The organism is Alcanivorax sp. DG881 (assembly GCF_000155615.1).
GTDB lineage: Bacteria > Pseudomonadota > Gammaproteobacteria > Pseudomonadales > Alcanivoracaceae > Alcanivorax.
This window is the reverse complement of record NZ_DS989915.1, coordinates 1596104-1653774: the sequence shown is the minus strand read 5'-3', so window position 1 is coordinate 1653774 and position 57671 is coordinate 1596104. Positions and strand designations below refer to the sequence as shown.

Sequence of the window (57671 nt, the reverse complement as noted above, 5' to 3'; positions counted from 1 at the left end):
TGATTACCTGACCCGCTACGATACCGGGCTGGTATTGCGTCAGGTGGTACTGGATAAAACCGAAGCACCGGATGCGGTCCGTGATGCTTTTGATGATGTGTCCAAGGCGAAGGAAGACGAAGACCGCTTCAAGAAGGAAGCCGAAGCGTACAGCAATTCAGTGATTCCCCAGGCCCGTGGTGAAGCCCAGCGTATTGAGGAAGAAGCCTTTGCCTACAAACAGCAGGTGATTGATGAGGCCAAGGGTGATGCCAACCGCTTTACTGATCTGCTCACCGAGTACCGCAAGGCGCCGGACGTGACCCGCGAGCGGCTCTACCTGGAAACCATGACCCAGGTGTTCAGCAACACCAGTAAAGTGCTGGTGGACGTGAACAAGGGCGATAGCCTGATTTACCTGCCGCTGGACAAGTTGATGAAGAACCAGGACGGCAAGGCCAAGGCACAGAGCCAGAACGCGACGTCTTCCGGTTCGACCTCAAGTGCCGGCGCGGATGATGGTGGCAGTGGCCGCAATACCGGCCGCAGCCTGTACAACAACCGCAACCAGGAGCTGCGCTAATGAATAATCGTGGATGGATGGCGCTACTGGCTCTGGGGGTACTGGTCCTTTTGGCGATGGATTCCTTTTTCATTGTTAACCAGACAGAAAAGGCAGTGCTGAAACAGTTTAGCCGGATCGACAAGACCGACATTGAGCCTGGCCTTTACTTCAAATGGCCGATGGTGGAAGAGGTGGTGAAGGTAGACGGGCGTGCGCTGGTTTATGACGTGCGTACCCAGTCGTTCCTGACCGCTGAGAAAAAGCTGCTGAACGTGGATGCCTTTGTGATCTGGCGTATCAGCAACGTGCAGCGTTATATCGTTAGCGTCGGCGGCGGGTCCTCCAACCCCCAGGTGATGGAGCGTCGTGCCCGTGAGCTGCTGGATCCCCGTGTGAACGAGGGTCTGCGTAACGAGTTCGCTTCGCGCACCGTGTTCCAGGTGGTGGCTGGTGAAAGTGACGTGGAAAAAGTGGAAGGTGATACCGCTATCCTGCGCGACCCGACCACCGGTGAAACCGTGGAAGTGCCCGTCGACCAGCTGGACGAGTCGGTATTGCGCGACGCGGAAGCGAACAAGACGGAGAGCGATGAATCGCCAGCGAGCAATTTGGCCAATGATCAGCGTGAAGCGCTGATGGACCAGGTGCGTGCAGAGGTGAACAAGTCCACCCTGGAGGATTTGGGTATCGAAGTGGTGGATATCCGGGTGAAGCAGGTGGACTGGCCGGAACAGGTGCGAGGCCGGGTATTCGACCGCATGCGGGCCGAGCGCCAGCGTGATGCCGCTGCGCATCGTTCTCAGGGTCGCGAGGAAGCGGAAAAAATCCGTGCCGCCGCAGACCGTCAACGCACTGAGACATTGGCGCAGTCATACCGCAAGGCCCAGAGTGCCCGCGGTGAAGGGGATGCCCAGGCTGCCGCGATTTACGCACAGGCCTACAATCAGGATCAGGAATTCTTCCGTTTCTACCGTAGCCTGCGAGCCTACAAGGAAAGCTTCGATCAGCCCGAGGATGTGCTGATACTGGAGCCGGACAGTGATTTCTTCCGGTATTTGAAAGGGGCAAGCGGCAGACCCTGAATAGAGGCTCATACCGTTTGTCGTAGAAAACCCGCCGCTGGCGGGTTTTTTATTGGTTGTAAGCTTTTGCTTACAAGTCTGTAAGCCTTTGACTGCGGGCCTTGCGGAGACTTTATGGCTCTATAGTGCCATTTTTTCTTTGCAGTCTTTTTACATTCCCTTCACCCAAAAGCGACATTTTTTGTGCAAAATGCGCAGGCTGTCACAAAGAATTACAGTAACAGGGTTCCGTTATGGGACTTTCGTCACAAAAAATATTTTTATACAGGGGTATGTCGCACGGTGCGATGTATTGAGTGAAGGTCAGGGTGGCCCCCTGATTTATACCGGGAATGTTGCTCATGAAACTGTTCTTTTCGACTTTGATGCTCTTGATGTCCGCTGCTGTCTGGGCGGATGCTCCGTTATCCAGTCAGATGGATTCCTATCTGGTGACCAGTCAAGACGGCAAGGAAGTGGTGGAGGAAGCCGAACAGGCCAGTCCCGGGGATATTGTCGAATACCGCCTGACTTACACCAATAACGGGGACCAGCCGCTTTCCGGTCTGGTTATTACCGGACCGGTTCCGGCCAATACCGTTTATCTAAAAGACAGTGCTGCCACCCAGGTGAGCGCCGATTTCACCGTCAGCATTGATAACGGCGACAGCTTCCAGGCTGAGCCGGTCACCAAAACCGTTACTGGCGAAAATGGCCAGTCCAAGAACGTCGAGGTTTCTCCCAGCGACTACACCCAGGTGCGTTGGCAGCCGAAAGGCAGCCTGCAACCTGACCAGGTGCAGGAATATCGCTACCGGGTGCGGGTGCAGTAGCTCCGGGAGAAGCAGACGCGGGATCGAAAGGTCCCGGGAAGTCTTGTGCGAGCGGCTTGATCGTCAGCGATCGGCCGCATGGGGAGGGGCGGACCGCTTGTGAATAACGAGGGGCCGCTCTCGCAAGGCTTTCGAAACCGAGGGTAATCCAAAACACAATCCATTAAAGGAATGAAGCCATGAAACATGCCTTCAATAAGGGCGTGTTGTCTTCGAAAATGGCCGCATCCCTTGTGTCTGGGGGTCTATTGTTTGCCGCAGGGCAAGCGTGGGCGCTGACTGACGCAGGGACGGACATCAAGAACAAGGCAACCGTTACCTATGAAGATGCCAACGGCAACAGCTACTCCGCACAGTCCAATGAAGCGGTAGTGACCGTTGCAGAAGTCTATGCGGGTACGCTGGAAAATGACGGCAACAAATCCGGTGCGCCGGGTGAAACCGTTTACTTCAGCCACACTCTGAAAAACACCGGTAATGCCACCGATACCTTCACCCTGGACGGACTGAATGGTGCCGGTGCAGCGGGCAGCTATCAGGTGTTTATCGACGCCAACGGCAATGGTCAGCCTGATGCCGGTGAAAGCGCCGCCACGTCTGTGAGCGTTGATGCTGGTGACCAGGTCGAGCTGATCCTGGCCGTACCGGTTCCATCCGGAACTGCAGCGGGCGCCACCATCGATGGCACCTTGCTGGTGCGTTCGACCCGGGGCGATGGCAGCTTCGACGCCAATGACGGAGGCCTGGTACAGGATATCGGCACCAACGGCGATGCTGGCACCTATGATTCTGACGGTGTTAACGGCGCAGACGGTAACGATACCAACAGCGACCAGGTGACAGTGACCACCGATGCTGTGCTGGTAACCACCAAGGCGGCGTCCGTTGATCTGACTGCCAACACCATTACCTACACCCTGACGGTGAAAAACAACGGTGGCCGTGCGGCAACCGCGGTAGACATCTACGATGCGGTGCCGGCCAATGCCACCTTCGTGGATATCACCACGGTGAATGGTCTGCTGGCCTCCAATGGTGACACCTACGAAGACAATACCGGTACGGACCAGAATATCCCGGCGGATGCGACCACCATGTACACGCCGGCAGCTCTGGCCTCTATTGATGAGCCTGCGGGTGTGGACCTGGACGGCGATGGCACCAGCGGTGAAACCGGTATCCCCGGTATTCAGCTGACCGATGCCAGCCTGGGCGTGAACACTACCGTGTCTGTGGTGTATACCGTCAGCTTTGATCCGGCTGCTGCTGCAGGTACCGAGATCAAGAACACCTTTGCCGCCCAGGGCGACCTGGATGGTGATAACACGCCGGATACCCCGGTGACTTCCAACACGGTAACGACCGTTATCGGTCAGACCTATGCCGTGGATGCGGACGATACCGAAATCGCGCCCGATACCACCAATGATGACGTGTTCAATGTTGCCAGCGCCGCCAGCGGTGCCGTGGTGGACTTCAAGCACACCATCACCAACAACGGTAACGGCGACGATGTGTTTGAACTGAGCGTGGATACTGCGGGCAGCACTTTCCCCGCGGGCACCACCTACAGCTTCTGGAATGCGGCTGGCACAGTGCAAATCACCGATACCAATGGCGATGGCAACCCGGATACCGGTTCCCTGGCGCCAGGTGCAGCGAATGCGCTGAATATTACCGTGAAAGCGGATCTGCCGGCGTCGGCCAGTGGTGCAGGCCCCTATGCCTATACGCTCACTGCCACGTCTGCTGGCGACAATAACCAAAGTGATGACACCCAGGGTGTGCTCGCGACCATTAATGCGGCCGCTGTGGATCTTGCCAACAGCGCAACGGCAACCGGCTTGGGTGACAGTGCAGTGGATGCGGATGCCAACACCGGTACACCCACCACCACTAATTCAGCTGCGGCCGGTGCAACCACCAGCTTCAGCCTGTTTGTCGCCAATGAATCCGGTAACCCGCAGTCCTATACGTTGGGTTCCACACTGCCTTCCGGCTGGACGGTGGTATTCAAGGAAGTGGGTATCGACAACGACGGCAATGGCACCCTGGATAACACCGCCGATGCCGGCTCCGTGGTAACGGCCACCCCGAACCTGCCTGCCAGCGCGGTTTACCACTACACCGCAGAAGTAAAAGTGTCTTCCAACGTGGCTCAGGCCGAAGCGGACTACACCGGCGGTGATGCGGTTAATACCAACGACAGCGACGGTGATTATCCGGTGACCTTCACCGTGACCTCCGCCTCTGACAGCAACATCAACGACTCCAAACTGGATGCAGTAGACGTTGTTGCCAACCGTGATATCAGCATCACTCCTGACGGTGCCAACCAGGTACAGCCAGGCGGTAATGTGGACTACCCGCACGTGCTTTCCAACGACGGTAACTCCACCGAAACCGTTGAGTTGAGTGCTGCAAATTCCAATGCGCCGGACTGGACCAACACCACCCAGCTGTATGTGGACACCAACAACGACGGTACCCCCGATGCTTACCGTGAGCTGAGCCAGATCGCCGCTCTGGCCACTGCTGGCCAACTGTGGGTGCGTGATCAGGCGGGCAACCCGGTGCAAATCGGTGTGGCGGATGCAGACGGTGATAACGCGCCGGAGCTGACGCTGGAAGCGGGTGAGAAAGTGGAGCTGCAGGTCACTGTGTTCGCGCCGGCCAATGCGCCGCAGGGCACCCAGGACACCCTGACCCTGTCTGCCATCAATGAAGACAACACTGCTGGTGCCGATGCGTCTGCCACCGCCACCGACCTGACTGAAGTGATTCTCGGCCAGGTACGTCTGAACAAGACGGCCGGTGTGGATGCGGATTGTAGCTGTAACGATGCCTCCCCGACCTGGACGCCCGATAGCCCGTTCGCTGCTACCCAGACCACGGAAGTGGAGCCTGGTCAGTGTGTGATCTGGAGCCTGACGGCAACCAACGAAGGTGCGGCTACGGCGAAGAACGTGACCATCACCGATGAAACCACCCCGTACACCTCTTTCCTGGCCGCCAAAGATTCTGTGCGTGCCTCGGACAACAACTCGGTGGCCAACTCCGGCACCGCGCCTGTTGTGGAGTGGCTCGTGGGTGATTTGCCAGCGGGTGATAACGCCAATGCACAGTTCTGTGTGCAAGTGAACTAAGCAAGCCCCTCCCGGGCTCTTCCTCTTCTCCCTGTGCGGGGGAAGGGGGAGAGCTTTCTCAGGCGCTGTGCGCAACGTCTGAGAAAGCTCTTAAAAACATGGCCGCCGGGGCGGTCAAAAAAAGGTGCTCAAGCACCGCGTGGGAACGACAGGACATCGTGAATTGAATCGGATCGGGGTTTGGACAATCAGCGTGATGACGCTGCTGGCGATTGCCAGCGGCGCCATTGCGGCTGCTACCTCGGCCGGCACCGTTCTGCGTAACCAGGCCCAGGTCCGCTACCTGAACCCGCTCACCGGGCAGGTGGTAACGCAGAACTCCAATGTGTCCCAGCTTGTTGTGGCGCCATACCGTGATGTGCTGCTGGGTAACAGCAATGCGTTGACGGTGGCCGCCGGTCAGCGCGTTAACCTGCCCCATGTTCTGACCAATACCGGCAATGTGGACGATGACTACAGCCTGACGGCGGTGAACAGTGCCGGCGACGATGGTGATCTGCTGAACTTGCGTCTGTATGAAGATGTGAACGGCAATGGTGTGGTCGATGCCGGTGAACCGGAAATTACGGCGCCGGTGAGCTTGCCTGCCGGCGCGTCACTTTCCCTCGTGGTGGCTGGCACGGTGGCGTCCGGGCAAGGTCAGAATGATGTGCTGAGAGCGTCGGTACTGGCCGAGTCACAAACGGATGTTGATGTGTCCGACTCCCGGCAAGACAGTGTCACGGTGGCCTCCGGTGCCTTCCTGAATCTGACCAAGTCGAGCAGCCAGAGCTGTGATAACCCTGCCCAGGAAGGGCAATCGCTGGACTACAGCATCAGCTATACCAATACCGGCAGCAATGCCCCGGCAGAACGACGTTTCCTGATCAGTGGTCAGGTGGAGCAGGGCGTTATGCTGGAAGATGCCTTGCCGGCGAACGTGCAGTTACGCCCGGGCAGTGCTGCCGGTATCTCTCCAATTCAATCTGTCGCGGTGGTGCACCGTTCCGGCGATGCGGATGATGAATGGATCCGCTTTGATCAGTGGTCACCGTCTACACCCGTGGATCGCTTTGGCGTTTTGGTTCCCGCGTCGGCCATGGAGTCCAATGAGTCCGGCGGCTTTACGTTCGGTGTGCAGGTTGGCACCGGGTTGACCAGCAATACGCGGATTTACAACCAGGCGGTTGTTGATACCGATGGCGATGGCACGGACGATTTTTCCAGTAATACCGTGTGCAACACCCTGGCGGGCTCGGTTCGTCCGACTCTGGTGTTTGAGCGCCCCACGCCGCAGGTGTCCCGTTCCGGGCAAGCGCCGCGGCACGGCGAAGACAGCGATTTTCAGCTGGCCGATATGTATGCACTGTTGCCGGCTGAAAACAATCAAGTGCTCACCGATGGCGTCTACCTGCGCCTGAACGCCTCACAGCTTAACGTGTCCCCGACTCAGCGGGAGTTCCTGGAGCGTACTCCCTCCGGTGAGCGCCTGATCATCGTGACGGTGGAGTCGGCCCTGACCGGTGACACCTTGCGCGTAGTCATGCGTGAGACGACGCCGGATTCTGGTGTCTTCCGCAGCATTCGCCCGTTTGTACTCAGCGCGGATGAAAACGGTTATGGCCGCCAGTGCCCCTCCACTGCGAATACCTCCCAGGCGCAGGAATTCGATAGTAATACCACGACAAGCCAGGCGCTGGATGAAGCCTGTGCGCTGCGCAGTGAGGCCCGCGATACCCTGACCGCCCGTTTTCAGATGCCGATTTATGGCCCCACTGGCAATGTGGAACGTTACGAAGTGGTGTCTGATGTGGCGGCGGTAGATCCGGCCGGCACGGTCTTTGATTCCAGCAACGGTAACCCGGTGGGCGGTGCGCAGGTGATCCTGTACCAGTCCCGGCAAACCTTATCGGCCAGTGGCGCGGGCAGCTGTGCGGACCTGGCGCAAAGCGATTATGAAGTCGGCACAGATCCTTACACCGGCGAAAGCCTGGACGGCGAAAACACCAACACGGTCAACGTGGATAACACCTCGGTGCTGGGCGATTACCAGTACCCCTTTGCCACCCCGGGTCACTGCTATTACCTGGATGTGCTGCCGCCGCCGGGTTACACCTTTCCGTCAGAGGTGTCGGCTGCTGCAGCGGGCAGTTTCTATTCGGATGTGAATGACAGCTCCTACGGCCTGGAAGGTTACCAGGCGCCGGTGGGGCGCAAAGCCGCGCGGGTGGCGGGTAGTAACAACGGGGCGTTCCTGCTGGGCACCTCCAATGTGTTTGTGAACATCCCGCTGGATCCGAGCGCCAATACCGCTGCCGGGATTCTGGTGCTGGACAAGAATGTGGAGAAGGACAGCGCCGCCGTGGGTGATGTGTTGGCCTACAGCATCAACCTGACCAACAATCACACGGATGCGCTTTACGCCGGCAGAATTATCGATCAGCTGCCCTATGGCTTTCGCTATATCAATGACAGCGCCTGGCTGGACGTGGGCGGGCAGCGTGTCGAAATGCCGGACCCGGCGGGCCGCCCCGGGCCGCAGCTGACCTTCCGCCTGGAGCGCGAGCGTAGCAATGGCTCCGTGGTGGCGCTGCCGTTGCAGGCGGGTGAAACGGTGACATTGCACTACGGTTTGCGGTTGTCGGCGGGCGCGGTGGACAGCGATGGCATCAACCGGGCCACGGCCCAGGCCAACACGGCCTCCGGGTTTACCTACCGTTCCAACCAGGACGAAGCCGAAGTCGAGATCCGCAACGAAGGCGTGCTGTCAGACAAGGCCATGCTGTTCGGTAAGGTCTATGTGGATGCTGACTGTAATAACCTGCAGAACGATGGCGAGTGGCCCATTGGTGGCGTGAAGCTGTATCTGCAGGACGGCACCTGGGTGATTACCGACGAGAACGGCCAGTACAGTGTCTACGGCCTGAACCCGGGGTTGCATACCATCAAGGTGGATCCGTTGACCTTGCCGGCCGGCGTCAAACTCAAGCCCATCGACAACCGTCATGCGGCGGACCCGGAAAGCCGGTTTGTGGATTTGCGTTCCGGTGAATACCACCGTGCGGATTTTGCCGCCATTTGCCCCACTGGCGATGACGCGAAAGCGCTGGCGGAACAGCTTAAAGCCCGCAATGCCTCCATGAACGGTGACTGGATGCTGGATGAAGCGGCGCGCTTTGATCCCCTGCGTCAGCAGACCATCAATCCGATTTTGCGTCAGGCCGACGGCAGCGGCGATTTGGGCAGCGGTGTATATACCCAGACCGGGGATGACGGACTCACCGATGCCTGGGAAAAAGTTTCCCAGTCCCAGGGCGAGAAAACCGACACGGCCGCGGTGTTGCCGGCCAACCCGGAAGCCACCATGCAGAACACCAAGGAAGTGGCTGCCAGCATTACCCGCGAGCAGGCGGAGCAGGGTGCCTGGTTGTGGCCGCGTGGCGGCGTGAGCCGTGATGGCCGTTTTCAGGTGGTGGTGCGTGCCGGCGTGGATCCGGTTCTGAGCGTGAATGGCAAGGCAGTGGCCAAGGCGCAATTGGGTGAGCAGGTCGTCAACAAGCGTGAGCGTGCCCAGGTCGTCACCTGGTATGGCGTCGCCCTGGATGAAGGGGAAAACACCTTGAAAGTCAGCACCCGCGACATGTTTGGCAACGAGCGGGTGATGGCAGAAAAAACCGTGGTGCGCCCGGCGGCGCCGCAGTCCATTACCCTGGAAACGGAATCCGATACGCTGCCGGCGGACGGTGGGCGCTCAACCCTGGGTGTGCGTGTTCGTCTCAATGATGCCAAAGGCAACCCGGCGCTGGGCAGCCACTTTGTGACACTGGAAACCGATCGTGGCCAGTGGCTGGAAGAGGATTTGCAGAGCGGTACGCCGGGCCATCAAATCAAACTGGTGGACGGAGTGGCCCTGGCTCACCTGCGCAGCACGGAATACACCGGTCCGGTGCGCCTGCGTGCCACCCTGGACCGTTTCAGTGACAGCATCCAGATCGAACAGATTGCGCCTCTGCGTCCGTTGCTGGCCACGGGTTTTTTACAGGTGCAAAGCCGTGCCGGTGGCTTGCGTGACAACGGCAATGCTCCCACGGATGTGGCCGATGAATTTGAAGATGGCGTGGACGGCCGGGCTGCCGTGTTCATGAAAGGTCAGGTCCGCGGCGATGCCCACCTGACCCTGGCCTACGACACCGACAAGGATCTGGACACCGAAGACGAAGTGCGCCGTGATCTGAATCCCGCAGATTACTACCCGATCCCTGGCGATGCGTCTGTGCGTGGCTACGATGCCCGCAGCCGCAGCAAGCTGTATGCGAAACTGGAAAAGGACCGCAGCAGCATTATGTGGGGGGATTATCTCACCGACCCGCAGAATGACTTCTACGATCTGGGCCGTACCCAGCGCACCCTGACCGGGTTGAATGGCGTCTACGATAACGGTCGCGCCCGCTTCCAGGTGTTCGCTGCTCGCCCGGACATGGAGCAAGTGACCGAAGAGCTGCCGGGTAACGGTACCGCGCTGTTGTTCACCTTGAGCAATGATCCGGCCCGTGACAGCGAGACCGTGGAAATCATTGTGCGTGACCGCAACAACCGGGGCCTGGTCATCGAAACCACACCGTTGACCCGCTACGTGGATTACTCGGTGAATTATTTCACCGGTGATATTCGCTTCCACGATGTGGTCCCCACGGTGGATGCTAACCTGAACCCGGTGTTCGTCCGCGTGAGCTATAACGTGGAAGGTGATGCCGAGGAATACAATGTTCTCGGCGCGCGCTTGAACTACGACCTGACCGATCAGCTGCAACTGGGCGTTAGCCGCACCCAGGATGACCATGAAACCGAAGGTTTCGACCTGACCAGCGTTTCCGCGCAATACAAGCTGGACGAGAACACCCGCATCAATGTGTCTTCCGGCTCCATGGCCCATGAAAACAATGACCCGGAAGGGCGCGCCTACAGCATTAATGGGGAGCGTTTGTGGGTGGATGGTTCGCGTACCGAATTGCGCTGGGCGCGCGCGGAGGCCGGGTTTGATAACCCGTCGGCGGGTATCAGTGCCGCCCGTGAAGAAATGCGTTTAGGGCACGAGCAGATGCTGGCCCGGGATTTTTCCGTGGAAGTGGAAGGCATTCGCTCCAAGCAGCTGGACGGGACGGAAGAGCAGAACAGCCTGGGCGTGATCGGGGAAAAACGTATCGGTGCCACCGCCTTGCGCGGCGGGGTGCGCGGTATCGAGCAGAAGGATGCGCAGGGCAGTGAAGATTTCGGCACCTATATTCTCGGCGCTGACCGGGGCTTGAATCTGCTGGGCAAGCCCTTCCAGATTGGTGCGGAATACGAACAGGCTTTCAACGATACCAGCCGCCGCCGTATCGCGGCCGATGCGGACATGCAGCTCACCGAGAAAACCAGCCTCTACAGCCGTTACGAGATCATCAACAGCCTGAATGGCATCAATACGCTGGACGATGACGTGGAAACGCAGCAGTTCACCACCGGTGTGCGTTCTGCGGTCACCCGTAATACGGATGTGTATTCCGAGTACCGTTTGCGCGGTGCCGTGGATGGCCGTGATGTGGCCGCGGCCAATGGTGTGAAGTCGGATATTGAAATTGAACCGGGGCTCACCGTATCGCCGTCCATGGAATGGATTCAGACACTGGACGGACAGACCAATCAGGACGCCACGGCCTTGTCCGTGGGAGCAGAAGACAAGCGCAATGAAAACCGCCGGACCCTGGGCCGGGTGGAAACCCGTTTTGGTGATGATCGCGAGTACTATGGTCTGAGTGCGGCCAATATCTGGCGAGTCAATACCGACTGGTCTGCGGTGGTACGTGATGACCTGCGCCTGCAGTACTTTGATACTGAAGCCAAGGAAGGCGACAACATTGTCACCCTGGGGATGGCCCGCCGTCCGCGTCGGGATAATCGTCACCACATGCTGTTCATGTACAAATGGAAAGAAGAGTGGGGCGGCAGCGGTGGCAGCGACCGCACTGTGCACCTGTTCTCCACGCACCATAACTATCAGGCCCATGACGACTGGATTTTCTCTGGTCGCCTGGGCGCCAAATGGCAACAAACCGAACTGGGCAATCTGGATGTGGAATCGGATGCCTATGTGGCGGATGGCCGGATTATCTGGGATATCACCCGCCGTTTTGATCTGGATCTGCATGGTGGTGCGATTACCACGGAAGGCGTTAAAGAGCGCCGTTACAGCTACGGCTTTACCGTCAATGCACTGGTGCGCCGTAATCTGCGCATGGGTGTGGGCTATAACTTTACCGGTTTCCGTGACGATGACCTGGACCCGGAAGGCTATAACGCGGAAGGCGTGTTTGTTGGACTGGAATACAAATTCGATGAAGATGACCTGAGCTGGCTGGGCAGTAAAGCCGCCGGGCAGCGCAGTTATCTGGGAGATGCGCGATGAACACGATGAAAGCGCGGTTCGCTCTGCTGATCCTGGCGGGCATGACAACAATGGCCGGCTGTGCCAGCACCGAGTCACTGTATGCACAGTATGATGAACTGTGCCCGGTGGAGGCTCGGGTAACGAGCACCGGCCTGGTGACGGTCACCGGTATTGCTGCTGGCGGCGGAGCAGGCCTTGTGGCCGGTGAAAGTCGCACCCAGGTCTGGGAGCCGGCGGTGTATTTTGGGTTTGACCAGAATGAGCTGGCGGACGCTGAAGCGCGCCGGCTGGAAAGCAATCTGGCGGTGCTGAAACAGTATCCGACCCTGCAGGTGAGCGTGCAGGCGTTCACCGATGAGAAGGGCGCGGCCAGCTATAACCAGAAACTGGCGGCACGTCGTTTGGACCGGGTTGTGCAGTACCTGCGTGATGGGGGCATCAGCAATGGCCGCATCAAGCGTGTCGCTCTGGGCGAAGAGCTGCCTATTCTGCCTGACGCGAATAACGAACAGCGGGTCATCAATCGTCGTGTTGAATTGATGCCGCTGGATGCGCAGAGTCGCCCGTTGGTACTGCGGGCTGATTTTGCCCGCAGTGGCGGCGATGAATTCGTGCCGCCGGCGCCAGTGAAGTAAAGGGGGAGTTGGGGTGAAGACACTGCAACGTACAGGGCTGATGGTGTTGCTGATGCTGGGAGCCAGTGTTCAGGCGGCCACACCTGCGGCAGGCACCGTGATCAAAAACCAGGCGTCGGCGAGTTACCGGGCCTGTCTTGATGATGGCTGTACGGAGCAGGCGGAAGCACAGCGGGTTACCTCCAACCTGGTGCAGACGCTGGTGCAGAACGTTCCGGGTATTGAACTGGTCAGTGATCAGGGCAAGCCAGCAGTGCCCGGTGGGCTGGTGTATTTCCCCCATGTATTGACCAATACCGGTAATGGGCGCGACCAGTATCAGTTGTGTATTACCAATGTGGATAGTGACATTGATGCCTGGGCCGTTTACGCCGACGGCAACGGCGATGGCCAACCCGATGCGGGCGGTGCCTTGTTTACCCAGACAGACGCGGATGGCTGCTGGGATAATCTGACCCCGGACATGATTTCCGGCGAAACATTTTCGCTGGTGGTGGAAGCTGAATTGTCGGCGGGAACGGTGGCGGGCCAGCAGCCGTCATTGCAGGTTCGGGCGCGTAGTGATGCGGATAACACCCTGCTGGCCATCAATACGGATGAAGCGGATGTCATCGATGGTCCGGTGATTGAAGTGGTCAAGTCATTGAGCCAGCGGGAAGGCCGCTCCCCGGATGGGCCGATCACCGTCACCCTGGATTACCGTAACCCGTCGGACCAGGCGGCCACGGATATCATCATTGAAGATGTGTTGCCGACGGTTTCCGTGGATGGGGTGTCAGCAGGCATGACCTATGTGCCGGATTCCGCTCGCTGGACGTTTACCGGCAACACCCCGCTCACAGACGATGGCGATGATGGTGATCAGGGCAATGCCCCTAACCTGATCCGCTATTGTGCCTACGATACAGATGCTGCTGAACCGGATTGTCAGGATCGGGTGCGGGCGGTCGTGACGCAATTGCCACCGGGCGGTGTGGGCACTCTCACCTTCGAGGTTACCCTGGATGCGGGCCTGAGTGCCGGCGACCGGGTTCGCAATACCGGCCGTTTCCGCTATTCCAACGAAGCCGGCAATACGGATTTCGGTACGCCGTCTCCGTTCAGTACCAATGCGGTGAGCTACCGGGTTATCGACCGGGCGCTGGCGCCAGCGGTGGTGGCCAACAACAGTGAGAATGACAGCATTACCGGTAGCGATGACGTGAGCGATACCGGTAACCGTGTCGAGATTGCCAGTGCCGGGCAGGGTGGCACCGTGCTGTTCAACAACGTGATCTGGAATACCGGCGATGGTGAAGACCGTTTCGATATCACCATCGACGCCGCCAACGACCGTTCCGGGGCGGCACTAAGCGATCCCTTCCCCCAGGGTACCGTCTTCCAGTTACTCAAGGCGGATGGTGCTACTCCGTTGGTGGATACCGATGGCAACGGGGTGCCTGACACCGGCCCGATTCCGCTGGTCGATCACGGTGGCCAGTGTCCGGCCCGCTTTGTCCGCGATGCCGGTAATGGTGTGTGCGGCGTGCGCGTTGTCCTGCAGGCCATCCTGCCGCCCAATGCACTGGGTGGGCCCTTCCAGGTCACCAAGGTTGCCAGTTCAGTCACCGATCCCCAGGTGCGCAATGCGGTGACCGACACGCTCATCAGCATTGCGACCAACAGTGTGGACCTCACCAATGATCAGCCGGTTAACGGTAGCGCTCCGGGTGAAGGGCCGGGGCCAGAAGCCTCGCCGGTGCGAAGCTTGTCTGTGGCGCCGGGCAGCCGTGGCACCTTTGTGTTGTACGTGAATAACACCGGGCCGCGGCAGGACAGCTACGACCTGCACGCCAGCAACAGCAATTTCAATCCGGGGCAATTACCCGCGGGGTGGGCTGTGGCTTTTTACCGTGACGGTGGATCGGGTGACTGCAGTGCCAATGGCGTTGCCATTACCAATACCGGGCTGGTGCCGGCAGGTAGCCAGCGGCTGGTGTGTGCCCAGGTCACGGTGCCGGAATCGGCCAGCGGGGGCGATATCTTGCCGCTGTATCTGCGTGCGTTGTCGCCGACCAGCAATGCCAGCGATATCAAGCTGGACCAGGTGGTCGTGGTGGCGGGGCCGGCACTTTCACTGCAGCCGGACCAGACCGGGCAAGTGGCGCCGGGCAGCAGCGTGCTCTACAGCCATCAGCTCACCAACACCGGTAATGTGGATTTGACCAATGTGTTGCTCAGTGGCACGCCTGACAGCGCCAGTGACAATGGCTGGTCGATTACCCTCTACGAGGACAGTAATGGCAATGGCCAATGGGATACGGCGGATACCCTGATTGTCGATGGCACTCCCCTGCAGACTGCCGGGGCGGATGGTGTGCTTGCCGTGGGCGAGAGCCTGTCCGTGTTTGCCCGGGTCTTTGCCCCGGCAACGGCCGGTTATGGCATTACCAACCTGAAGACGCTCACCGTCACGGCACAGGGTGCCGGGCAGACGGTGACAGACACTGCGACGGATTCCACCACGACCAGCAATACCGATGTGGCGGTGACCAAGGAGCAGGCGCTGGATGCGGATTGTGATGGTGTCCCCGATGGCCCGGGCAGCTGTACCGCCGATGGTTGTTTCGTGTATACCCGATTCACGGCAGCACCTGGCGAGCAATGCGTGATTTATCGTCTGACGGCGGCCAACACCGGCGCGCAGAGCATGTATGAAGTCACTATTAATGATCGCACCCAGCCGTTCACAACCATGCTGTCTGCTGCCACACGTTGCCAGCTTCCCTCGGGGGATTGCAGCGCTGATGTGGCTGCACCAGCCGAGGGCGGTAGCGGTGATGTGTCGGTGAATGTGGGTGAATTAAAAGCGGGCGAAGCTGCCGTTCTTATTTTCGGGTTACGGGTGGAGTAAAACGATGCAGACAACCGGACCGAAAAAAAATAAAGGCAAGCTGGTTGCAGGGCTGCTGGCGACGCAGGCTTTGATTGTCATGCTTTTTGTCGGCCTGTGCCTGGTGAGTGGGACAGCAGACGCGATCAGTTTGCCGCTGAATGGTTCGCGGACAATCATTAGCGGCAGTGACTGTTCTCAGGCGACATACCGGTTTGGCACATCCGCAAGTTACGACGGTCAGCCGCTGGATGTTCTGGTTCAGGTTCTGCAGGAAGACAATGAGCAGGCCGGGAGCTTCCAGTGCCTGGGGGTGGAAGAGGGGGTACTGTTTGCCAGTTTGCGTGATAAGGATAGCGGCGAAAATATTGCCTATCAGGACTTGCGGTTAACGGTCGTTCGTCAGGGAACCACCACGCCTGTTGTTGTGGACCGGCTGATCGTTACCGGGTTCGATCTTGACAGAAACTCGGACAACTCCCGCACAGGCAGTGATGACCTTTACTTCAATACCGGTGAAAAAACGCGTTCCTATGTGTCTGTTAATACGGATACCACTGTTTCTTCATCGGCGTCTGGCGGCTATAACACGCGCATAAAAGGGCGGGACACCGATTGCACAGACGGTGCCACAACCGTCGAACCCGAGTGCCGTGCCAGTGTGGTGTTTTCGGAAACATCCAATGCGTCTTTTCGGGTTCAGAATGATAATGCGTACGGAACAGAAGGGTCGTCGAGTACCGCCCGGCGTGTTTCCTATTTGTCTCTGCGTGTTGACGATTTCGATGATGTGGTGGACGGCAATACGGATTACGGTGATGCCCCCTCGCCCTATGTGGCTGGCCGACAGGCTGTTAGCAGTTTTCTCGGTTTGGGGGCCGGTCTGGTGGCGGACCATGAAGGCGCACAGCAAGCTAGTGCGGGAGCGGATGGTGATGACCTGGACGGGTCGGGAGGGGCGGTTGTCAATTTCGACGATGAAGATGGCGTTACCCTGGCCGGAAGCGCTCTGAATGATCAATCCATCTTTCCGGGGCAGCAAAGCGAACTGTCGGTGACCACATACGGCTCGGGTTACCTGAACGTCTGGTTCGACTGGAACCGGGATGGGGATTTCAGTGATGCCGGCGAGCGCATGGTATCCAATCGCCAGATCACCAATAACGGTGAAACATCCAGCGGCAATAATTCCTCCAATTTCGTTACGGTCACGCCTGTGACCATTAATGTGCCGGGTTCTGCTGCGTCCGGCGTGACCTATGCGCGTTTCAAATTTACCGAATCAACGAACCCCGGAGTGGGGGCGAATGGCGGCAATGGTGAGATCGAAGATTACCGTCTGAATGTCACCTCCCAAACCTGTGATGCGGCAATTAGCGCAAACCTGTCGCTGAGTGGCAGTGCCACGCGAAATACCTCCAGTAATGAAATTACCCTGACCCAGGATAGTGGCAATCAGTCCGGCTCTGCCTGGTCACAGAATCGCATTAGTCTGCTTTCCCCCTTTACGGTGGAGTTTTCCATCTACCTGGGGACAAAAGACGCCAGTGGTGCGGACGGGATTGCCTTTGCCTTCCAGAATGACGATGCCGGCAGCAGTGCCACCGGTGTGTTTGGTGGTGCCTTGGGGGTGGGCGGTTTGGATCCGGCGGTGGCGGTGGAGTTTGATACCTACAGCAACGGCGGGGGTTACGGCGATATTGCCAATGACCATACGGTTATTTATGACCCGGTTAACTATACCAGCAACAATGGTGGAGGAAGTCTGCTAAGTCCCGTGGTGGATTTGGGCAATATTGAGGATGGAGGTTGGCACACGGTGTCACTGGATTGGGACCCGGTCTCCAATCAACTGCAGTACCGTTTTGATGGTGCTTTGGTTGCTGTTGTGAATCGCGACTTTACCTCTCTGGATTTTGCCGGCGACCCGAATGTGTTCTTCGGCTTTACCGGCTCCACCGGGGGCTCCAGCAACCTGCAGAAAGTCTGTGTGATCGATGCTCCTCCACAGGTGCTGGTTGATTACGGCGATGCGCCGGCCAGTTACCAGAACCCGTCTCATGTTCTGGTCGATGGCATTCAGCTTGGCGCTGATGTGTCAGAGGATGTGGACGGATACGCGGATGCCAATGCCGATGCAGACACCTTTGATGACGGGGTGACCTTTCCTTCCGTACTGCCGAGCATCAACCCGATTTCGGTCAGCGTGGAAGGTGATGGTGGCTATTTGCAGGCCTGGGTGGACTGGAACCAGGATGGGGATTTTGATGATGCCGGAGAGCAGATTGCCGAGGATCTTCAGGACACCGATGGCGATGGGCAGATCGATATTGTTGCCAGTGCGGCAACCGGCACAGTGGATGCCAATGATGTGATCACCCGTTTCCGCTGGTCAACCACGCCCTCCATCGATCCCTATGAAGGTGCGGATGATGGTGAAGTGGAGGACTACCAGGTGTCTACCCGGGCGGTGGTGAGCTGCCCACAGGGTTCCGAGGCCACCGGTGGCGGTATTGCCAGTGGCGGCGCCGGTGATTTTCGTGATGCGATCTATTGGCTGGATTGGTCCTGTGGTGCTCGCAATAACTACCAGGCCGGGGAAATTGTTCGCAAGAGCTGGGTGTTTGGTCCGGTGGAAATTCGCGCCACGCTGGACAACCTGACTGATGCGGTCAATGTCTATAACACCGGCAGCTGGTCTGGCGACCGCCTGGATGATCTTTATCAGGGCGTGAACCCCATCGGGTTGTCCAACACCAACGGGCTGGCGCCAGCGTTTGATATTGATTGGCAGGTTTACCTCAATGGTCAGCGGGTGCCGGCCGACATCATTGCGGCTGATGCGGAAGACACCGATCAGAACGAAAGCCTCACATGGGAAACCGATGGCCAGCCCTGGGAAATTTTCTCGGTGTCGCCTGCGTCGGACTTGAAGGTGCGCTTTGAAAATGCCAATCAGCGCATGGTGTTGACCACCGGCGACTTGCCCATTGGGACCGGCACGGTTCTGGGCTTAACCGAAGATGCCCGTCGCACCTCTCATATCGTGAATGGCTCTGGTGTCCAGGCGGTCGCGTTCGGGGTTTTCCTGCAGGTGGATCATGGTGATATTGCCGGTGGTTACCCGCAAAGCGGCGGCCATGTGTCGCGCAGGGACGCCACCGGTGGCAGCAAGCCCCAGACGGATACGGATGTGAATACACTCACCGTAGCCACCTTGCAGCCTGCCGTTCCTTACCTGGGGGATACCGGCCCGGACCCGGAAGATGCCGACCAGAACTCGGCCAACGCGGATGCGGATGGTCCGGAAGAAGACGGTGTCAGTTTTTCCCCACTGATTCCCGGCGGTAACGCGGTGATCTCGATCACTCTGACAGAACAGACTGCAGGCACCAATTTCGTGCAAGGCTGGATCGACTGGAATCGGGATAACGATTTTGACGATGCCAGTGAGCAGGTGGCTCTGAATGTGCGCGACAACGATACCCAGGACAGTAATCCGGCCAACGGCACCATTGAGCTGAGCGTATTCGTTCCGCCCGGTGCCTTTATCGGTGATACCTATGCCCGCTTCCGTCTGTCCAGCACGCCGGACGTGGCCGCTGGCGGTCAGGTGGTGTTCGATGGTGAAGTGGAGGATTACAAGGTCACCGTGGCCTCGGCCAATACGGCGGGGACGCTCTCGGGGTGGGTGTTCGAGGATAATGGTACCGGTGCGGTGGCGCACGATGGTGACAAGGGGGATGACGAACCCGGGCTGGCCAATCTGCCTGTGCGTCTCTACCACGATGCGGATGACGATGGTGTGTGCGCACAGACGGATACGGTGCTGGCGGAGACCACCACGGACGGCGATGGGGCCTGGGCATTGACCCCGCCGTTAGCGGATGTGGGCAAGAGCGCCTGCCTGCTGGTTCAGACCCCCAACGGTTATCAATCCATCAGCGAAAGTGCGGGCACCGCTGGTGGCAGCCTGGCGGTCGGTGCCGCCGATGACGACACCATGACCTTGTCGGTGCCCCCCAGTGGCACGGTGTGGAGCGACATCCTGTTTGGGGATGTGGGCTTGCCGGTGCTGGAGCCGGATCGGCAGGGGGTGGTCGATGCGGGCAACAGCCTGTTCTACGATCACCGTTTTAGCGCTCGCACCGCCGGCACCGTGGACTTCACTTTCGGGGCGGCTGACACCGTGCCCGCTGCCCCGGCCTGGACGGATACGCTCTATCGGGACAGTAACTGTAATGGTGTTCTGGACAGCGGTGAGGCCGCTCAGCCAGTCACCGGCGTTGCCGTGCAGGCAGGCGATAGCCTGTGTCTGCTGGTGAAAGTCTTCGCCCCGGCGGATGCGCCGCTGGAGGCGTTGCATGCCCGGCCGTTGCAAGCGACCCAGACCTTCACCGGCACCGCGCTGCAGGCCGGTGTGCAGGTGCGCGACACCACCCGCCTTTCTGCCGGTACGTTGTTGCTGCAGAAGCAGGTGCGCAACATTGGCCCGGACGGGCTGCAGGGAACGGCGGATGATGTGGACAGCAGCGATGGCACGGCCAACCAGGCAGCCCCGGGTGATGTGCTGCGTTATCGATTGGTGTTCTCCAACCAGGGCGTGCGGGCGCTGACCGAGGTAACCGTTAACGACAGCACGCCGGCCTTCAGTGCCCTGAATGCGGCCGCGGCCTGCCCGGCTGCGCTGCCGGCGGATTTGTCCGGTTGTAGCCTGAGTGCGCCGGATGGCAGCAATGGGCCGGGTTATGAAGGGGCCCTGCAGTGGCTGTTTTCCGGGCAGTTATTGCCCGGGAATCAAGGGGTTGTCAGCTACGATGTGCGGGTGAGTCCATAGCGGGCAGGTGCTGTTCGATCCATCCGCCGGTAACCTATCTGCCACGGGGAGACCGTGGTAGAATGCCGCAACCGGGCGCGCAGGCTCCCGGTTTTTTTGTGGCTGTCTGGCAGGAACAATGGATTTCAGTTTATTGATCAAGGCGCTATGTCTGGTGTTGATCATAGAAGGCCTTCCGCTGTTTCTGGCGCCTATGCGTGCGCGTCAGGCAGCACTTCAGGTGGCGCGTCTGGATGGTCGCCTGCTGCGAATTATGGGGCTGGTGCTCATGGTATTGGGTGCGGGCCTGTTATTACTGATGCGGTCGTAAATGATGAATCAGGAAGAACAGTGGCTACTGCCCGACGGGGTAGAAGAAGTCCTCCCGGGTCGCGCCCGGGCCATCGAGCAGCTGCGTCGTCAGACGCTGGATCTGTATCAGCGCTGGGGTTATGAACTCGTCTTCCCGCCGTTGATCGAGTTTATGGAATCCCTGCTGAACGGCGGTGGCCGTGATCTGGAGCGGGAAACCTTCAAGATTACCGACCAGCTCACCGGGCGCCTGATGGGGGTCCGTGCGGACATTACTCCGCAGGTGGCGCGTATGGATGCCCACAGTCTGCGCCGTAATGCGCCTTCCCGCCTTTGTTACTGCTCCAGCGCCCTGCGCACCCGTCCGGTGGTGGCGGGTGGCACGCGCCTGCCTTATCAGCTGGGCGTGGAGCTGTTCGGCCATTCCGGCACCGACAGTGACCTGGAAGTGATCTCACTGCTGCTGGAAACGCTGACCCTGTCAGGTGTGGACCAGCATGTGGTGCTGGATCTGGGGCACGTGGGGTTGTTCCGTGGCCTGCTCGACAGCTGCGACTTGAGTGACAGTCAGCAGAGCCAGCTGGAAGACATTTATGTCCGCAAGGCGCGGGTAGAGCTGGACACCTTTATTGCCAGCCATGATATGCCCGCTGCGGCGGGTAAAGCCCTGGCAGCCTTGCCCTGGTTGGCGGGGGGCGTGGACGTGCTGACCGAAGCACGGGCGCTGCTGTCGCCTTTCCCCGGCGCGCTGGCGGCCCTGGATGAACTGGCTGTGCTGGTCGATGTGCTGGGTGCCCGCGGTGTGCAGTTGCACCTGGATCTGGGTGAGCTGCGCGGCTACCACTATCACACCGGTTGCGTGTTTGCGGCGTACCTGCCCGGTGAGAGTGAGCCGGTGGCCAAGGGCGGCCGTTACGATCACATTGGTGAAGTGTTTGGCCGGGCCCGTCCGGCCACCGGTTTCAGTGCAGATTTGAAGATGCTGGCGGAGCGGGCGGAATCCGCCGCGCTCACCGGTATTCTGGCGGAAGGTTCGCTGCAGGATGCGACCTTTGCCACTACGGTTTCCGCGTTGCGTGAGCAGGGTGAGCGCGTAGTGCTGGCCTTGCCCGGCGCCGATAATGATCCGGCCGAGCTGGGTTGCCAGCGTCGCCTGGTCGCCCAGGCAGATGGCTGGGTTGTGACCGACCTTTAAACTGAATTTCCTTTTTCCTGAACAGATGGCAGCAAGCAATCATGGGTAAGAACGTAGTCATTCTCGGCACCCAGTGGGGTGATGAAGGCAAAGGCAAGATCGTCGATCTGCTGACCGATCAGGCCTCACTGGTGGCCCGCTTTCAGGGCGGCCATAACGCCGGCCATACCCTGGTGATCGATGGCAAGAAGACGGTCCTGCACCTGATTCCGTCAGGCATTCTTCGTGAAGATGTGCAGTGCCTGATCGGTAACGGCGTGGTGCTTTCCCTGGAGGCTTTGCTCAAGGAAATCGGTGGCCTGGAAGATCAGGGTGTACCGGTACGCGAGCGCCTGCGTCTGTCGGCGGCCTGCCCGCTGATCCTGCCTGTGCACGTGGCACTGGATCAGGCCCGCGAAGCGGCCCGAGGCAACAAGAAAATCGGCACCACCGGCCGTGGCATCGGCCCTGCCTATGAAGACAAGGTGGCTCGCCGGGGCCTGCGCCTGGGTGATGTGTACCAGCGTGAGTTGTTTGCCGCCAAGCTGGGCGAAGTGATGGATTACCACAACTTCGTTCTGCGCAGCTACTACAATGCCGAGCCGGTGGATTTCCAGAAAACCCTGGATGAAACCCTGCAGCTGGGCGAAGACGTGCGCAGCATGGTCACCGATGTGACTGCCGTGTTGCACGGTGCCCGCGAGCGCGGCGAAAACATCATGTTCGAGGGCGCTCAGGGCACCCTGCTGGATATCGACCACGGTACCTACCCGTACGTGACCAGCTCCAACACCACTGCCGGTGGCACTGCCACCGGTACCGGGTTCGGCCCGCTATACCTGGACTACGTGCTGGGTATTACCAAGGCCTACACCACCCGGGTGGGCAGCGGTCCGTTCCCCACCGAGCTGTTTGACGAAAATGGCCGTTACCTGGCCGAGAAAGGTCACGAGTTCGGCTCCACCACCGGTCGCGCTCGTCGTTGCGGCTGGTTCGATGCCGTAGCGCTGAAACGCTCCATCCAGATCAACTCCATCACTGGCCTGTGCCTGACCAAGCTGGACGTGCTGGACGGCCTGGAAGAAATCAACATCTGCGTGGGCTATCAGGATGCGGCCGGCAACTCGCTGGAGTGCGCCTGGGATGCGGACAGCTACGAAGAAGTGAAGCCGGTTTACGAAAGCCTGCCGGGCTGGAGTGAATCCACCCTGGGCGTGAAGTCGGAAGACGATCTGCCGCCCAACGCCAAGGCTTACCTGCAGCGCATTGAGGAAATCACCGGCGCGCCCATCGACATTATTTCCACTGGCCCGGACCGGGTGGAAACCATCATCAAGCGGCACCCGTTCGCCTGATCTTTATGCTGCTTCGCCATCGATGCCTGTGGGGGTCGATGGCGGAGCGGTTTATGTTTATTTCCCCTTCCGCTCCGCCCTGATTATTCCTCTCTAATCATTGTCTTTTGATAGACATATCCGTGCATTGAAAATGACACGGTCTGTACCCCTTTTTGTCATTCGTTCTGTCTAGTCTCGTTGACGAACTTTTACCGACCAATGGCTGGCTACTGCAGGCAGGCAACGAAAACAGAAACAGGGAGAATAGAGATGGGGCACCATCCCGTAGAAGACAGTAACCGTTCCGATAACACCTCCATTAATTCTGTGCTGGAGCAGCACGTTTCCCGTCGCCAGATTCTGCGCGGCGGCGCCACTGCGGCCACCGTGGTGGCTGGTGCCAGCCTGGTGGCCTGTGGTGGTGACAGCAGCAATCGCAGCAATGGCGGTGATACGGGTGGCGAGATGCCTGCCGAGCTGGGCTTTGCTTCAGTACCACGGTCACTGGAGGATCGTGTGGTGTTGCCTGATGGCTATCAAGCCAGTGTTCTGATCGCGAAGGGCGATGCATTGTTTTCAGGTATTACGGATTATCAGAACGATGGCAGCGGTGAAGATTTCGACAAGCGTTCTGGTGATGAGCATGACGGCATGGAGTTCTTCGGCTTGGGCGCCGACGGCACCTGGGATCCGAATGCGTCAGAGCGTGGTGTGCTGTGCATGAACCACGAGAACCTGGAAGATAACACGCTGCACGAGAATGGAGTGACAGAGGCTGCCGATAACGGTGGTGCCCGTCCGCAAGTTGAAATTGACCGGGAAATTCTCGCCCACGGTGTGGCGTGCCTGGAAGTTATCAAGCAGGACGGTCAGTGGAGTTACGTAAAAGACTCGGTGTTCAATCGTCGAGTTACCGGCGCCACGGAAGCTGTCATTTCGGGGCCTTGCGCGGGGCTGGATGCACTGAAAACCAAGCTGAGCCCCGCCGGTGACAAGGGATTCGGTACCCTTAATAACTGTGCCAGCGGTCGTACCCCTTGGGGCACCTACCTGACTTGCGAAGAAAACTGGTTTTCATATTTCAATCGCAACGACGCGGCGGATGCACGCAGTGCCACCGAGAATGACCTGTTTGCACGCTATGGCATGGGGTTGGTGAGCAAAGGGTTCTCGTACCGGGAATGGGACACCGTTGCCGGCGACATGTACCAGCGCTTCGATATCAGCGCAACGGGGGCGGCGGCCACCGATGATTTCCGCAATGAGCCGAACACCTTTGGCTATATCGTGGAAGTTGACCCTTTTGACACCGCCAGCAAACCGGTCAAGCGGACCGCCATGGGCCGCTTTGCCCATGAAGGCGCGATCTTCGCTCCCGCCGAAGCCGGCAAGCCGCTGGTGTATTACATGGGCGATGATTCCCGCAACGAATATCTCTACAAGTTTGTTAGTGCCACCAACTGGGACCCGGCTGATGTGGGCATGGGTACGGCTGCCGGCAACAAATATCTGGATGATGGCAAGCTGTACGTGGCGGTCTTCAACAATGATGGCACCGGCGAATGGAAAGAGCTGAGCTTTGGGGTGAATGGGCTGGATGCAATGAATCCGCTTTACCCCTTCTCCAGCCAGGGGGATGTGATCCTGGCGACTCGTCTTGCCGCGGACCACGTTGGTGCGACCAAAATGGACCGCCCGGAGTGGGCTGCGGTCAACCCAATGAATGGGGAATGCTACCTGACGCTAACCAACAATAGTGGTAGCAACCGCACCCCTGATACCGTTGATGGCGCCAACCCTCGCACCTATGGCGGCTCGGGCGGTAATCCCAACGGTCATATTATCCGCTGGCGCGAAGAGGGCGGCGATCATGGTGCCACCAGCTTCGATTGGGATGTGTTTCTGTTCGGCGCTCCTGCCGACAAGGATGCTCAGAGTATCAACCTGTCCGGCTTGACCGCAGACAATGATTTCTCCAGCCCGGATGGTTTGTACTTCGATCAACGTGGCCTGCTGTGGATTCAGACCGATGACGGTGCCTACCGCGATACGGTGAACAACCAGATGCTGGTGGCTATACCGGGTGAAGTGGGTGACGGCGGCATGCTGACGTTCACCAATGACTTCGGTGACGAGGAAAATACGACGTTTGTTGGTAAAGACGCGTCGGCGGTGAACCTTCGCCGTTTTCTGGTCGGCCCGAAAGGCTGCGAGATTACCGGTATCACTATGACTCCCGATGCTCGCAGCTTGTTCATTAACGTCCAGCACCCAGGAGAAGGGGGCTCTGCAGGCAACTTCAATACAGATGTGAGCACCTGGCCAAACCCGAATGGCAATGCCTTGGCGCTGGGTAATGGTGCCAGTCGGCCCCGCTCCGCTACGATCGTGATCACCCGTGAAGACAATGGTGAAATCGCTTTGTAGGTTGCAACCGCGAGACTAAAGCCGTCCACACCCTTGTGGACGGCTTTTTTTGTTGTGGTGCCTGCTTTCTGAAAGGGAAAAGGTGTCACCAAGATAGCGTTATGTTGTCATCCCGAAGTCATGGAAAACCATGACAATGCAAGTCATATCCCATCAGAAAAACGTAGGTAAAATTCATGCTTTCCGGTATTGGTCTCTGGCAACTTCTTATCGTTCTGGCCATCGTTATTATGCTGTTTGGTACCAAGCGTATCCGCAGCCTTGGTTCTGATCTGGGGGGCGCTTTCAAGGGCTTCCGTGATGCGGTAAAGGATGACGAAAAAAACTTGGAAACTGAGCAGGATGATCAGGCGGCACTGGTATCCAGTGATATGGAAAAACAAAAAGACGCGGTGCGGAGCTAACAGCCATGCTCGACTTCGGTTTCATGGAGATACTGCTGATCTGTGTGATCGCGCTGGTCGTGCTGGGGCCGGAAAAGCTGCCGAAATTGGTGCGAACCCTGGGGCAATGGGTGGGGCGAGGCCGGGGAATGGTGAAGAACATGCAGCAGCAACTGGAAAGTGAAGCGCGCAATCTTGATATGAAGGAGCGCCGTGAAAAAATCCAGCGTGAGCTTGCATTGTTGCAACACGAGTCTGCCGAGCAGGATGACAGAGCGAAACGGCTACCGGCGAAAAAAGTGGAATCCGCATGAGCACCATGCCGTTGACTCGGCACTTGCTGGAGTTGCGCCAGCGACTACTGCGTTCAGTGGTTGCCATCGTGCTGGTTTTTATTCCCTTGTTCATGTTTGCCGGGGAAATTTACACCAGCCTGGCGCAGCCCCTGATGCAGGCGCTGCCTGAGGGTGGCAGCATGATTGCCACCGATGTGACCGGGCCGTTTCTGGTGCCATTCAAGTTGGCGTTATACCTGAGCATGTTGCTGGCGATGCCGTTTCTGTTGCACCAGTGCTGGAGTTTCGTGTCGCCGGGGCTCTATCGTCGCGAAAAAAAGTTTGCGCGACCGTTATTTTTTTCCAGTGTGTTGTTGTTCTATCTCGGCGCATTCTTTGCCTGGTTCGTGGTAATGCCTTTGTTGTTCGCTTTCTTTGTTTCGGTTGCCCCGGAGGGGGTTGCCGTGATGACGGACATCGGCGCCTGGCTTGGATTTACCATGACTTTTGTGATGGCGTTCGGGATGGCGTTTGAGTTGCCGGTTGTTGTCGTGCTGCTTGTGGCATCCGGTATCACTACGCCGGCTGCGTTGTCAGGGGCTCGGTCCTACATTGTGGTGGGCTGCTTTGTTGCTGGCATGCTGCTTACGCCACCGGATATTATCTCGCAGAGCTTGTTGGCTCTTCCCATGTGGTTCCTTTTTGAAGTGGGCCTGCTCTGTTCTCGCTGGGTGCAGCCAATGGCCAGTGATGGGGAGGCGCTATCCTGATGTTTGTCGGCGCAGCAAGGGTTGCGAGAGCCATGCGTGGTGGATGGGTTTTGCTAACGTGGGGCTTGCTGGGGATTGCGGCATCCCTTCAGGCGAATTGTCTACCCGGTGATGGTTCGGTGGTGCATGCCCGATATCAGGTTAGTGCCGGGGATGGGCGTTATCTGGTGCAGATGGCATTGCCCTCAGCGCGCCCGGATTGGTTGGTGCCGTTGCTGGGGAGTGAAGAGACCGTGGCGCCTCCTATGGTGGTATATCCTCAACAAGCAGTGCCGCAGGCACCTGCGTTGTTCGCTCAGTTATTGGAAGCAAGGGGGCAGGGACGGGGCAGAGAGATGCTTGAACGGGCCGGTTTCCAGCTCAAAGAGGGTGCTGCTGGCGTTGTGTTGGGCTGCCCGGTGCAAGTCTTTGTCCACGCTTCAGGGGAGGATGTGTTGTGGGTGCCAGCGGTGAGTCTGCCGGTGCGAGTGTCGACCGGGAGAGCCGGAGGCGGGGATGTTCAGTGGCAGCTATCGTATCTTGAGCGCCGCTCCCCACGGTGAGGAGCGGCTGAAGATAGCAGGCAGTCTGGCTTGCGGGGTTATTTGCGGCGGGTAATCACAATCAGTGCCACGGTGACGCCGACCACGGCGATGGGGAAAAACAGCAGGTAGCGTTTGCGGCGGGCTTCTTTCTCCCGGTGAGCATCGGCCTGCTGAATGGCCGGGTGGACGGATTCGGTGGCTTGCACCGTATTATCCGGTTTGGCGTAGGTGGCCACGGGGGCCAGGGCGAGGCCACAGGCCAGCACAAGTGCAGCGATCACGGGGCGAAGGAGTGTCATATGGACCTGCGCTATCAGTGATTGGGGGTTGGGCCGGGCCCGAAACGAAAAAGGGCCCCCGTCTGGGAGCCCTCTTTCTTAATTGGTGCCGAGGAGAGGACTTGAACCTCCACGCCCTTGCGAGCACTAGCACCTGAAGCTAGCGTGTCTACCAATTTCACCACCTCGGCTTCGCTATGCGTGGGCTAAATTTATTAGCCGTTCATCGCGAAAGCGGGTGCATTCTAGTATATGATGGGCCAATGTCAAATTCCTTTTCGAAAAAATCTTCGATGACCTCAAAAAAACGCTATAGCGATCCCCATGCCGACCGAGAGGCGGAAAAATACGAGAACCCTGTTCCCAGCCGGGAGCTGATTCTGGATGTGCTCAATGATCAGGGCAAACCCCTGTCGTTTGAGCTGCTGGCTCAGCTGCTGGAAGTGGATGAAGAGGGGGAAGTCGGGCTTGATCGCCGTATCAAGGCCATGCTCCGTGATGCCCAGTTGGTTCAGAACCGCAACGGCAAGGTTGGCGTGGTGTCCAAGATGGACCTGATCGCTGGCCGGGTGCAGGGCCATAAAGATGGCTTTGGCTTCCTTATTCCGGACGACAAGACCCAGGGTGACCTGTTTCTCGCCCCCCGGCAGATGGAAAACGTCATGGACGGCGACCGGGTGCTGGTCAGCAATGCCGGCTATAACCGCTTCGGCAAGAAAGAGGCCCGCATCGTCGAAATCACCGAGCGCGTGGCCACGGAAGTGGTGGGTCGCTATTCCCGGGAAGCCGGGATCAGCTTTATCGAGCCGGAAAACCGCCGGATCACCAAAGAAGTCCTGATCGAGGACAAGAACGGCATCAAGCCCAACCCGGGCGATCATGTCCGTGCCACTATTACCCAGTACCCCAGCCGCGACCACCATGTACTGGTGCGTCTGGAAGAGATTATTGCCACCCCGGATGAAGCCGGCATGGAAGTGGAGGTGGCGCTTCGCCGCTTCGAGATTCCCCATGTCTGGCCGGAAGGGGTGGAGGCCGCCGCCGAAAAATTCGGTGACAAGGTGCCCCATAAGCCCAAGGCCCACCGGGTGGATCTGCGTGATCTGCCGCTGGTTACCATTGATGATGAAACCGCTCGTGATTTCGATGATGCGGTCTATGTAGAGCGTCGCCCCCGCGGTGGCTGGCGTTTGATCGTGGCCATCGCCGATGTGAGCCACTATGTGCAGCCTGGCACCGAGCTGGACCAGGAGGCGGCCAAGCGCGGCAATTCCGTGTATTTCCCCAATCGGGTAATCCCGATGCTGCCGGAGGCGCTGTCCAATGGGTTATGTTCCCTGAACCCCCATGTGGACCGCCTGTGCCTGTACTGCGACATGAAGATTTCCGCCAACGGTCGCCTCACCCGGTTTATTTTCCGTGAAGGGGTGATGCGCTCGCGGCACCGTCTGACCTACAACAAGGTTGGCGCGATCATCGAAGAGCCGGAGTCCGAACTGGCCCAGGACACTGTGGCCAGCCTGGACGATGAGTCCCTGGACATGATCTGGTCGTTCCACGAAATGTTCCTGGCCCTGCGCCGTCGTCGTGCAGAGCGCGGTGCCATCGATTTCGATAGCGATGACACCCGTATTATTTACGACGAGAACAAGAAGATCGAAGCCATCGTACCGGTGCAGCGCAATGTGGCGCATATCATGATCGAGGAGGCCATGCTGGCCGCCAACATCTGTTCTGCCAAATTGCTGGAAAAAGCCGGTGTGCCGGCGCTTTACCGGAACCACGAGCCGCCCAAGGAAGAGCGCCTGAGCAAGTTGCAGCAGTTCCTGGGTGGGCTGGGCTTGAGTATCGCCTGGTCGGAAGGGGCGGCGCCAAAGCCTTATGTCTTCCAGGACCTGCGCGAAGAGATTCTGGAGCGCCCGGATCGCAACGTGATCCAGACAATGATGTTGCGCACCATGAGCCAGGCCAAGTACGAGGCCGAGAACAAAGGCCACTTTGGTCTGGCCTACAAGGCGTACACCCATTTCACCTCGCCGATCCGTCGTTATCCGGATTTGCTGGTGCACCGGGCTATCCGGTTCCTGATCCGCAGTAACGGCGAGCCGAACCACGTGGATAATCCGGGGGATTTGCCGGAGATTCCACGCCAGAAAATCCTGCCTTACAGCCAGGCGGACATGGTGGCGATTGGTGAGCAGTGCTCCATGACCGAGCGCCGTGCGGATGAAGCTACCCGCGATGTGGTGTCCTGGCTTAAATGTCAGTTCATGGAGGCGCATCTGGGGCAGGTGTTTGAGGGCACCATCAGCGGCGTGGCCAGTTTCGGGTTGTTTGTACAGCTCAATGACCTGCACATCGATGGTCTGGTACATGTGGCCAATCTGGACAGCGATTACTACCACTTCGATGAAGTAAGCCTGACCCTGACCGGTGAAAGCAGTGGTCGTCAGTTTGGCTTGGGTGATGCTGTCACGGTCTGCGTGGCGGCGGTGCACACCGAAGACCGCAAGATTGACCTGCAGCTGGAATCGTTTACCCCCAGCGGTAAAGGTCGCCCCAAAGCCGGCAGCAAGAAAAAGCCGTCCGGCAGAGGCCGGGGCGGGCGCTCGGGGAGTGCCGCAAAGGCAGACTCGGGCACGTCCGAGCGGGAAAAGCTGGCCAAGGGTGATATTCCCAAACCCAAGGCCAAGCGCAAGGGGCCGCCCCGCGGCAAGAAAGCCGCGCGCCGTAGCAAAAAGAGCTAGCCCGCAGGAACGGCGCTTGAGCCGCGAATGGGTTGTCTTGATGGCAATGATTCGCCGCTTAAGCGCCGTTCCTGTGTTTTGATTCCACCTCCACTGCGCATTGCGTGTTTGCGTGATGCGTCCAGCGTGCAGGCGTCGTTATGAATAAACCCCTGATGTATTCCGGCTTTCACGCGGTGGAGGCCTTGTTGCGGCATCGCCCGGAGGCGGTGCTGGAACTGTTTGTGCAAGACACCCGGGTGGACCGGGATGACCCGCGCCTTGCCGCCATGATCCAGGCGGCAAAGGACTTCGGAATTGCCGTGCAACGGGCTCGCCGCGAGGTGCTGGAAAAGCATGCCGGGCCACAGCACCAGGGCATTGTAGCGCGGGCGCGCCCGCGCCGGCCGGCGGACGAGAGTGCGCTGCTGCAGTGGCTGGACGGCAAGCCGGCCAGTCCGCTGTTGCTGATTCTGGAAAATGTCACCGACCCGCATAACCTGGGTGCCTGCCTGCGTAGTGCGGATGCAGCCGGGGTTCAGGCGGTGATCGTGCCGCGCCGCAATGCGGCAGGGCTGACGCCGGTGGCGTGTCGCACCGCGGTGGGCGCGGCGGAAAGCCTGGTCTATTACGAAATCGGTAATCTGGCCAGTTTGCTGGATCAGTTGCGTGATCGCGGCGTGTGGGTGGTGGGCACGGCACTGGAAGAGCGAAGTGAGTCCTTGTTTACCTTTCAGCCACCGGAATCACTGGCAATTGTAATGGGGGCCGAGGGGAGTGGGCTGAAACGTCTGACCCGTGACAAGTGCGACCAGCTGTTGGAAATTCCCATGGCCGGTGAGGTGCAGAGCCTCAATGTGTCGGTGGCCACGGGTGTGATGTTGTTTCAGGTCAGGGCTCAGCGTAGCTGAGAATGGCTGACGAAATGCTGCCGGTTGAGTTCCGGGGGCGGCAGGTTTGCCCGGCTGGCGGCCATTTCCCGTTGTAGCCGGGTATTCTCCTCCAGTAGTTCCTCATGAATCTCTTCTTTGGCCGGGTCTGCCGGCACGGGGCGTTCGCCGGTCAATACCTTTTCTGACAGCTGTTGTTGCGGCAATGGCGGCAGCGGAAAACTCAGGTGGGTGGTGCGGTCGTAGCGAATGGGTTCCTGGTAGTTCGGTTGTTTGTAGCCCTGCGCATTGTGCAGGGCGGTATCCAGGTCTTCCGGGCCGGTAACATGGTGCCAGTTTGGTTGTGGCGCTGGTGCAGGAGGCGCAATGGACTCCCCCCGGGCCAGTTTGGCCTCCAGTTCGCTTTTGTGGCGTTGCCAGGCGAGCAGGTCGGTCACGAATCGGTCCTGGCGCGTGTAGTCGCGAATTTCCGGCCTCGCCCCCAGCGCGCGGGCCAGCGCCTCCTGCGGCGACTCCACCTCCTGGGCGCCCAGTGCTTGCCCGTTCAGGGCCAACATCATGACACTGATCAGCATAATGGGGGTATGCAGCACGCGCCCGGTCATGGCTACCTCAACCTCCCCTCCACGGTGCCCTCTATAAGGAAGGCTTCGCCGGTGTTATCCAGATACAGGAGCAGATTGCCGCTGCGATACACGCCGCTGAACTGCTGCTGGGTGTTGGCAATAAACGCCGCGCGGCTGGCCTGGCGCTCCTGCTTGGGAAGCAGCTCATAACTGAACTGGACCTCTTGCTGCTGTGCTTCGCCGCCATCGTTGATGCCGTCGAGCTGCATACCGACAATGGTCATGGGCAGGAACAGTGGTGTGTCAGAGCCTGCGTTCGCCAGCAGGGTGCGGATGCGTTCGCTGGCCAGGGAGTCACCGCCGAGAGGAGGCAGCACAAAGCTTTTCGAGGTGGATCGGTTATACCAGGTGCGATTGCGCTGGTAATCGATCTGCTCAAATTTACCGGTGCGTGCCAGGGCGCTGGACAGGGTCTCCGGTTCGTCAATGACGGTCGGGTCGCTGCTGGCCATGGGCTGGGGCAGGTAGTCGTCGGGGCAGGCGTTGCGGTGGGCCGCCTGGTCTCGCTGGGCCTGCTTGTATTTCATGATCTGCAGCAGGAAATTGCTGTAATCCGGGTAGTCTTCCAGTAGCGGTTTGTCCGGCACCGCCACCGGGCTGCCACAGGGGGACGGTGGCTCCTGGGCGTGAACTGGAGTCAGCAATAAAAAACCGCACAGGCCGGTGGCCAGGGCTCGGATGTACATTGTCGTATCCCATTGTTGTTGTTTTCCCCTGTCTTTTCAGGGGCTTGGGGTTAACGACGCTTTTTGTAAGCGTTTGTAGCGTTTTGTTTTATTTGAGCATACGTCCGTCGCCGGCAGATGGCAATGGATATGCCTTGAGGTTGCCCCCTGCAATGGGATAGAATCGCGCGCTTCCTGCGTCTCCCCCGGTTTTTCGGGGCGGGGATGCAGGTCTCCTTGCTTCACCGTGCGTTGATCATGATCACGGCGGGAAGCTGAATTGGCGTCGTGAGGCGTCGCAACCGTAAGGAGCTAACATGCGTCATTACGAAGTTGTGTTCCTGGTTCACCCGGACCAGAGCGAACAGGTCTCTGCCATGGTCGAGCGCTACAGCGCGATCGTGACCGATGGCAAAGGCACTATCCACCGTGTTGAAGATTGGGGCCGTCGTCAGCTGGCTTACCCGATCAACAAGATCCACAAAGCTCACTATGTGATGCTGAACATCGAATGTGACGGCGAGACCCTGGGCGAGCTGGAAAACACTTTCCGCTTTAACGATGCCGTAATCCGTCACCTCGTAATTCGTCGCGACAACGCCGTAACCGAGCCGTCGCCGCTGGCGAAACACGACGAGAAGGAAGGGGCTGCCAGCTAATTTTGGAAAGCAACCACTGCGAACTCACTGGTGTGATCGTCACCTTGGAAAAGGTGGCCCTGACTCCAGCCGGAGTGCCCCGTCAGCGAGTCTGGCTGGAACATCGCTCCCGGCAACTGGAAGACGGACATCCCCGTGAAGTCCAGGCCCGCATCGCCGTGATTCTGGCGGGTGGGATGACCCAACAGGCCCAGGGCCTGAAAGAGGGTCAGCGAATCAAGGTAACCGGATGCCTCAGTCGCGCCGGTTACAAGGGAGACGCCCGGGACCGTTTGCAATTGCTTGCCCAAACGCTGCAAAGCCTTAACTAAGGATTCGACAGGAGATTATCCAATGGCCCGTTTTTATCGCCGCCGCAAGTTCTGCCGCTTTACCGCGGAAGGTGTTGAGTACATCGATTACAAGGATCTCGACACCCTGAAAGCCTACATCACCGAGACTGGCAAGATCGTGCCCAGCCGTATTACCGGCACCAAGGCACGCTACCAGCGTCAGCTGGCCTCTGCTATCAAGCAGGCTCGCTTCCTGGCGCTGCTGCCGTACTCTGACAGCCACGACAATTAAGCCGAGGGGACCATCATGCAAGTGATCCTGCTGGAAACGATCAAGAACCTGGGCGATTTGGGCGCAGTTGTAGACGTACGTTCCGGTTACGGCCGTAACTTCCTGATCCCGCAAGGCAAAGCGCTGCCTGCCACCAAAGCCAACCTGGCGGAAGTGGAACAGCGTCGTGCCGAGCTGGAAAAGCACGCTGCAGAGCAGCTGGGTGCTGCCCAGGAACGTGCCGAGAAGCTGAACGAAGCCGCAGTTTCCATCGCCGCCAAAGCGGGCGACGAAGGCAAGCTGTTCGGTTCTGTGGGTACCCGCGACATCGCGGAAGCCATTTCCTCTTCCACTGGCGTGGACGTGGAAAAAGCAGAAGTGAAGCTGCCCCACGGTGCACTGCGCACCACCGGTGAGTTCGAAATCGACCTGGCGTTGCACGCCGAGGTAACTGTGACCATCAAACTGGCTGTGGTTCCTGCCGAGTAATCGACAGAACTGACAACCGGTTTGCCCCTGCGGGGGTGCGGTGACAGAATCAGGGCATTGTCCGAAACCTGTTTTCAGGTGGGGGCAGTGCCCTTTTTTGTTGAAGGGCAGTGCAACGTTGAAAGTTTAAAGTTGAAACGCGAGTGGAGCCGGTGTGTTCTTGGCGGTACAAGGCCGCGACTACAGCGTTGTCGCGGCTTATAGAATCTAGCGATGGGTACATGCCTGGATCGCGTTTCAACGTTAAACTTTGGTCTTTCAACTCTATTTTCCCAACACGTTGGCTTATCCATGAATGAACCCATGTCGCTGGACAAACACCTGCCTGAGAACCTGCGTATTCCTCCCAATTCGGTGGAGGCGGAGCAGGCGGTACTGGGCGGTTTGCTACTCAATAACAGCGCCTGGGATGATGTGGCCGAGCGAGTGGGCGCGCGGGATTTCTACCGCAAGGAGCACCGCCTGATTTTCGACGTGATTGCCCAGCTGGTGGAAGAGGAAAACCCCAGTGACCTGGTCACCGTCTCCCAGGCGCTCAATAACCTGGGGCAGCTCGAATCCATCGGCGGTATGACCTATCTGTCGGAGCTGGCCCGAAATACCCCCAGTGCGGCCAACATTACCGCCTATTCGGATATCGTCCGTGAGCGCAGCATCCTGCGGCAGTTGATCAATGTGTCGCACAAGGTGGCGGATAGCGCTTTTAATACCGAAGGGCGTAAATCCCTGGAAATTCTCGATGAGGCCGAGTCCTCCATCTTCGAGATTGCCGAGCAACAGAAGAAAGGCGATGGCCCCCAGAACATCAAGTCGGTGCTGAAAAAGGCGGTGGACCGCATTGATGAGCTGTACAAAACCAAGAGCTCACTCACCGGCCTGACCTCCGGTTTTGAAGAGCTGGATAAAATGACCGGTGGCTTGCAGCCCGCCGACATGATCGTGGTCGCCGGCCGTCCCTCCATGGGTAAGACCACCTTCGCCATGAACCTGTGCGAAAACGTGGCGATCAAGAGCAACAAGCCAGTGCTGGTGTTCTCCATGGAGATGCCGGCGGAATCCATCGTCATGCGGATGCTCTCCTCACTGGGGCGCATCAATCAGGGCGCGATCCGTTCCGGTAACCTGGAAAAGGATGACTGGCCGCGTATCACCTCGGCCATTCACATGCTCAGTGAGCAGCGCTTCTTTATCGACGACACGCCGGCATTAAGCCCGCTGGAAATGCGCGCCCGTGCCCGCCGGGTGGCCCGCGAATGTGGCGGCGAACTGGGGCTGATCATGGTCGATTACCTACAGCTGATGCAGGTGCCGGGTGTGGAAAACCGGGTGAACGAAATCTCGGAAATTTCCCGCTCCCTGAAAGGGATCGCCAAGGAGCTGAATTGCCCGGTGCTGGCCCTGTCGCAGTTGAACCGTTCCCTGGAGCAACGGCCCAACAAGCGCCCGGTGATGTCGGATCTGCGTGAATCCGGGGCGATTGAGCAGGATGCGGATTTGATCGTCTTCCTGTACCGGGATGAGGTGTACAACAAGGACAGTAACGAGCGCGGTGTGGCCGAAATCATTATCGGCAAGCAGCGTAATGGTCCTATCGGCACCGTGCGACTGGCCTTCCGCGGCGAGTTCACCCGCTTCGACGATCTGGCGCCGGAATACTATGCCCAGCTGGCGGCAGGGGATGAATAAAACGCTAGACGCTAGACGCCGGATGCCGGATGCGAAGTCCTGTTCTTTAAACGTCAGGCGTCAGGCGTCAGGCGTTTGGCGATATTTTTTATGAGAGGCACCCGAGTCGAAATTCGCCCTTCTGCGCTGGCCCATAATGCGCGTCTGGCCCGGCAGCTGGCTGATGGGGCTGAGGTGTTTGCCATGGTCAAGGCCAACGGCTACGGGCATGGCCTGTTGCTGGCGGCGGATGCCATGCACGAAAACGTGTCGGGCCTGGGGGTGGCGCTGGTGGAAGAGGCGCGTGCGCTTCGAGAGCACGGCATGACCTTGCCGATCCTTGTCGCCGAAGGCTTCTTCGATGCGGAAGAGCTGAAGGAGGCGGAGCGGTTATCCCTTGAAGTGGTCGTGCACTCGCAGTGGCAGGTGGAATTGCTGCTGGCCAGCCCTTGCCCGGTGCGCATCTGGTTGAAAGTGAACACGGGCATGAACCGTCTTGGTTTTCGCCCGGACACGGCCCTGCAGGCAGCGGCGCAATTGCGGGCAGGGGGAATGGCACCGGTGGGGGTCATGAGCCATTTTGCCTGTGCGGATGTGAGTCAGGATGCGTATTCCGAAAAACAGCTACTGGTCGCCGGCCAGATAGCCGAGCAATTGATGCTGCCGTTGTCAGCATCCAACTCGGCGGCGCTGTTACGTTACCCCCAGTCCCATGCGCAGCGAGTGCGCCCCGGCATCATGCTGTACGGCTCGTCTCCTTTCGACTGGCAAACGGCCAGCGAGCTGGGCCTGGCGGTCAGCCACCGGTTTACCGCCCGTGTAATTGCCATTAATGCGGTGGAGGCAGGTGAAAGTGTAGGCTACGGCGCGACCTGGACCGCAGCTGAGCCTCGCCAGGTTGCTGTGGTGGCTGTGGGCTATGGTGATGGTTACCCACGCCATGCCCCCAGTGGCACACCGGTGGCCGTGAACGGGAATATCACGGAATTGGTGGGTCGTGTTTCCATGGATATGCTTACCGTTGACGTGACGGGGCTGGATGCCAGTGTGGGCGACGAAGTGGAGCTGTGGGGCGACGTGGTGGATGTGGATGACGTGGCCCGTGCCTGCGGCACCATCAGTTATGAATTATTCTGCCAGATCACCGGTCGACCGGAGCGCGTCATCGTCTGATTCGACGTCGCTGTAGGAGCGCCACTTGAGGCGCGAACAAAACAGTTACGAGTTGCGAGAAGCGAGTTTCGAAAACCAAACCTATCAGGCCCGGCAGGTTCCGGTTGTGCTTTTCGAAACTCGAAACTCGTTAACGCTCGTATTCGCACCTCAAGAGGTGTTATTCGCTGCGCTCACCCCTTTGGGGCCGCACTCCGTGCGTTACTCCGCTGCGCTACGTTCCTACAGCGGCTCCGTAGCTACGTCTTCACAAGAAGGAATTGTTTGTGGCCAAGAAAAAAATCGCGTTTGTGTGCACGGATTGCGGAGCGGATTTTCCCAAATGGCAAGGGCAGTGCCCGGCATGCAATGCCTGGAATACCCTGCAGGAATTTGTCCACGACCCCGCCACGCCATCGTCCAAAGGGGCGGGCAGCCGCGGCGGTTTTTCCGGGCAACTGTCAGAAGTGCAGAACCTTAACGATATTGTGCTGGAAGAAACGCCGCGTATCAGTTCCGGCATGGGCGAGTTGGATCGCGTGCTGGGTGGTGGGCTGGTGCCCGGCTCGGCCATTCTGATCGGTGGGCACCCCGGCGCGGGCAAATCTACCTTGTTATTGCAGACACTGTGCAAACTCTCGGACAGCCAAAGCTGCCTGTATATCACCGGTGAGGAATCCCTGTCCCAGGTGGCCATGCGCGCCGATCGTTTGAAGCTTCCCAAGGAAAAACTGCGCCTGGCGGCGGAAACGGATGTGGAGCAGATTCTGGAACTGGCACGCAAGGAAATGCCGCGCGTGCTGGTGGTGGATTCCATTCAGGTGATGTTTCTGGCGGCGTTGCAGTCAGCGCCGGGCAGTGTGGCTCAGGTGCGCGAATGTGCGGCAGCCCTGACCCGCTTTGCCAAACAGACCGGCACAGTGCTGCTGCTGGTGGGGCACGTTACCAAGGATGGCACCCTGGCAGGCCCCAAGGTGCTCGAGCATATGATTGATTGCTCACTGATGCTGGAAGGTTCCACGGATTCCCGTTTTCGCACCCTGCGCGGCCTGAAAAACCGTTTCGGGGCGGTGAATGAGCTGGGCGTATTTGCGATGACCGGCGAGGGCCTGAAAGAAGTGAAGAACCCGTCTGCTATTTTCCTGAATCGGGCTGATGAGATTGCCTCGGGCTCGCTGGTTACCGTGGTCTGGGAAGGCACAAGGCCGTTGCTGGTGGAGTTGCAGGCGCTGGTGGATGCCTCCCATTTTGGTAACCCCAGGCGTATCTGTGTGGGACTGGAAGGGAATCGGCTGGCCATGCTGCTGGCGGTGCTGCACCGTCATGGTGGTATCCAGGTGGGCGACCAGGATGTGTTCATGAATGTGGTTGGCGGGGTGAAAGTCACCGAAACCGCCGCGGACCTGGCCCAGGTGCTGGCTATTGTGTCCAGCTTCCGGGACCGGGCGCTGGAGCGGGAGCTGGTGGTGTTCGGTGAGGTGGGGCTATCCGGTGAAATACGTCCCGTCCCTCAAGGGCAGGAGCGGCTCTATGAAGCGGTGAAGCACGGCTTCAAAAAAGCCATCGTTCCCAAGGCGAACCTGCCAAGAAAACTGCCCGATGGGGTGGAAATTATCGGCGTGAGCAATGTGGCCGAGGCGCTGGAGTACCTGTAATCAGTTGACAGTTGATAGTGGACAGTTGGTAGCTCGCGAACTGAGCGTTGTCGTTGTTTTAGATGGTTGAGGCCGCGTCCAGAGTCTCGGCGCGGGATTAAACACCTGATGAAATGACGGCGCTACACCCGCGCCGCTGTCAACTGTGATCCGGGTGGAGGGTCAGGCGATCGCCCTGGGCCCAGCACCAGGCATCGACCACGTCGAAGAACAGGCTGATGGCGTTGACCATGAATACCGCAAGGGTAAAACCCCACAGTGCCGGTGTCAGATGATCGTCGCCCCAGCGCCCCGCCAGTTGCCCCAGCAAAGCGATTTCCAGTGGAATCCAGGCCAGCAGATGCACCAGTGACATGTCCTTGTTCATGCCACGGTGGTGCCACATCAGGGGCAGGTTCACGGCGAGAACCAGCAGCAGGGCCAGCGCGATGGCCTGGCCAGAGAACGTATCCAGCAACAGCAGACTGGCCCCGTTGAGGGGCATCAGAATCAGGGCGACCCAGCCCTGCAGCCAGCGTGGCAGGTTGCGAAACGACAGCCAGATGCTGTGCAGGCGGTGTGTGGTGATTGCGTGGTAGGCGTCCATGCCTTGTCCCTCCTGGCGTTGGTTGGGTTACTGGGAGTTCAGTGACCAGTCATAGGGTAAAAACTGCACCTCCAGGTCCCCTTCGTCCAGTGCCTTTTGGCGATTGGCGGGTATGCCCAGCGTGTCCGAGTATTGCAGAAGGTAATGGGACAGGCTGCCGGCGGCGCCTTCAAAATCGTCTTCATACCAGTCGAAAATCTTCGAGACTTCCAGGGCATCCTGTTCGCTGTTGTAGCGGTTACGTTGTTTATCGCTGAGAAATTGCGTTGTGCTTTCCTCCAGCTGGGCTTCCAGCTGCTCACCGGTGTAGGCGGTGGCGCGCAGGGCAGGGCAGCCGATGGAGGCGCAGTTCACAGCGAAATGAATACGCGGGTCCATCAGGTCTGGATTGTCACGAATCATTTCATGTTCCAGTTCATCCAGCGTCCGGGGCTCTCCCAATAAGGAAAAGAATGCCTTGTCCCAGGGGCCGGAAAAGAGACTGCCAATATCGCGAATGGAATCAGGCTGATTTTCACGAAGGATCAGTTCAACGGTAAAGGCGTTGTAGGCGTTGATCAGAAATGCCAGTTTTTCATCGCGGCTGAAGCCGTTGAACTCACCTTGAGTGACCGCCGTTAGGCTGTCCAGATACGACTGCAGGGCCTCATGGTTCTCGGCGATCCCGTCATAATCCACTGCCGTGGCAACACCGCCGCGCTGCGGTTGCACATGTTGCTGAAGCAATGTGTTCCAGCGGCTGTGGTCAAACGCCATGACCTGGCTGCTTAGCAGAAGCAGGCTGATCACCAGTGCGGACATCCATTGACGCATGTGAGGCTCCTTGTGGTCTTCAGCTTTCAGTTAAGCATGGAAGGGTGACAACAGGGCGTCAACGTGCCTGTTGTCGTGCCAGCTTGCGGCGTTGTGCCTGCCGGCGAAGCTGGCGTTTTTGCCACCACAGGTAGGTGCCGGTGATAAAGAACAGCAGGGGCGTCAGGCCGCTGATCAGGACGATGATGCGCCCCGGCATGCCCAGGGCATCACCATTGTGGAGCGGGAATTGCCAGGTCATGAACTGGCTTCCGGCGGCCACATTGGGGGCGTCCCATACCGCCAGTACCTCGCCGCTGTACTGGTCTACCCAGATACGGCTGGCGCCGTAATGCTGCCAGGGTTCTCCGTCCCGGTTGAACGCCAGCGAATAACTGCCGGTTTCACTGCGGGGGAAATCGAGGCGAATCAGCGGTGCCTGTGGGAAAACGGTGCGGGCAATATCCAGTGATTGCTGCGGGGTAATAGAGGGCGTGCCCGGGCTGTCCGGTAGCGTTGACGAAGGTGAGGGGCGTTTTTCCAGCGGGAGCACGGCATCCACCAGTGCCGCCACCTGGGTCGGGAATATCAGGGTGACCCCGGAAAAGGCGACCACCAGCAGTACCGGGAGAAAATAGATGCCGATGACCTGGTGCAGGTCAAAGTGTAATCGGTAGGTGCCGCCGCCCCGTTTAATGGTCAGGTTGCGGCGCCACTTTCCCTTGCGCTTGCCGGTGGGCCACCACAGGTAAACGCCGGTCAGACAGAAGCCGAGCAAGCACAGGCCAAGCACGCCAACCACAATCTCGCCAATTTCGCCGGACAACAGGGTGTAATGCAGGCTGTAGATCCAGGTCATCAGGTAGTCGCCCCAGGTGCGAATCGCAAGGACCTCGCCGGTATAGGGCGAGACGCTAACCTGAATCGGGCCGGGTTCTCCCGGCGGGGCAAAGAAACGCAGGGTGTGCGGGCTGCCTGAATCCTGCGCCGGTTCGAGACGCAAGGCCTTTCGGCCCAGCTCCGCCTCGGCGCTGGCAACGATATCGTTGAAGGGAAGCGTCTCGCTCCCCTCGGTCATCAGTTGCGGATTGAGCGACTCATCCAGGCCGTCATGGAAGACCAGCAAACTGCCGCTAAGGCCGATAACCACCAGCAGCAGCCCGGTGATCAGGCCGGTGTATTTGTGCAGGGTGAACAGGGTGTTGCGCATGCAGGTGTGGATCCTTATACAAAACGGGCAGCCATAGGCTGCCCGTAATGAAACGGCGGTGACGTTCAGAAGTCCAGACTATATCCCAGAGTGTAGGTGCGACCACGGCCCTTGAAGTTGTACTCGTCACTCACGCGGGCGGCCTGGGAGTAGTAGGTGAAGTAGTCTTCATCCGTCAGGTTCTCAATGCCCAGATCCAGTTTACCCGCGGGTAGCTTGTAGCTGACCATGGCGTCGACCAGGCTATAGCCGTCAAAGTCCAAGTCCGGGTCATCAAAGCCGCGGCTGAAGAAGTGGCTGACTTGCAGGTAGGATGAGACGGTGCGGCTCCAGCCGGCATTCCAGCTCATCTGTACCGTGTCGGGCGCAATGGTCAGGCCGCTCAGTTCGGTATCGACAACGCCGTTGCCATCGGTGTCGGATTCGCCGTCCTCGTGGGAGTAGGACAGTTTGACGCGGTGGGCGTCGTTAATCTGCATGTGTCCGGACAGTTCCACGCCCTGGATCTCGGTTTTCTCCCGGCTGCCTTCGAAGGTGCCCGTGGCACTGTTGAACGTGAGGCGCTCGCCCAGATCCGAGTTGGACTCGTAGTAGCTCACTTCAAAGCCGTAGCGTGCCCAGTTGAAACGCCCGCCGATTTCCCGGTTGTCGGTGACGATGGGCTGCAGCTGCAGGAGGGTGTCTACGTCCTGGCCGGGGGTGTTGATGCCGCGCAAGACCCGGCCCACATCGGGCATACCAAACCCTTCCGAGTAGCTGCCGTAGAGCTGCGCCCAGTTGGTGAGCTGGTATACCAGCCCAGCGTTGTAGAGCGTTTCGCTGAAGTCCGGGCTGCCGCCTTCCACAACCACGTTGTCATTGACCACGTTGGCCCGATCGATGGTGGAGTAAGTGTCCACTTTCAGTTTGGCTTTTTCATAACGGGCACCGGCATTCAGGTTGAGCTTGTCGGTGAGCTTGAAGCGGCCTTGCAGGAAGGGGGCGTAGTTGCGGTACTGGGTTTCCGGTACGTAGGTGCGACCGGTGTGTACCAGATCCTGATTGGTTTCATCCTGCAGCAGATCCAGGCCGGTGGTAATCCCCAGGCGATTGTTGAGCAGGCCGTTACGGGTCAGGGTAAATTTGGCACCGACCTTGTCGGATTCGTTACGGGTCTGGTCGAGCTGACTATTACCGGCACTGTCCACGTAGGGGAAGAACGGGGTGGTGGCAAACTGGGCCCGGAATTGCTGGCCGTACACTTGCACGTCCGCCTTGTTGCCGAACCAGTCTGCATGGCTGTAGGAGAAGCTGGCGGTGGTGACCTTGTTGAAGCCCGGGTCGCCTACCGGGTCGCCCGGGCGGGCGCGGGTGGGGATGCCTTCATCCCGGTCACCCGGCACCGGAACATAATCCCCTTCACCTTCCAGTTCGAAGTGGTTGAGCATCAGTTCGATGTTCTGGTTATCGTCGATCCAGTAGCCGACCCGGCCCATTACGTCATAGCTGGTAGAGTTCTGCAGTTCGCCGGGGTAGGCGATGCCGACAAGCTGGTCGTCACCATCATAAAAAACGCCACGCTTTTGCTGGCTGATGGCGCCGAGGTAATCCCAGTCGCCTTTCTGGCCACTGATGCTGTAGTCCACCTTGTGGCCCTGGCCATCGGAATCAAAATCATCGTCGGAAGTCAGGCTGACGGAGGCTTCCTGATTGATGGTGCCGGTGTCGGCGCGGCGAGTAATGTAATTGATGATCCCGCCGGTGGCGCCCAGCCCATGCTCGGCACTGGCACCATAAATCACTTCGATGCGCTCCACCATGGACAGGTCAATGGTATAGCTGTCCCGCGCGCTATCGCGTAGCGGGTTGCTCTGGGGAACGCCGTCAATCATGAATAGCGGCGAACGGCCACGGAAGCTTTCGCCGGCATTGGAGAGCTTCTGGCGGCTGGGCGAATAAGAGGGAATCAGGTTGCTGAGTACCTGGCCGGGGTCATTGCTGATGGCCAGTTGTTCTTCAATTTCTTCGCGGCTGATGATGAGAACTTTCTGCGGAGTCTCATCAACGGTGGAGTGAGCACGGGTGGCCGACACGGTAATCTGGCCCAGCTCATGGGCGCCAGCGGCTTCTTCGGCCAGGGCCAATGGGGAACACGCAAGGGACAATAACGATACGGGCAAGCCATAACGGCAAAAGCGGAGCACGGCGCTCTCCTTTTTCTTTCAAGGTAGGACGGCCGTGCACCGTAATGATAATGAGAATAATTGTCAATTATGCTTTTGTAGTTAGCGCCGAATGTTGTGAAGCCGCTCTACCCAGCGTAACAGTCCCTCTGGCTTGCGGGCTTTTTTCCATTCCCCGGCAGCAAACTTGTTGGCTTCGGCCATGGTTGGGTAAATATGGATGGTGCCGAGGATCTTGCTCAGGCCCAGCTTGTGTTTCATGGCCAGTACGTACTCGGCAATCAGCTCCCCGGCGTGCTGGCCGACAATGGTAACGCCGAGAATCCGGTCGCTGCCTGTGGCGGTCAGTACTTTCACAAAACCCAGGTCCGCACTTTCGGCGATGGCCCGGTCCAGGTCGTCAATGCCGTAGCGGGTGACCTCGTAATCGATGCCTTGCTCGTTGGCTTCCTGTTCATTCAGCCCGACCCGGGCAACTTCCGGGTCGGTAAAGGTGCACCAGGGGATCACCCGATAGTCCACTTTGAATTTTTTCGCAAAACCAAACAGGGCATTGACCGAGGCATACCATGCCTGGTGAGAGGCGGTATGGGTAAACTGGTAGGGGCCGGCCACATCGCCGCAGGCATAAATATTCGGGAAGCGGCTTTGCAGATGATCGTTGACGGTGATGGTGCCGTTGCCATCGGTGGGCAGCTTTAGCGTTTCCAGTCCCAGCCCTGCGGTGTTGGCTTTGCGCCCCACGGCCAGCAATAGCGTATCGAATACGATCCGCTTTTCCTGTCCGTCCCCCGTGACATACAACACCTTTTCACCCTCTTCCCGGGCAAAGCGCACGGTGGTGTGATCCACCAATACCGTGACGCCGCTCTCTTCCAGGGCGGCGGTGACCAGTGCTGCGGCGTCTTCATCCTCGCGGGGCATCAAGCGCGGGCCTTTCTGTATCTGCGTCACCTGGCTGCCCAGACGGGCAAACGTTTGCGACAGCTCACAGCCAATGGGGCCGCCACCCAGGACCACGAGGCGCTGGGGCTGTTCTTCAATGTTCCACAGGGTGTCGGAGGTGAGGGCATCCATGTCCTCGATACCGGGAACCGGTGGAATAAACGGTTGGGCGCCGGTGGCGATAATAATGCTGCGGGCGGTCAGGCGTTCGCGGTGATCACCGTTGCGGATCTCCACTTCCCATGGCGAGATAAAGGTGGCTTCCCCGTAACGGCAGTCCACGCCCAGTTCGCTGTATCGTTCTACAGAGTCATGGGGCTCAATTTTCTTGATGATGGTGTGGACACGTTCCATCAATGTACGGAAACGGAAGTCATTGCGAATGCTGTCGAAGCCGAATTTTTCCGCCTGTTTTTCATAGAAGGCCACGCGGGCACTCTTGATCAGTGCCTTGGACGGCACGCACCCGGTATTCAGGCAGTCGCCACCCATTTTGTGTTTCTCGATCAAGGTCACTTTCGCTTTGACGGTGGCGGCAATGTAGGCGCTGACCAGCCCGCCCGAACCTGCGCCGATAACAATCAGGTTGCGGTCAAACTGTTTGGGTTTTTTCCAGCCCTTGTACACTTTTCGCGCCTGCAAGCGGGCCATGATCGCCTTGGCTATCCACGGGAAAATACCCAGCAGCACAAAGGCGCCCAGTAACTCGGGTGACAGTAAACCACCCAGGCTGTCGATCTGGCCAAGTTGGGTGCCCGCATTCACGTAGACGGCGGTGCCGGCCAGCATACCCACCTGGCTGACCCAGTAAAAAGTGCGCGCTTTGATGGGGGTGAGGCCCATAACCAGATTGATAATGAAAAACGGTACAACGGGCACCAGACGCAATGTGAAAAGATAAAACGCGCCTTCTTTTTTGACACCCTCATTGAGTTTTTTCAGCCGTTCGCCAAAGCGATTTTGCACCGTGTCATGAAACAGAAAACGGGAGGCGAGAAACGCCAGGGTAGCGCCCGCTGAGGATGCAAAGGAGACCAGTGCCAGGGCAATCCAGAAGCCGAACAGGGCGCCGGCGGCCAGCGTCATGATGGCAGCGCCGGGCAGGCTGAGTGCCGTGACTATGACATAGAGCGCGAAAAAGCCACCGAGGATCAGCGCAGGGTTGTCTTGGTACAACGCATCAAAAGCGCTTTGCTGCTCCTTGATATAACCGAGGCTGAAATATTGGCCCAGATCAAACACAAAGTAGCTGGCAATCAGCGCGGCGATGATGGCAAGTAACAGCGCTTTTTTGATGTTCATTTGGCTTCCTTGATCAGTGTTACGGTGCTGGAGGATCTTGGTCAGAGTTTATGCTCGTCGGGCGTTTGAATTGCGAGTAACGAGTTGCGAAAGGCAAAACCCGGAAGGGTGATCACGCTTTTGATCTTCGTTACTCGCTTCTCGCGACTTTCTTCTTGGTTTGCAAGAAAACGACTGCGGCTTCAGCAACAACTCGCTGCACTACCTTCCTGATTGTCTTCGAAAGGCACATTCAGCCCGCAGCCTTCGAAGATACCGTAATGGGTGTCGAAGTTGCCGATGAAATCAAAGTGTGCCGCAAAGCGGCTTTTCTCCAGCATCAACCAGGTGTTCCCGCACACCGGGAAAACTTTACCGGTTTCGATCCAGTGATGGTCGTCCAGAGCAAAGCGGTGAGGGCTGTTTGTCAGTGTGCCTTTGTAGACCACCGCCTGGCCATAATCTTCACAGGCTGGCTCCAGCGAATCGATATTGAATAGCCGGTAGGTGGCTGAATAAAAGCGGATATTGCCCAGCGTTTTTTCGATAGCCGGGTTTTCAATGGTCAGCGGGCGGGATTCCACCAGTCTTGGATCGGTAAAGCCGCAGCGCTTGCCAAGGTTGATGAAATCATTCCAGTACAGGGCGCCGGACAGGCACTCTCCGTACAGTACCGGGTCTTTGGCCAGTGAGGCAGGAATGCGACGGTCTGCATAAACATCGGAGAAAAAGAACTCGCCGCCGGGTTTCAGCAGGCGTTTTACGTCGCTGATGACCTTGGCCTTGTCGGTGCTCAGGTTGATGACGCAGTTGGAAATGACGATGTCGAAGTAGCCGTCCTGCAAGTCCAGCTGGTCGAGCTCTTCAATATAGCCTTTCAGGAAACGCACATTGCTGTTGGCGTAACCAAAAGCGTCACGGTGATAGTCGAGGTGGCGATTGGCTACCGCCAATTGCTCGTCGGTCATGTCCACGCCAACCACTTCGCCGTGCTCGCCGACCAGTGCCGATAGGAGATAAACATCGCGTCCGGAGCCGGAACCCAGATCCAGAATGCGCATGCCTTCCAGTTGCTCCGGGGCTACCAGCCCGCAGCCATAGTAGCGGCTGACCACTTCATCATGGAGTTGTGCCAGCAGGGGCTTCAGGTGTTCCGGCGGCGCCTGATCACAGCAGGCATTAGTCTGCAGGTCTGCACTGGAATGCAGTTGTTTGCCGTAATAATCCTGCACGTCTTCACGCATTGCTTACTCTCCTGAGTATCAAGCTGTCCGGGTAAGGCTAATAGGATGCAGCAAATCGCTGCAGGTTACAGTGCTGATGGAATGTTTCCTGCGCTTGTGAGTAATGAGGCGAATAAGACGCTCATCAATGTAATAGTTGCATGAGTGTTGCATCAAAGTGCCGCAGATAACGTGAAGAATGCGGGCAGCCAGGAAGGAGAGGGTAGTGCAGTTTGGATTGAGGTGGCTGGGAGGGGCTGTGATTGTGCTTTTTCTGGTGGGGTGCGGAGAGTCTGGCAGTACGTTAACCGTCACTGGTTCCAGCACGATTGCGCCGCTGATGGCGGAGTTGGCGGAACGCTATGAAACAGAAACCGGAATACAGGTGGATGTACAAAGTGGTGGGTCCGGGCGAGGCATGGGTGATGTGCGTCAGGGGTTGGCGGATCTGGGCATGGTGAGCCGCGCGCTGAAAGCGGATGAACAGGATCTGGATGGGCACCTGATCGGGCGCGATGGTATTGCGATTATCGTTCATCGCGACAATCCGGTACGGGCGCTCAATGATGACCAGATTCGTGCCATCTACACCGGCAAGATGCAGCGCTGGGACGCTGGATCAACCGAAGGCAGGCCCATTACCGTTGTTCACAAGGCGCAGGGCCGATCCACCCAGGAGCTTTTCCTTGCCTACTTTCAACTGGAAAACAGCCAGGTCCAGCCGGATCGGGTGATTGGTGAAAACCAGCAGGGCATCAAAGCGGTGGCGGGGGATCCTTTTGCCATTGGCTATGTGTCCATCGGCACCGCGATTTATGAAGCTGACAATGGTACGGCTATCCGGTTGCTGCCTCTGGAAGGCAAGCCTGCGTCGTTGGCCGTACTGGCGCAGGGGGGGTACCCCCTGGCCCGCGAGTTGAACCTGGTGACCCATGGTGAGATGTCGCAACCGGTGGCCGACTTTCTGGCCTTTGTAACCCGTACAGACATGGCGGATGTCTACCATGATTACTACTTCCTCCCTGCCGCTGAGTGATCGCCTGCTGACGCTGGTGCTGCGCCTGTGTGGGGGGCTGGCGGCACTGGTGCTCGGCGGTATTGTGGTGGTGCTGCTGGTGCAGGCATTGCCGTTTTTGATCAATGAAGGCGCGGGGATCTGGCAAAGCACCTGGCAGCCGGGGCAGGGCGAATACGGAATGGCGCCGATGATTGCCGGATCGCTCTTCGTCAGTGTGTTGGCATTGGTGCTGGCGGCTCCGGTGGCGGTCTTGCTGGCCGCCTGGCTACGTTACTTTGCGCCACGATTGCGTCGTCCGGTATTGGCCGGCGTGGAGCTGATGGCGGGTATTCCGTCGGTGGTGTATGGCCTGTGGGGCATGCTGGTGCTGGTGCCCTGGATTAATCAATGGGTGCCGCCGGGCGCCTCCTGGCTGGCCGGGTCACTGGTGCTGGGGCTGATGATTGTGCCGTTGGCGCTGCTGGTGACGGACGCGGCGCTCGGGCAGTTACCGCTGCGTTATCAACGCGCCGGTGAGGCGCTGGCTTTGTCCCGGGTGGGCATGTTGCGGCGGGTGCTGTTGCCCCGCGCGGCGCCCGGGATTGTGGGTGGTGTGGTGTTGCAGTTCGGACGGGCGTTGGGGGAAACCATGGCCGTGCTGATGGTGTGTGGCAATGTGGTGCAATGGCCGGATTCGGTGTTTGCCCCAGTGCGCACGCTGACCGCGAATATTGCTCTGGAGATGGCTTACGCCACCGGTGACCACCGCGTGGCGCTGTTTGCCAGTGGCTTGCTGCTGATTGCCGTGACCGGGCTGTTGTTGATGGCCAGTTGGCGGTTGCGAGGAGTGTCCCATGGCTGACCGTGTGGCCTGGCTGGCCGGTTGGGTGATACTTGCACTGGTGATGGTGCCGGTGGCGTTGATGGTGACGGCGCTCTGGCAGCAAAGTGCCGATGTCCTGAGTGTGGGGTTTCTGTTAGAGGACCCGGGGCGGGCCGGTCGCAGTGGCGGTATTGCTGCGTTGTTGATCAGCACCGGGTGGATTCTGGCGTTGTGTCTGCTGGTGGCCGTGCCGGTGGGCCTTGGCTGCGCGTTGTATTTGAGCGAATCGTTGCCGGCGGATAGCCGCCGCGCCCAATGGCTGGGTGGGGTGCTGGACATGTTGGCGGCGGTGCCATCGATTGTCTACGGACTGTTCGGTTACCAGTTTTTTGCCATTACGCTGGGGTTGGGTTTTTCCATTCTCAGTGGCGCCCTGGCCCTGTCGCTGATGGTCTTGCCGCTGATGATTCGCAGTGCCGAGCAGGCCATGCGTGCGGTGCCAATGGGGTATCGCCAGGCCCGGGATGCATTGGCGCTGAGCCGTTGGGGCTGGGTGCGCCGGATTCTGCTGCCCTGCGCGGCGCCGGGTATTGCGGTGGGCATTATTCTCAGTGCCGGGCGGGCGCTGGCGGAAACGGCGGTGCTGTTGTTTACCGCCGGCTACGTGCTGCGCCGTCCTGACTCCCTGTTCGATTCCGGGCGCACCCTGAGTGTGCATATTTACGATCTGGCCATGAATGTGCCCGGTGGCATGCCGCGGGCAGCAGCCACGGCGGTGGTGCTGGTGGCCTTGTTGGTGGTGCTGAATTTGCTGGTGCGGCGTGTGCTGCGCCAGCCCATGACAGAGGCGCTGGTATGAGTGAGCAACTATGAGTGAGCAACGAACGCATCGGGCGCCGTCACTGATGCTGGAATCCGTGTCTGTCACTTATGGGGAGCAAGTGGCGATCAGTGATGCGTCCTTGCAGGTGGAGCCGGGTGAGTTGATGGCGCTGGTGGGCCCCAGTGGCTGCGGCAAAAGCAGCCTTCTGGGGGCCATTAATCGCATGAGCGATGGGGTCAGCGGCTGTCGGGTGGGTGGCCGAATATGGCTTGATGGGGAGGATGTCCGGCAACGCCACGACCTGACGGTGTTGCGTCGGCAGGTGGGTATGGTATTTCAGCAGCCCAATCCCTTTCCGTTATCCATCATCGACAACTTGCTGTTCCCGCTGGCCGAGCACCGCGTTCCCCGGGGGCAGCGGCGTGCCCGTGCCGAACAGGCGCTGCGCGATGTGGGGCTGTGGGAGGAGGTGAAGGAGCGCCTTTCCCGGCCGGCGCTGGGGTTGTCCGGTGGGCAGCAACAGCGGTTATGCATTGCTCGGGCCCTGGTGTTGGAGCCACGGGTGTTGCTGCTGGATGAGCCTTGTTCCGCACTGGACCCGGTCTCTTCCAGGGTGGTCGAGGCGCTGATCCGCTCGCTGAAAGGGCGTTATACGATTCTGATGGTGACCCATAACCTGGCTCAGGCACGGCGCCTGGCGGATAGCGTGACGGTCTGTTGGCTGGAGGGGCAGTGTGGTTGTGTGGTGGAGTCCAACGGCTGCGAACAGGTCTTCGAGAATCCCGCGCATCCGATCACCGCGGCTTATTGTGCGGGGGAGGCAGGCTAGCCTTTGAACCTCGCTTGCGGTAAAGGCTTTCGTCGCATCTTGCCTCTGCGCAGTATTATCCTGCGCAGAGGGGCGTGCCTTTATGCTTTGCTTTTGCGGCCATCAATGCTGAGCAGGGTGTCCTGATCGCGCAGCACATAGAGGGCAACGCAGGCGGCCAGCATGGGCCAGGCGGCGAAGAACAGCAGGTGATTGAACGGGTCCAGGTATTGCTGCCAGGACGAGAAGGTGGAGCCGGCATGCATGAGCAGGATGATGCCGTAGCTGTAGCGGCGCAGGGCGCCGGCAGCAAAGGCTAATACGACGATAAGCTGCAGACAGGCCAGTACGGTGAGGACGGTGCCTCCGAGCCCTTCCAGCCCGTAAAATTTGGCGAAAACCTTGCTGGTGTGGCCGGGGTTGATGAACTTGTCCAGAGTCCACATCAGCATCACGATGAAGACACCGAGTCGTAGCAAGAGCAATGAGAGAGCGAGTTTGCGTTCCATGGTCTGCCTTGGCGTTGGGAGGTAAGAAGCCGTAATGGCGATTTCAGGCGCGGTTACCGGGCCTCAGCGGTCCTGGGGGATGTTGAGTCTGTCCAGGACTTCCTGGGTACGGGCATCATCGAGGGCATCCGTCTCGCGGGGCAGAGTGCTCAGCAGTGCGCGTAACTGGCGTATATAGCGGCGACAGTGGTGGCACATGAGCAGGTGCAGGCGCAGGGCAAAGCGCTCCCGTCTGGTCATCGGGGCGCCGTCCACGAGGGCATCGGCCTTTGCGACGACGTGCTTGCACTTCAACATTCGCCTGTCTCCTGAAAATGGTCCACCAATTCAAACAACCTTGCGCGGGCCCGGTGTAACAGCACACGGACGTTGGATGCACTCACGTCCAGCATGTTACAGATATCATCGAAATCCATGCCTTGCAGGTCCCGCAATTCCAGCACCAGGCGCTGATTGTCCGGCATTTTTCCCAGGGTCTTTTCCATGCAGTGGCGCAGTTCGTCGCGGGTGAGCAGGGCATCCGGGCCGCTCAGGTCCCAGTGCTGTGGCGGGTGGTCCCAGTGCCCGCCGTCACGAAAACGGTGGGCCAGGGCATCCTGCTCATCGGTGGGATCAAACTGTATCTCGCGACCGCCCTTGCGCAGCATCATGCGTGCCTGGTTGATCACGATGCGGGTGAGCCAGGTGCGTAGCAGGCTGCGGCCTTCGAATTTACTGATGGCGCGGTGCGCGGCGATCCAGCCATCCTGCACCGCTTCTTCCGCATCGGCGGATGACAGCATGGTGCGGGCCGTGGCCAGCAACATGTTGTGGTGGGCTTTGACGAGTTGGCCAAAGGCTGCCTGGTCTCCCTGGCGCAGGCGTTCAATGAATTCCGGGCTTTCCAGGGTCGGGTCCAAGGTGTCAGCTCTCCGGGGTCAGCAGGGTAGCGGGGTCATCTTCGCCGTCGTCGCCCTGATGCAGCATGACAATGCGGCGTAAATGCTGCATATCATCCACGGAAGGGCGATCGAACATGATGCCGATATCCCGGCCCTGCTGGCGTTGCACTTTTGCCGGGAGGGTCAGCGTGATATCGGAATCTTCCAGTGTAATGGTCAGGATGACCGGGGACGCAGCGGGCAGCGTGAGCGGGGTGCTGCTGTTGAGTCGTGCGCCCATGACGGAAATGTCGTCCAGTGACACGGGGTGGTTATCCTGCTGGAAAACCAGGGTGGCTTCCCCGTCGAAGTCCACCCGATTGGCCCGCCGTCTTTCGTTCATGCTGTCGTCCCTGTTGCGTCCCCGTGCCGGCACGCCTTTCCTGTGCCGGCATTATCCTGTGCGAATCAGACTTCGATTCGCTTGTACTTCATGCGCTTGGGCTGCAGGGCTGCATCGCCCAGCTGCTTGCGTTTGTATTCTTCGTACTCGGTGTAAGAGCCTTCGAACCATTCTACCCGGGCATCGCCCTCGAAAGAGAGAATGTGGGTGGCGACGCGGTCCAGGAACCAGCGATCGTGCGAAATCACGATGGCGCAGCCGGGGAACGCCAGCAGGGCCTCTTCCAGTGCCCGCAGGGTTTCCACGTCCAGATCGTTGGTGGGCTCATCGAGCAGCAGTACGTTGGCGCCCTGCTTGAGCAGCTTGGCCAGGTGCAAACGGTTACGTTCACCGCCGGACAGGTCGCCGACACGTTTCTGCTGATCGCCACCCTTGAAGTTGAACCGGCCCAGATAGGCGCGGCTGGGGACTTCATAGTTGCCGATGCGCAGAATGTCGTTGCCGTCAGACACTTCTTCCCAGACCGTCTTGTTGCTGTCCAGGTCTTCACGGCTCTGGTCCACGTAGGCCATCTGTACGGTGTCGCCGGTGACGATCTCGCCGCTGTCCGGGGTTTCCTGGCCGGCCAGCATGCGGAACAGGGTGGTTTTACCGGCACCGTTGGGGCCGATGATGCCGACGATAGCACCACGGGGAATCTGGAAATCCAGATCTTCGTAGAGCAGCTTGTGGTCGAATTGCTTGGCCACATTCTTGATTTCGAACACCTGCTCGCCCAGGCGCTCACCCGGCGGGATGTACAATTCCTGGGTCTCATTGCGCTTCTGGAATTCCTGGCTAGCCAGCTCTTCGAACGCAGACACACGGGCCTTGTTCTTGGCGCGGCGGCCTTTCGGGTTCTGGCGTACCCATTCCAGTTCCTTCTCCACCGTTTTGCGGTGGGCTGACTCGCTCTTCGCTTCCTGTTCCAGACGCTGTTCTTTCTGCTCCAGCCAGGAGGAATAGTTGCCCTGCCAGGGAATGCCTTCGCCGCGATCCAGTTCCAGGATCCACTCACAGGAATTATCCAGGAAGTAGCGATCGTGGGTTACCGCCACCACGGTGCCGGGGAATTCGTGCAGGAAGCGCTCCAGCCAGGCCACGGACTCTGCGTCCAGGTGGTTGGTAGGTTCATCCAGCAGCAGCATGTCCGGGGCGCTCATCACCAGCCGGCACAGGGCGACCCGGCGGCGCTCACCACCGGACAGGGTTTTTACGCTGGCTTCCCAGGGCGGCAGGCGCAGGGCGTCGGCGGCGATTTCCAGTTTGCGCTCAAGGTTGTGCGCATCGCTGGCTTCGATGATGTCTTCCAGCTTGGCCTGTTCGGCGGCCAGCTTGTCGAAATCCGCGTCTTCCGCTGCATAGGCTTCGTAGACTTCTTCCAGGCGTTGCTGGGCGTTACGGATATCCGCCACGGCTTCTTCGACGATCTCGCGGACATTCTTTTCCGGGTCCAGCTCCGGCTCCTGGGGCAGGTAACCGATGTTGGTGCCCGGCTGCGGCCGTGCTTCACCCAGATAGTCCTTGTCCACGCCGGCCATGATGCGCAGCAGTGTGGATTTACCGGAGCCGTTCAAGCCCAGTACGCCGATCTTGGCGCCAGGAAAGAACGACAGGGAGATGTTCTTCAGAATGTGTTTCTTGGGCGGGACAACCTTGCCCACCTTGTCCATGGTGAAGATGTACTGGCTCATAAACTCCGACCGCAGTCTGTATTAATGTGCGGGGCGCGCGGTGCAGGTTGGCTGCAGGCCCCGGCAGAGGGTACTTTGATTGGCGCCTAAGCTAACGGAAAGCGGCCGTGAGTGAAAGTGCGGGCCCCCTGATAGGGCGACGTAAGGCCGGATTGGCGCCAGAAAACCGGTGCCTGACGCCATGAGACGACTGGCCGGTTTCCATGAGCGGACTTCAAGTGCCATTGGCCCCGGATTTGGTTAGAATACGCGCCCCTGAATCCACCAATGACTCCGTAGGGTAGCCCATGTTCCCGAAATCCATGTCCATCGCCGAGTTTGATCCTGAAATCCAGGCCGCTATCAAGGCTGAGGAAGTCCGCCAGGAAGAGCACATCGAGCTGATTGCCTCTGAAAACTATGCCTCGCCAAGGGTCATGGAAGCCCAGGGCTCCGTACTGACCAACAAGTACGCCGAAGGCTACCCGGGCAAGCGTTACTATGGCGGTTGCGAGAATGTGGATGTGGTCGAGCAGCTGGCCATTGATCGCGCCTGTGAACTGTTTGGCGCAGACTGGGCCAACGTGCAGCCGCATTCCGGTTCCCAGGCCAATGGCGCGGTTTACATGGCCATGCTGAAAGCGGGCGACACCGTGCTGGGCATGAGCCTGGACGCGGGTGGTCACCTGACCCACGGTGCCAAGCCGAACTTCTCCGGCAAGACCTACAATGCTATCCAGTACGGCCTGGACAACGAGACCGGCCTGATTGATTACGAGCAGGTGGCCTCCCTGGCCCGTGAGCACAAGCCGAAAATGATCGTGGCGGGCTTCTCTGCCTACTCCCAGGTAGTGGACTGGCAGCGTTTCCGTGACATCGCCGACGAAGTGGGCGCGATCCTGCTGGTAGACATGGCCCACGTGGCCGGTCTGGTTGCCGCAGGCGTCTACCCCAGCCCGGTGGGTATTGCCGACATCACCACCACTACGACCCACAAAACTCTGGGTGGTCCCCGTGGCGGCTTGATCATGGGCAAGGCCAACGAAGAGATTCAGAAGAAGATCAACTCTGCCGTGTTCCCCGGTGGCCAGGGTGGCCCGCTGGAGCACGTGATTGCCGCCAAGGCAATCTGCTTCAAGGAAGCCATGCAAGGGGATTTCAAGGGCTACCAGCAGCAGGTAGTGAAGAACGCCCAGGCCATGGCCGGCGTATTCATCGAGCGTGGTTTCGACGTGGTATCCAACGGCACCGAAAACCACCTGTTCCTGCTCAGCCTGATCAAGCAGGACATCACCGGTAAAGATGCCGACGCCGCCCTGGGCCGGGCTAACATCACCGTGAACAAGAACGCCGTGCCCAACGACCCGCGTTCCCCGTTCGTAACCTCCGGCCTGCGCATCGGTTCCCCATCCATCACCCGCCGTGGCTTTGACGAAGCAGACGCCAAGGCATTGGCTGGCTGGATTTGCGACATCCTCGACAACATGGGCGACGAGTCTGTGATCGAAAGCGTTAAAGGCAAGGTGAAGGAAATTTGTGCGCGGTTGCCGGTGTACGAGAGATAAAATTAACAGTTAATAATGAATAATTAATAACTGGAGGCCAAGGATGGCGGAAGGTAGTGCAGCGCGGGAGAAATCCCGCGCTTTTGCTTTGCGGGTGGTGAAAAGTTCCCGTTTTCTGCAAAGTGAAAGAAAGGGATATGTACTTAGCAAACAGCTATTACGCAGTGGAACGGCCATTGGTGCCCTGATCAGGGAGGCGGAATATGCTGAAAGCAGAGCAGACTTTGTCCATAAGCTGCATATTGCGTTGAAAGAAGCCAGTGAGACAGACTACTGGATAAATTTGCTGTGTGACTCAGGTTACTTCAACCCTGAAGCAGGGGCTTCATTGCAGGCTGATGCGGAAGAGTTGATCAGGCTTTTGGCTGCCATCATCAAAACCACCAAAACACGCAGTTAATGGTTTTTAGCTATTAACTATTAATTATTAACTATTAATTGGGGTTTCCATGTACTGCCCGTTTTGCTCCGCCCAGGACACCAAGGTGATCGACTCTCGTCTGGTTGCGGATGGGGTGCAGATCCGTCGTCGCCGTGAGTGCTTGAGCTGTACCGAGCGCTTTACCACCTTTGAAACGGCGGAATTGGTGATGCCACGCCTGGTGAAAACCGATGGCACCCGTCAGCCGTTTGATGAGGCCAAGCTGCGCGCGGGCATGCTGCGAGCGCTGGAGAAGCGGCCGGTGAGCATGGAAGACCTGGAAGCCGCGATCAGCCGGATTTGCCACCGTCTGCGTGCCACCGGCGAACGGGAGTTGCCGGCCCGGGAGCTGGGTGAATTTGTGATGGAAGAGCTGCAACAGCTGGACGATGTGGCCTATGTGCGCTTTGCGTCGGTGTACCGCAGTTTCCAGGATATTTCCGAGTTTTCTGCTGAAGTGGATCGCCTGAAAAAAGCCGGCGGCAAACCCGGCGACAAACTAGAAGACCCGAAGGAATCATGAGCTTTTCTGCCGCCGACCATCAGTTTATGAGCCGGGCGCTGCAACTGGCGCGCCATGGCCTGTACACCACGGACCCGAATCCACGGGTGGGCTGTGTGCTGGTGCGTGGTGGCGCGGTGGTGGGCGAGGGCTTCCATGCCCGGGCCGGTGAGCTCCATGCCGAGCGCCATGCGCTGGCGGCGGCTGGCGATCGGGCTCAGGGAGCCACGGCCTATGTCACCCTGGAGCCTTGCTCCCATACCGGTCGGACTGGTCCTTGCGCCGATGCGCTGGTGGAAGCCGGGGTGGCCCGGGTTGTCGCGGCCATGGAAGACCCGAATCCGCAGGTAGCGGGGCAGGGACTGCAACGGCTGGCGGATGCCGGTATCGCGGTGGCGTCGGGATTGCTGGAAACCCAGGCCCGGGACCTGAACCCGGGGTTTATTGCCCGGATGACCCGGCAGCGGCCTTATATTCGTATCAAGATTGCTGCCAGTGTGGATGGCCGCACGGCCATGGCCAGTGGCGAGTCCCAGTGGATCACCGGCCCGGCGGCGCGGGAAGATGTGCAGCGCCTGCGGGCACGCAGTTCGGCGGTGGTCACCGGCGTGGGGACGGTGCTGGCGGACCGGCCTTCCTATACGGTGCGGCCGGCGCAGTGGACCCTGGCGGACTATCACGGTAGCCCGGGAGAGCACAATCAGGCGGGCCGCGACTGGGTGCGCCAGCCGTTGCGGGTAATTCTGGACAGAACCCTGCGCACGCCCCCGGATGTGCCGGTGGTCAGTGCACCGGGGCATTGCCTGCTGGTGGCCGGAGAACAGCATCCGGGGCGCCAGAATGCGCTGGAATCCGCCGGGGCTGAGGTCATGCATTTGCCGGCCTCTGGCTCCGGGATCGACCTGCAGCAGTTGCTAATCGAATTGAACCGGCGCGAATGTAATGAAGTACTGGTAGAATGTGGCGCCACGCTGGCCGGTGCTTTTGTCCGTGAGGGCCTGTTCGACGAAATTCTCGTCTATATGGCACCGGCCCTGCTGGGCTCGTCAGCCCGGCCGTTACTGGGCCTGCCGCAGTTGGCCAGCATGAGCGAAAAAGTGGCGTTGCGTTGGCAGGATGTGCGCCAGATCGGCGATGACCTGCGTTTGACGCTGGTGCCTGCCTTGCCAACCCTGCCGTAGGAGCG

46 protein-coding genes and 1 tRNA gene (1 of these 47 cut by a window edge) are annotated in these 57671 nt (G+C 59.0%); 32 read left to right on the top strand and 15 right to left on the bottom strand.

Going from position 1 to position 57671, the window contains the following annotated elements; translation table 11 throughout:
• The 15 genes from hflK to tatC all read left to right on the top strand — a co-directional run.
• Positions 1–562 carry the final stretch of an FtsH protease activity modulator HflK gene (gene hflK, locus ADG881_RS07335; protein WP_007150679.1) on the top strand. The gene continues 611 nt to the left of window position 1, outside the view, so only the last 562 of its 1173 coding nucleotides appear in the window; the start codon falls outside the window, past its left edge; its stop codon occupies positions 560–562.
• Entirely contained in the window at positions 562–1626 is a 1065-nt protein-coding gene (gene hflC, locus ADG881_RS07330; RefSeq protein WP_039926407.1) for a protease modulator HflC, read from the top strand. The genes hflK and hflC overlap by 1 nt, the downstream gene beginning before the upstream one ends.
• Positions 1627–1967: 341 nt before the next feature.
• Entirely contained in the window at positions 1968–2438 is a 471-nt protein-coding gene (locus tag ADG881_RS07325; protein ID WP_232211701.1) for a DUF11 domain-containing protein, read from the top strand.
• A 179-nt stretch (positions 2439–2617) separates the two neighbouring features.
• Complete coding sequence (locus tag ADG881_RS07320; protein ID WP_007150099.1) at positions 2618–5584, top strand: DUF11 domain-containing protein; 2967 nt, start codon at positions 2618–2620, stop codon at positions 5582–5584.
• 196 nt (positions 5585–5780) lie between these two features.
• Positions 5781–12008: a hypothetical protein gene (locus tag ADG881_RS07315; RefSeq protein WP_007149420.1), complete on the top strand. Its 6228-nt coding sequence runs from the start codon at positions 5781–5783 to the stop codon at positions 12006–12008.
• Complete coding sequence (locus ADG881_RS07310; protein ID WP_230457701.1) at positions 12005–12625, top strand: OmpA family protein; 621 nt, start codon at positions 12005–12007, stop codon at positions 12623–12625. The genes ADG881_RS07315 and ADG881_RS07310 overlap by 4 nt, the downstream gene beginning before the upstream one ends.
• A gap of 13 nt (positions 12626–12638) precedes the next feature.
• Positions 12639–15518, top strand: coding sequence for a DUF11 domain-containing protein (locus tag ADG881_RS07305; protein WP_007149137.1), 2880 nt, complete (start codon positions 12639–12641; stop codon positions 15516–15518).
• 4 nt (positions 15519–15522) lie between these two features.
• The gene (locus ADG881_RS07300; RefSeq protein ID WP_007149682.1) at positions 15523–20334 is read left to right on the top strand and encodes a CshA/CshB family fibrillar adhesin-related protein; all 4812 of its coding nucleotides are present in this window, start codon (positions 15523–15525) and stop codon (positions 20332–20334) included.
• A 118-nt stretch (positions 20335–20452) separates the two neighbouring features.
• Entirely contained in the window at positions 20453–20644 is a 192-nt protein-coding gene (locus tag ADG881_RS07295) for a DUF2065 domain-containing protein (RefSeq protein WP_039926404.1), read from the top strand.
• Positions 20645–21820 carry an ATP phosphoribosyltransferase regulatory subunit gene (locus ADG881_RS07290; RefSeq protein WP_007149078.1) on the top strand — a complete coding sequence of 392 codons (1176 nt, stop codon included), beginning with the start codon at positions 20645–20647 and terminating at the stop codon, positions 21818–21820.
• Positions 21821–21861: 41 nt separating this feature from the next.
• Entirely contained in the window at positions 21862–23154 is a 1293-nt protein-coding gene (locus ADG881_RS07285) for an adenylosuccinate synthase (RefSeq protein ID WP_007149612.1), read from the top strand.
• Between the two features lie 252 nt (positions 23155–23406).
• Positions 23407–25563, top strand: a complete 2157-nt coding sequence (locus ADG881_RS07280) for a PhoX family phosphatase (protein WP_007150998.1) — start codon at positions 23407–23409, stop codon at positions 25561–25563.
• A 176-nt stretch (positions 25564–25739) separates the two neighbouring features.
• Positions 25740–25967, top strand: coding sequence for a Sec-independent protein translocase subunit TatA (locus tag ADG881_RS07275; protein ID WP_007148764.1), 228 nt, complete (start codon positions 25740–25742; stop codon positions 25965–25967).
• Positions 25968–25972: 5 nt separating this feature from the next.
• A complete protein-coding gene (tatB, locus tag ADG881_RS07270; RefSeq protein ID WP_007148580.1) occupies positions 25973–26260 on the top strand; it encodes a Sec-independent protein translocase protein TatB in 288 nt (95 codons plus the stop codon).
• Positions 26257–26991, top strand: coding sequence for a twin-arginine translocase subunit TatC (tatC, locus tag ADG881_RS07265; RefSeq protein WP_007149812.1), 735 nt, complete (start codon positions 26257–26259; stop codon positions 26989–26991). The genes tatB and tatC overlap by 4 nt, the downstream gene beginning before the upstream one ends.
• A gap of 580 nt (positions 26992–27571) precedes the next feature.
• Here the strand turns inward: tatC and ADG881_RS07255 are convergent.
• Together ADG881_RS07255 and ADG881_RS07250 are read right to left on the bottom strand one after the other, a co-directional pair.
• Positions 27572–27814 carry a hypothetical protein gene (locus ADG881_RS07255; RefSeq protein WP_035458878.1) on the bottom strand — a complete coding sequence of 81 codons (243 nt, stop codon included), beginning with the start codon at positions 27812–27814 and terminating at the stop codon, positions 27572–27574.
• An 83-nt stretch (positions 27815–27897) separates the two neighbouring features.
• Positions 27898–27984 (bottom strand) — tRNA-Leu (locus tag ADG881_RS07250).
• 102 nt (positions 27985–28086) lie between these two features.
• Here ADG881_RS07250 and rnr point away from each other — a divergent pair.
• Both rnr and rlmB read left to right on the top strand, forming a co-directional pair.
• A complete protein-coding gene (gene rnr / locus ADG881_RS07245) occupies positions 28087–30540 on the top strand; it encodes a ribonuclease R (RefSeq protein ID WP_007148487.1) in 2454 nt (817 codons plus the stop codon).
• 140 nt (positions 30541–30680) lie between these two features.
• Positions 30681–31430, top strand: coding sequence for a 23S rRNA (guanosine(2251)-2'-O)-methyltransferase RlmB (gene rlmB / locus ADG881_RS07240; RefSeq protein ID WP_007149927.1), 750 nt, complete (start codon positions 30681–30683; stop codon positions 31428–31430).
• Here the strand turns inward: rlmB and ADG881_RS07235 are convergent.
• Entirely contained in the window at positions 31418–32014 is a 597-nt protein-coding gene (locus tag ADG881_RS07235; protein WP_039926400.1) for a hypothetical protein, read from the bottom strand. The genes rlmB and ADG881_RS07235 overlap by 13 nt on opposite strands.
• A 2-nt stretch (positions 32015–32016) precedes the next feature.
• Positions 32017–32721, bottom strand: coding sequence for a hypothetical protein (locus ADG881_RS07230; RefSeq protein WP_007149655.1), 705 nt, complete (start codon positions 32719–32721; stop codon positions 32017–32019).
• A gap of 296 nt (positions 32722–33017) precedes the next feature.
• Between ADG881_RS07230 and rpsF the strand changes: the two genes are divergently transcribed.
• From rpsF to radA, 7 genes are all read left to right on the top strand, one after another.
• Positions 33018–33359, top strand: a complete 342-nt coding sequence (rpsF, locus tag ADG881_RS07225; RefSeq protein WP_007151551.1) for a 30S ribosomal protein S6 — start codon at positions 33018–33020, stop codon at positions 33357–33359.
• Between the two features lie 2 nt (positions 33360–33361).
• A complete protein-coding gene (gene priB / locus ADG881_RS07220; protein ID WP_039926398.1) occupies positions 33362–33670 on the top strand; it encodes a primosomal replication protein N in 309 nt (102 codons plus the stop codon).
• Between the two features lie 22 nt (positions 33671–33692).
• Positions 33693–33923: a 30S ribosomal protein S18 gene (rpsR, locus tag ADG881_RS07215; protein ID WP_007148676.1), complete on the top strand. Its 231-nt coding sequence runs from the start codon at positions 33693–33695 to the stop codon at positions 33921–33923.
• Positions 33924–33938: 15 nt separating this feature from the next.
• Positions 33939–34391, top strand: coding sequence for a 50S ribosomal protein L9 (gene rplI / locus ADG881_RS07210; RefSeq protein ID WP_007148535.1), 453 nt, complete (start codon positions 33939–33941; stop codon positions 34389–34391).
• 291 nt (positions 34392–34682) lie between these two features.
• Positions 34683–36077: a replicative DNA helicase gene (dnaB, locus tag ADG881_RS07205; protein ID WP_007150454.1), complete on the top strand. Its 1395-nt coding sequence runs from the start codon at positions 34683–34685 to the stop codon at positions 36075–36077.
• A 90-nt stretch (positions 36078–36167) separates the two neighbouring features.
• Positions 36168–37229, top strand: a complete 1062-nt coding sequence (gene alr / locus ADG881_RS07200) for an alanine racemase (RefSeq protein ID WP_007148342.1) — start codon at positions 36168–36170, stop codon at positions 37227–37229.
• Between the two features lie 266 nt (positions 37230–37495).
• A complete protein-coding gene (gene radA / locus ADG881_RS07195; protein ID WP_039926396.1) occupies positions 37496–38863 on the top strand; it encodes a DNA repair protein RadA in 1368 nt (455 codons plus the stop codon).
• A gap of 139 nt (positions 38864–39002) precedes the next feature.
• On the opposite strand, the gene ADG881_RS07190 is transcribed toward radA, so the two are convergent.
• From ADG881_RS07190 to ADG881_RS07165, 6 genes are all read right to left on the bottom strand, one after another.
• On the bottom strand, positions 39003–39449 hold the full coding sequence (locus ADG881_RS07190; protein ID WP_007149753.1) for a hypothetical protein: 447 nt from the start codon (positions 39447–39449) through the stop codon (positions 39003–39005).
• A 27-nt stretch (positions 39450–39476) separates the two neighbouring features.
• A complete protein-coding gene (locus ADG881_RS07185) occupies positions 39477–40262 on the bottom strand; it encodes a DUF547 domain-containing protein (RefSeq protein ID WP_007151341.1) in 786 nt (261 codons plus the stop codon).
• 58 nt (positions 40263–40320) lie between these two features.
• The gene (locus ADG881_RS07180; protein WP_007149771.1) at positions 40321–41451 is read right to left on the bottom strand and encodes a PepSY domain-containing protein; all 1131 of its coding nucleotides are present in this window, start codon (positions 41449–41451) and stop codon (positions 40321–40323) included.
• 65 nt (positions 41452–41516) lie between these two features.
• The gene (locus ADG881_RS07175; protein WP_050760130.1) at positions 41517–43634 is read right to left on the bottom strand and encodes a TonB-dependent receptor; all 2118 of its coding nucleotides are present in this window, start codon (positions 43632–43634) and stop codon (positions 41517–41519) included.
• An 81-nt stretch (positions 43635–43715) separates the two neighbouring features.
• The gene (locus ADG881_RS07170) at positions 43716–45860 is read right to left on the bottom strand and encodes an FAD-dependent oxidoreductase (RefSeq protein ID WP_007150636.1); all 2145 of its coding nucleotides are present in this window, start codon (positions 45858–45860) and stop codon (positions 43716–43718) included.
• Positions 45861–46042: 182 nt separating this feature from the next.
• Positions 46043–47083, bottom strand: coding sequence for a methyltransferase domain-containing protein (locus tag ADG881_RS07165; protein ID WP_007151569.1), 1041 nt, complete (start codon positions 47081–47083; stop codon positions 46043–46045).
• 238 nt (positions 47084–47321) lie between these two features.
• On the opposite strand from ADG881_RS07165, the gene ADG881_RS07160 reads away from it, so the two are divergent.
• From ADG881_RS07160 to ADG881_RS07145, 4 genes are read left to right on the top strand one after another with little or no spacing between them, the layout of a single operon-like run.
• Positions 47322–48098, top strand: coding sequence for a phosphate ABC transporter substrate-binding protein (locus ADG881_RS07160; RefSeq protein ID WP_007150984.1), 777 nt, complete (start codon positions 47322–47324; stop codon positions 48096–48098).
• Positions 48067–48921, top strand: coding sequence for a phosphate ABC transporter permease subunit PstC (gene pstC, locus ADG881_RS07155; protein ID WP_007149152.1), 855 nt, complete (start codon positions 48067–48069; stop codon positions 48919–48921). The genes ADG881_RS07160 and pstC overlap by 32 nt, the downstream gene beginning before the upstream one ends.
• Complete coding sequence (gene pstA / locus ADG881_RS07150) at positions 48914–49741, top strand: phosphate ABC transporter permease PstA (RefSeq protein WP_007151512.1); 828 nt, start codon at positions 48914–48916, stop codon at positions 49739–49741. The genes pstC and pstA overlap by 8 nt, the downstream gene beginning before the upstream one ends.
• A 10-nt stretch (positions 49742–49751) precedes the next feature.
• The gene (locus tag ADG881_RS07145; RefSeq protein ID WP_007150550.1) at positions 49752–50534 is read left to right on the top strand and encodes a phosphate ABC transporter ATP-binding protein; all 783 of its coding nucleotides are present in this window, start codon (positions 49752–49754) and stop codon (positions 50532–50534) included.
• Positions 50535–50614: 80 nt separating this feature from the next.
• Here ADG881_RS07145 and ADG881_RS07140 read toward each other — a convergent pair whose 3' ends face one another.
• The 5 genes from ADG881_RS07140 to ettA form a co-directional block, all read right to left on the bottom strand.
• The gene (locus ADG881_RS07140) at positions 50615–51022 is read right to left on the bottom strand and encodes a hypothetical protein (protein WP_039926394.1); all 408 of its coding nucleotides are present in this window, start codon (positions 51020–51022) and stop codon (positions 50615–50617) included.
• A 63-nt stretch (positions 51023–51085) separates the two neighbouring features.
• Positions 51086–51262 carry a hypothetical protein gene (locus ADG881_RS07135; protein WP_007150346.1) on the bottom strand — a complete coding sequence of 59 codons (177 nt, stop codon included), beginning with the start codon at positions 51260–51262 and terminating at the stop codon, positions 51086–51088.
• Positions 51263–51312: 50 nt separating this feature from the next.
• Positions 51313–51921, bottom strand: coding sequence for an RNA polymerase sigma factor (locus ADG881_RS07130; protein WP_007149329.1), 609 nt, complete (start codon positions 51919–51921; stop codon positions 51313–51315).
• A gap of 4 nt (positions 51922–51925) precedes the next feature.
• Positions 51926–52285, bottom strand: a complete 360-nt coding sequence (locus ADG881_RS07125) for a PilZ domain-containing protein (protein ID WP_039926391.1) — start codon at positions 52283–52285, stop codon at positions 51926–51928.
• Positions 52286–52350: 65 nt separating this feature from the next.
• On the bottom strand, positions 52351–54018 hold the full coding sequence (ettA, locus tag ADG881_RS07120) for an energy-dependent translational throttle protein EttA (RefSeq protein ID WP_007150582.1): 1668 nt from the start codon (positions 54016–54018) through the stop codon (positions 52351–52353).
• A gap of 287 nt (positions 54019–54305) precedes the next feature.
• Between ettA and glyA the strand changes: the two genes are divergently transcribed.
• The 4 genes from glyA to ribD are packed head-to-tail and all read left to right on the top strand — an operon-like array spanning position 54306 to position 57666.
• Positions 54306–55562: a serine hydroxymethyltransferase gene (gene glyA / locus ADG881_RS07115; protein ID WP_007150747.1), complete on the top strand. Its 1257-nt coding sequence runs from the start codon at positions 54306–54308 to the stop codon at positions 55560–55562.
• A gap of 43 nt (positions 55563–55605) precedes the next feature.
• The gene (locus tag ADG881_RS07110) at positions 55606–55962 is read left to right on the top strand and encodes a four helix bundle protein (RefSeq protein WP_007148475.1); all 357 of its coding nucleotides are present in this window, start codon (positions 55606–55608) and stop codon (positions 55960–55962) included.
• Positions 55963–56011: 49 nt separating this feature from the next.
• A complete protein-coding gene (gene nrdR / locus ADG881_RS07105; RefSeq protein ID WP_007148385.1) occupies positions 56012–56506 on the top strand; it encodes a transcriptional regulator NrdR in 495 nt (164 codons plus the stop codon).
• On the top strand, positions 56503–57666 hold the full coding sequence (ribD, locus tag ADG881_RS07100; protein ID WP_007150480.1) for a bifunctional diaminohydroxyphosphoribosylaminopyrimidine deaminase/5-amino-6-(5-phosphoribosylamino)uracil reductase RibD: 1164 nt from the start codon (positions 56503–56505) through the stop codon (positions 57664–57666). The genes nrdR and ribD overlap by 4 nt, the downstream gene beginning before the upstream one ends.
• Positions 57667–57671: the final 5 nt, after the last annotated feature.

Coding starts and splice junctions, on each gene's coding strand:
- hflC (WP_039926407.1), top strand. CDS start 562: ATGAATAATCGTGGATGGATGGCGCTACTGGCTCTGGGGGTACTGGTC.
- ADG881_RS07325 (WP_232211701.1), top strand. CDS start 1,968: ATGAAACTGTTCTTTTCGACTTTGATGCTCTTGATGTCCGCTGCTGTC.
- ADG881_RS07320 (WP_007150099.1), top strand. CDS start 2,618: ATGAAACATGCCTTCAATAAGGGCGTGTTGTCTTCGAAAATGGCCGCA.
- ADG881_RS07315 (WP_007149420.1), top strand. CDS start 5,781: ATGACGCTGCTGGCGATTGCCAGCGGCGCCATTGCGGCTGCTACCTCG.
- ADG881_RS07310 (WP_230457701.1), top strand. CDS start 12,005: ATGAACACGATGAAAGCGCGGTTCGCTCTGCTGATCCTGGCGGGCATG.
- ADG881_RS07300 (WP_007149682.1), top strand. CDS start 15,523: ATGCAGACAACCGGACCGAAAAAAAATAAAGGCAAGCTGGTTGCAGGG.
- ADG881_RS07295 (WP_039926404.1), top strand. CDS start 20,453: ATGGATTTCAGTTTATTGATCAAGGCGCTATGTCTGGTGTTGATCATA.
- ADG881_RS07290 (WP_007149078.1), top strand. CDS start 20,645: ATGATGAATCAGGAAGAACAGTGGCTACTGCCCGACGGGGTAGAAGAA.
- ADG881_RS07285 (WP_007149612.1), top strand. CDS start 21,862: ATGGGTAAGAACGTAGTCATTCTCGGCACCCAGTGGGGTGATGAAGGC.
- ADG881_RS07280 (WP_007150998.1), top strand. CDS start 23,407: ATGGGGCACCATCCCGTAGAAGACAGTAACCGTTCCGATAACACCTCC.
- ADG881_RS07275 (WP_007148764.1), top strand. CDS start 25,740: ATGCTTTCCGGTATTGGTCTCTGGCAACTTCTTATCGTTCTGGCCATC.
- tatB (WP_007148580.1), top strand. CDS start 25,973: ATGCTCGACTTCGGTTTCATGGAGATACTGCTGATCTGTGTGATCGCG.
- tatC (WP_007149812.1), top strand. CDS start 26,257: ATGAGCACCATGCCGTTGACTCGGCACTTGCTGGAGTTGCGCCAGCGA.
- ADG881_RS07255 (WP_035458878.1), bottom strand. CDS start 27,814: ATGACACTCCTTCGCCCCGTGATCGCTGCACTTGTGCTGGCCTGTGGC.
- rnr (WP_007148487.1), top strand. CDS start 28,087: ATGACCTCAAAAAAACGCTATAGCGATCCCCATGCCGACCGAGAGGCG.
- rlmB (WP_007149927.1), top strand. CDS start 30,681: ATGAATAAACCCCTGATGTATTCCGGCTTTCACGCGGTGGAGGCCTTG.
- ADG881_RS07235 (WP_039926400.1), bottom strand. CDS start 32,014: ATGACCGGGCGCGTGCTGCATACCCCCATTATGCTGATCAGTGTCATG.
- ADG881_RS07230 (WP_007149655.1), bottom strand. CDS start 32,721: ATGTACATCCGAGCCCTGGCCACCGGCCTGTGCGGTTTTTTATTGCTG.
- rpsF (WP_007151551.1), top strand. CDS start 33,018: ATGCGTCATTACGAAGTTGTGTTCCTGGTTCACCCGGACCAGAGCGAA.
- rpsR (WP_007148676.1), top strand. CDS start 33,693: ATGGCCCGTTTTTATCGCCGCCGCAAGTTCTGCCGCTTTACCGCGGAA.
- rplI (WP_007148535.1), top strand. CDS start 33,939: ATGCAAGTGATCCTGCTGGAAACGATCAAGAACCTGGGCGATTTGGGC.
- dnaB (WP_007150454.1), top strand. CDS start 34,683: ATGAATGAACCCATGTCGCTGGACAAACACCTGCCTGAGAACCTGCGT.
- alr (WP_007148342.1), top strand. CDS start 36,168: ATGAGAGGCACCCGAGTCGAAATTCGCCCTTCTGCGCTGGCCCATAAT.
- ADG881_RS07190 (WP_007149753.1), bottom strand. CDS start 39,449: ATGGACGCCTACCACGCAATCACCACACACCGCCTGCACAGCATCTGG.
- ADG881_RS07185 (WP_007151341.1), bottom strand. CDS start 40,262: ATGCGTCAATGGATGTCCGCACTGGTGATCAGCCTGCTTCTGCTAAGC.
- ADG881_RS07180 (WP_007149771.1), bottom strand. CDS start 41,451: ATGCGCAACACCCTGTTCACCCTGCACAAATACACCGGCCTGATCACC.
- ADG881_RS07170 (WP_007150636.1), bottom strand. CDS start 45,860: ATGAACATCAAAAAAGCGCTGTTACTTGCCATCATCGCCGCGCTGATT.
- ADG881_RS07165 (WP_007151569.1), bottom strand. CDS start 47,083: ATGCGTGAAGACGTGCAGGATTATTACGGCAAACAACTGCATTCCAGT.
- pstC (WP_007149152.1), top strand. CDS start 48,067: ATGATTACTACTTCCTCCCTGCCGCTGAGTGATCGCCTGCTGACGCTG.
- pstA (WP_007151512.1), top strand. CDS start 48,914: ATGGCTGACCGTGTGGCCTGGCTGGCCGGTTGGGTGATACTTGCACTG.
- ADG881_RS07145 (WP_007150550.1), top strand. CDS start 49,752: ATGAGTGAGCAACGAACGCATCGGGCGCCGTCACTGATGCTGGAATCC.
- ADG881_RS07140 (WP_039926394.1), bottom strand. CDS start 51,022: ATGGAACGCAAACTCGCTCTCTCATTGCTCTTGCTACGACTCGGTGTC.
- ADG881_RS07135 (WP_007150346.1), bottom strand. CDS start 51,262: ATGACCAGACGGGAGCGCTTTGCCCTGCGCCTGCACCTGCTCATGTGC.
- ADG881_RS07125 (WP_039926391.1), bottom strand. CDS start 52,285: ATGAACGAAAGACGGCGGGCCAATCGGGTGGACTTCGACGGGGAAGCC.
- ettA (WP_007150582.1), bottom strand. CDS start 54,018: ATGAGCCAGTACATCTTCACCATGGACAAGGTGGGCAAGGTTGTCCCG.
- glyA (WP_007150747.1), top strand. CDS start 54,306: ATGTTCCCGAAATCCATGTCCATCGCCGAGTTTGATCCTGAAATCCAG.
- ADG881_RS07110 (WP_007148475.1), top strand. CDS start 55,606: ATGGCGGAAGGTAGTGCAGCGCGGGAGAAATCCCGCGCTTTTGCTTTG.
- nrdR (WP_007148385.1), top strand. CDS start 56,012: ATGTACTGCCCGTTTTGCTCCGCCCAGGACACCAAGGTGATCGACTCT.
- ribD (WP_007150480.1), top strand. CDS start 56,503: ATGAGCTTTTCTGCCGCCGACCATCAGTTTATGAGCCGGGCGCTGCAA.